At 73.8% G+C, this 56,966-nt stretch carries 49 protein-coding genes (2 of these 49 cut by a window edge); 22 read left to right on the top strand and 27 right to left on the bottom strand.

Features of this window, described 5'->3' with window-relative positions; all coding sequences use genetic code 11:
• Positions 1–1,010, top strand: the 3' portion of a protein-coding gene (locus ABD296_RS09270) for an ATP-binding protein (RefSeq protein ID WP_344263641.1). Its footprint begins 268 nt before the window's first position; 1,010 of the gene's 1,278 nt are visible here — the last part of the coding sequence; its start codon lies off the left edge, out of view; it ends in the stop codon at positions 1,008–1,010.
• Between the two features lie 35 nt (positions 1,011–1,045).
• Here ABD296_RS09270 and ABD296_RS09265 read toward each other — a convergent pair whose 3' ends face one another.
• On the bottom strand, positions 1,046–1,633 hold the full coding sequence (locus ABD296_RS09265) for a GtrA family protein (RefSeq protein ID WP_344263638.1): 588 nt from the start codon (positions 1,631–1,633) through the stop codon (positions 1,046–1,048).
• A gap of 299 nt (positions 1,634–1,932) precedes the next feature.
• Here ABD296_RS09265 and ABD296_RS09260 point away from each other — a divergent pair, with 299 nt between their 5' ends.
• Entirely contained in the window at positions 1,933–3,126 is a 1,194-nt protein-coding gene (locus ABD296_RS09260) for a 5-(carboxyamino)imidazole ribonucleotide synthase (protein ID WP_344263636.1), read from the top strand.
• Entirely contained in the window at positions 3,123–3,617 is a 495-nt protein-coding gene (gene purE, locus ABD296_RS09255) for a 5-(carboxyamino)imidazole ribonucleotide mutase (RefSeq protein ID WP_344263634.1), read from the top strand. The genes ABD296_RS09260 and purE overlap by 4 nt, the downstream gene beginning before the upstream one ends.
• Positions 3,618–3,638: 21 nt before the next feature.
• On the opposite strand, the gene ABD296_RS09250 is transcribed toward purE, so the two are convergent.
• Positions 3,639–4,058: a CoA-binding protein gene (locus ABD296_RS09250; protein WP_344263632.1), complete on the bottom strand. Its 420-nt coding sequence runs from the start codon at positions 4,056–4,058 to the stop codon at positions 3,639–3,641.
• Between the two features lie 43 nt (positions 4,059–4,101).
• Positions 4,102–5,436 carry a UDP-glucose dehydrogenase family protein gene (locus ABD296_RS09245; RefSeq protein WP_344263630.1) on the bottom strand — a complete coding sequence of 445 codons (1,335 nt, stop codon included), beginning with the start codon at positions 5,434–5,436 and terminating at the stop codon, positions 4,102–4,104.
• A 116-nt stretch (positions 5,437–5,552) separates the two neighbouring features.
• Here ABD296_RS09245 and ABD296_RS09240 point away from each other — a divergent pair, with 116 nt between their 5' ends.
• Both ABD296_RS09240 and ABD296_RS09235 read left to right on the top strand, forming a co-directional pair.
• On the top strand, positions 5,553–6,722 hold the full coding sequence (locus ABD296_RS09240) for an acyl-CoA dehydrogenase (protein ID WP_344263628.1): 1,170 nt from the start codon (positions 5,553–5,555) through the stop codon (positions 6,720–6,722).
• 472 nt (positions 6,723–7,194) lie between these two features.
• Positions 7,195–7,386 (top strand): hypothetical protein, encoded by a 192-nt coding sequence (locus tag ABD296_RS09235; protein ID WP_344263626.1) that lies wholly within the window; start codon positions 7,195–7,197, stop codon positions 7,384–7,386.
• A 12-nt stretch (positions 7,387–7,398) separates the two neighbouring features.
• Here the strand turns inward: ABD296_RS09235 and ABD296_RS09230 are convergent, their stop codons facing one another.
• Entirely contained in the window at positions 7,399–8,331 is a 933-nt protein-coding gene (locus ABD296_RS09230; RefSeq protein WP_344263691.1) for a sigma-70 family RNA polymerase sigma factor, read from the bottom strand.
• 100 nt (positions 8,332–8,431) lie between these two features.
• Here ABD296_RS09230 and ABD296_RS09225 point away from each other — a divergent pair, with 100 nt between their 5' ends.
• Positions 8,432–9,832: a DHA2 family efflux MFS transporter permease subunit gene (locus tag ABD296_RS09225; RefSeq protein WP_344263624.1), complete on the top strand. Its 1,401-nt coding sequence runs from the start codon at positions 8,432–8,434 to the stop codon at positions 9,830–9,832.
• Positions 9,833–9,910: 78 nt separating this feature from the next.
• Here the strand turns inward: ABD296_RS09225 and ABD296_RS09220 are convergent, their stop codons facing one another.
• From ABD296_RS09220 to ABD296_RS09210, 3 genes are all read right to left on the bottom strand, one after another.
• On the bottom strand, positions 9,911–10,405 hold the full coding sequence (locus ABD296_RS09220; RefSeq protein ID WP_344263622.1) for a hypothetical protein: 495 nt from the start codon (positions 10,403–10,405) through the stop codon (positions 9,911–9,913).
• Between the two features lie 102 nt (positions 10,406–10,507).
• Entirely contained in the window at positions 10,508–11,353 is an 846-nt protein-coding gene (locus ABD296_RS09215; protein WP_344263620.1) for a thioesterase family protein, read from the bottom strand.
• A 49-nt stretch (positions 11,354–11,402) separates the two neighbouring features.
• The gene (locus tag ABD296_RS09210) at positions 11,403–13,073 is read right to left on the bottom strand and encodes an LCP family protein (RefSeq protein WP_344263618.1); all 1,671 of its coding nucleotides are present in this window, start codon (positions 13,071–13,073) and stop codon (positions 11,403–11,405) included.
• 257 nt (positions 13,074–13,330) lie between these two features.
• Here ABD296_RS09210 and ABD296_RS09205 point away from each other — a divergent pair, with 257 nt between their 5' ends.
• Entirely contained in the window at positions 13,331–14,398 is a 1,068-nt protein-coding gene (locus ABD296_RS09205; protein ID WP_344263616.1) for a glycosyltransferase family 2 protein, read from the top strand.
• A 93-nt stretch (positions 14,399–14,491) separates the two neighbouring features.
• Positions 14,492–15,322 carry a hypothetical protein gene (locus ABD296_RS09200; RefSeq protein WP_344263614.1) on the top strand — a complete coding sequence of 277 codons (831 nt, stop codon included), beginning with the start codon at positions 14,492–14,494 and terminating at the stop codon, positions 15,320–15,322.
• Positions 15,323–15,371: 49 nt separating this feature from the next.
• Here ABD296_RS09200 and ABD296_RS09195 read toward each other — a convergent pair whose 3' ends face one another.
• On the bottom strand, positions 15,372–16,124 hold the full coding sequence (locus ABD296_RS09195) for a glycerophosphodiester phosphodiesterase (RefSeq protein ID WP_344263612.1): 753 nt from the start codon (positions 16,122–16,124) through the stop codon (positions 15,372–15,374).
• A complete protein-coding gene (ispD, locus tag ABD296_RS09190) occupies positions 16,121–16,822 on the bottom strand; it encodes a 2-C-methyl-D-erythritol 4-phosphate cytidylyltransferase (RefSeq protein ID WP_344263610.1) in 702 nt (233 codons plus the stop codon). The genes ABD296_RS09195 and ispD overlap by 4 nt, the downstream gene beginning before the upstream one ends.
• Positions 16,823–16,925: 103 nt before the next feature.
• Between ispD and ABD296_RS09185 the strand changes: the two genes are divergently transcribed.
• From ABD296_RS09185 to ABD296_RS09160, 6 genes are all read left to right on the top strand, one after another.
• Positions 16,926–17,696 carry a hypothetical protein gene (locus ABD296_RS09185; protein ID WP_344263608.1) on the top strand — a complete coding sequence of 257 codons (771 nt, stop codon included), beginning with the start codon at positions 16,926–16,928 and terminating at the stop codon, positions 17,694–17,696.
• Positions 17,693–18,304, top strand: a complete 612-nt coding sequence (locus tag ABD296_RS09180) for a DUF5941 domain-containing protein (RefSeq protein ID WP_344263606.1) — start codon at positions 17,693–17,695, stop codon at positions 18,302–18,304. Before ABD296_RS09185 ends, ABD296_RS09180 begins: the two co-directional genes overlap by 4 nt.
• Positions 18,301–19,032, top strand: coding sequence for a phosphocholine cytidylyltransferase family protein (locus ABD296_RS09175; RefSeq protein WP_344263604.1), 732 nt, complete (start codon positions 18,301–18,303; stop codon positions 19,030–19,032). The genes ABD296_RS09180 and ABD296_RS09175 overlap by 4 nt, the downstream gene beginning before the upstream one ends.
• A gap of 61 nt (positions 19,033–19,093) precedes the next feature.
• Positions 19,094–20,170, top strand: coding sequence for an iron-containing alcohol dehydrogenase family protein (locus ABD296_RS09170; RefSeq protein WP_344263689.1), 1,077 nt, complete (start codon positions 19,094–19,096; stop codon positions 20,168–20,170).
• A complete protein-coding gene (locus tag ABD296_RS09165; RefSeq protein WP_344263602.1) occupies positions 20,160–21,029 on the top strand; it encodes a CDP-alcohol phosphatidyltransferase family protein in 870 nt (289 codons plus the stop codon). The genes ABD296_RS09170 and ABD296_RS09165 overlap by 11 nt, the downstream gene beginning before the upstream one ends.
• A 23-nt stretch (positions 21,030–21,052) precedes the next feature.
• Positions 21,053–21,907 carry a glycosyltransferase family 2 protein gene (locus ABD296_RS09160; protein WP_407061458.1) on the top strand — a complete coding sequence of 285 codons (855 nt, stop codon included), beginning with the start codon at positions 21,053–21,055 and terminating at the stop codon, positions 21,905–21,907.
• Here the strand turns inward: ABD296_RS09160 and ABD296_RS09155 are convergent.
• A complete protein-coding gene (locus ABD296_RS09155; RefSeq protein WP_344263598.1) occupies positions 21,900–22,532 on the bottom strand; it encodes a TetR/AcrR family transcriptional regulator in 633 nt (210 codons plus the stop codon). The genes ABD296_RS09160 and ABD296_RS09155 overlap by 8 nt on opposite strands.
• 353 nt (positions 22,533–22,885) lie before the next feature.
• Between ABD296_RS09155 and ABD296_RS09150 the strand changes: the two genes are divergently transcribed.
• From ABD296_RS09150 to ABD296_RS09140, 3 genes are read left to right on the top strand one after another with little or no spacing between them, the layout of a single operon-like run.
• Entirely contained in the window at positions 22,886–23,470 is a 585-nt protein-coding gene (locus tag ABD296_RS09150) for a hypothetical protein (protein ID WP_344263596.1), read from the top strand.
• Positions 23,471–23,489: 19 nt separating this feature from the next.
• Positions 23,490–25,037, top strand: coding sequence for a hypothetical protein (locus ABD296_RS09145; protein WP_344263594.1), 1,548 nt, complete (start codon positions 23,490–23,492; stop codon positions 25,035–25,037).
• 48 nt (positions 25,038–25,085) lie between these two features.
• Positions 25,086–26,336 carry a S53 family peptidase gene (locus ABD296_RS09140; RefSeq protein ID WP_344263592.1) on the top strand — a complete coding sequence of 417 codons (1,251 nt, stop codon included), beginning with the start codon at positions 25,086–25,088 and terminating at the stop codon, positions 26,334–26,336.
• 52 nt (positions 26,337–26,388) lie between these two features.
• On the opposite strand, the gene ABD296_RS09135 is transcribed toward ABD296_RS09140, so the two are convergent.
• From ABD296_RS09135 to ABD296_RS09100, 8 genes are all read right to left on the bottom strand, one after another.
• Entirely contained in the window at positions 26,389–28,338 is a 1,950-nt protein-coding gene (locus ABD296_RS09135) for an FAD-dependent monooxygenase (protein WP_344263590.1), read from the bottom strand.
• A complete protein-coding gene (locus ABD296_RS09130) occupies positions 28,335–29,309 on the bottom strand; it encodes a polyprenyl synthetase family protein (RefSeq protein ID WP_407061457.1) in 975 nt (324 codons plus the stop codon). The genes ABD296_RS09135 and ABD296_RS09130 overlap by 4 nt, the downstream gene beginning before the upstream one ends.
• Before the next feature lie 135 nt (positions 29,310–29,444).
• The gene (locus ABD296_RS09125; RefSeq protein ID WP_344263588.1) at positions 29,445–30,188 is read right to left on the bottom strand and encodes an SAM-dependent methyltransferase; all 744 of its coding nucleotides are present in this window, start codon (positions 30,186–30,188) and stop codon (positions 29,445–29,447) included.
• A gap of 53 nt (positions 30,189–30,241) precedes the next feature.
• Entirely contained in the window at positions 30,242–32,710 is a 2,469-nt protein-coding gene (locus ABD296_RS09120) for a HelD family protein (protein ID WP_344263586.1), read from the bottom strand.
• 89 nt (positions 32,711–32,799) lie between these two features.
• Complete coding sequence (locus tag ABD296_RS09115; RefSeq protein ID WP_344263584.1) at positions 32,800–33,417, bottom strand: SDR family NAD(P)-dependent oxidoreductase; 618 nt, start codon at positions 33,415–33,417, stop codon at positions 32,800–32,802.
• Complete coding sequence (locus tag ABD296_RS09110; RefSeq protein WP_344263582.1) at positions 33,414–34,160, bottom strand: acetoacetate decarboxylase family protein; 747 nt, start codon at positions 34,158–34,160, stop codon at positions 33,414–33,416. Before ABD296_RS09110 ends, ABD296_RS09115 begins: the two co-directional genes overlap by 4 nt.
• A gap of 58 nt (positions 34,161–34,218) precedes the next feature.
• A complete protein-coding gene (locus tag ABD296_RS09105; protein ID WP_344263580.1) occupies positions 34,219–34,758 on the bottom strand; it encodes an SRPBCC family protein in 540 nt (179 codons plus the stop codon).
• A gap of 44 nt (positions 34,759–34,802) precedes the next feature.
• On the bottom strand, positions 34,803–35,405 hold the full coding sequence (locus ABD296_RS09100; RefSeq protein WP_344263578.1) for an HD domain-containing protein: 603 nt from the start codon (positions 35,403–35,405) through the stop codon (positions 34,803–34,805).
• Between the two features lie 73 nt (positions 35,406–35,478).
• Between ABD296_RS09100 and ABD296_RS09095 the strand changes: the two genes are divergently transcribed.
• A complete protein-coding gene (locus ABD296_RS09095) occupies positions 35,479–37,551 on the top strand; it encodes an outer membrane protein assembly factor BamB family protein (protein WP_344263576.1) in 2,073 nt (690 codons plus the stop codon).
• 38 nt (positions 37,552–37,589) lie between these two features.
• On the opposite strand, the gene ABD296_RS09090 is transcribed toward ABD296_RS09095, so the two are convergent.
• The 3 genes from ABD296_RS09090 to ABD296_RS09080 form a co-directional block, all read right to left on the bottom strand.
• Complete coding sequence (locus tag ABD296_RS09090) at positions 37,590–38,747, bottom strand: glycosyltransferase family 4 protein (RefSeq protein WP_344263574.1); 1,158 nt, start codon at positions 38,745–38,747, stop codon at positions 37,590–37,592.
• 147 nt (positions 38,748–38,894) lie between these two features.
• Positions 38,895–40,157: a nucleotide sugar dehydrogenase gene (locus ABD296_RS09085; protein ID WP_344263572.1), complete on the bottom strand. Its 1,263-nt coding sequence runs from the start codon at positions 40,155–40,157 to the stop codon at positions 38,895–38,897.
• Positions 40,158–40,212: 55 nt separating this feature from the next.
• Positions 40,213–41,688 carry a glycosyltransferase family 4 protein gene (locus ABD296_RS09080; protein WP_344263570.1) on the bottom strand — a complete coding sequence of 492 codons (1,476 nt, stop codon included), beginning with the start codon at positions 41,686–41,688 and terminating at the stop codon, positions 40,213–40,215.
• A gap of 24 nt (positions 41,689–41,712) precedes the next feature.
• Here ABD296_RS09080 and wecB point away from each other — a divergent pair, with 24 nt between their 5' ends.
• The 3 genes from wecB to ABD296_RS09065 all read left to right on the top strand — a co-directional run bounded on the left by wecB (position 41,713) and on the right by ABD296_RS09065 (position 45,754).
• On the top strand, positions 41,713–42,828 hold the full coding sequence (gene wecB / locus ABD296_RS09075; protein WP_407061455.1) for a non-hydrolyzing UDP-N-acetylglucosamine 2-epimerase: 1,116 nt from the start codon (positions 41,713–41,715) through the stop codon (positions 42,826–42,828).
• Positions 42,825–43,505: a hypothetical protein gene (locus tag ABD296_RS09070; protein WP_344263568.1), complete on the top strand. Its 681-nt coding sequence runs from the start codon at positions 42,825–42,827 to the stop codon at positions 43,503–43,505. The genes wecB and ABD296_RS09070 overlap by 4 nt, the downstream gene beginning before the upstream one ends.
• Positions 43,506–43,591: 86 nt before the next feature.
• A complete protein-coding gene (locus tag ABD296_RS09065) occupies positions 43,592–45,754 on the top strand; it encodes a glycosyltransferase (RefSeq protein WP_344263683.1) in 2,163 nt (720 codons plus the stop codon).
• Positions 45,755–45,810: 56 nt separating this feature from the next.
• Here ABD296_RS09065 and ABD296_RS09060 read toward each other — a convergent pair whose 3' ends face one another.
• Positions 45,811–46,842, bottom strand: a complete 1,032-nt coding sequence (locus ABD296_RS09060) for a CDP-alcohol phosphatidyltransferase family protein (protein ID WP_344263566.1) — start codon at positions 46,840–46,842, stop codon at positions 45,811–45,813.
• 169 nt (positions 46,843–47,011) lie between these two features.
• Here ABD296_RS09060 and ABD296_RS09055 point away from each other — a divergent pair, with 169 nt between their 5' ends.
• On the top strand, positions 47,012–48,538 hold the full coding sequence (locus tag ABD296_RS09055) for a hypothetical protein (RefSeq protein ID WP_344263563.1): 1,527 nt from the start codon (positions 47,012–47,014) through the stop codon (positions 48,536–48,538).
• Here ABD296_RS09055 and ABD296_RS09050 read toward each other — a convergent pair.
• From ABD296_RS09050 to ABD296_RS09030, 5 genes are all read right to left on the bottom strand, one after another.
• The gene (locus ABD296_RS09050) at positions 48,535–49,719 is read right to left on the bottom strand and encodes a glycosyltransferase family 4 protein (protein WP_344263561.1); all 1,185 of its coding nucleotides are present in this window, start codon (positions 49,717–49,719) and stop codon (positions 48,535–48,537) included. The two genes, ABD296_RS09055 and ABD296_RS09050, sit on opposite strands and share 4 nt — an antisense overlap.
• Positions 49,716–50,480 carry a hypothetical protein gene (locus ABD296_RS09045; protein WP_344263559.1) on the bottom strand — a complete coding sequence of 255 codons (765 nt, stop codon included), beginning with the start codon at positions 50,478–50,480 and terminating at the stop codon, positions 49,716–49,718. Before ABD296_RS09045 ends, ABD296_RS09050 begins: the two co-directional genes overlap by 4 nt.
• Positions 50,481–50,618: 138 nt before the next feature.
• The gene (locus tag ABD296_RS09040; protein WP_344263557.1) at positions 50,619–54,029 is read right to left on the bottom strand and encodes a bifunctional glycosyltransferase/CDP-glycerol:glycerophosphate glycerophosphotransferase; all 3,411 of its coding nucleotides are present in this window, start codon (positions 54,027–54,029) and stop codon (positions 50,619–50,621) included.
• 90 nt (positions 54,030–54,119) lie between these two features.
• Positions 54,120–56,333 (bottom strand): bifunctional glycosyltransferase/CDP-glycerol:glycerophosphate glycerophosphotransferase, encoded by a 2,214-nt coding sequence (locus ABD296_RS09035; protein WP_344263681.1) that lies wholly within the window; start codon positions 56,331–56,333, stop codon positions 54,120–54,122.
• A 95-nt stretch (positions 56,334–56,428) separates the two neighbouring features.
• A protein-coding gene (locus ABD296_RS09030; protein ID WP_344263554.1) for an acyltransferase family protein crosses the window boundary here: on the bottom strand, positions 56,429–56,966 show its final stretch. 695 nt of this gene lie beyond the right edge of the window; only the last 538 of its 1,233 coding nucleotides appear in the window; its start codon lies off the right edge, out of view; its stop codon occupies positions 56,429–56,431.

Raw genomic sequence — 56,966 nt, 5'->3', positions numbered from 1 at the left:
GCCCGGTGCCGGGCGCGCGGCAGCTCACCGCCGCGGCGTCCGGGCAGGGCGTGCGGGTGCGGATGTCGCGGCCCGCCTCCCAGCTGAAGGACCAGGAACTGCGGCTGCTGCTGTTCATCGGCAGCCTCGCGCTGCTCGGCGTCGCCGTCACGGTGGGCCTGGCGATGGTCCAGGCGCGCAAGCTCACGCTGCCGCTGCAGGACCTCGCCGAGACCGCCGACCGGCTCGGCACGGGCAACGCCCGGCCGCGGCGCCGCCGCTACGGCATCCCGGAGGTCGACCGGGTCGCCGAGGTGCTGGACCGCAGCGCGGTCCGCATCGCCGACCTGCTCGCCTCCAGCCGCGAGTTCGCCTCCGACGCCTCGCACCAGCTGCGCACGCCGCTGACGGCGCTGTCGATGCGGCTGGAGGAGATGATCGAGGCGGCCGACTACCCCGACGTCGTCCGGGAGGAGGGCGCCGCGGCCGTCGCGCAGACCGAGCGGCTCGTCGCCGTCGTCGAGCAGCTGCTCGCCCGCGCCCGGCACGACCGCACCGGCGGCGCCGTCGCGTCCCCGATCGACGACATCATCCGCCAGCAGGTGGAGGAGTGGCGGCCGATCTTCCGGCGGGACGGCCGGGACGTGCGGATCGTCGGCGAGCAGGGCCTGGTCGGCATGACCAACCCGGAGGGGCTGTCGCAGATCGTCGCGACGCTGCTGGACAACTCGCTGATGCACGGCGCCGGAACCGTCACCATCCACACCAAGCCGGGCGCCAGCTCGGTCGTGGTGGAGGTCGGCGACGAGGGGCAGGGCATCCCGCCGGAGCTGGAACCGCGGATCTTCGAACGCAGCGTCAGCGGCGGCCGCGGCACCGGCCTCGGCCTCTACCTGGCCCGCTCGCTGGCGGTCGTGGACGGCGGGCGGCTGGAGCTGCTGCAGTCCCGTCCGGCGGTGTTCGGGGTGTTCCTGCGCGAGGCCGCCGAGGCCCGGCTGGCCGGCGAGCGCGTCGTCCTCGGGCCTGCCTGAGGCGGGCAGGACGGCAGGTCAGGGAGACCCGCGGGTCAGGAGAACTGGGCGTAGTCGCCCGCGGTGTCCTGGTCGAGCGGGTGCCCGAGGCGCCCGCCCGGTCCGGCCGGGCCGGGCGGGAAGGGCCTGCTGCCCGCGGCGTGCGCCCCGGGGCCCTCGGGCAGCCCCGACGCCGGGTCGACCGGCGGCGCGCTCGCGGGCAGGAACACCCACTTCTTGTACGACCAGAAGCGGAACAGCGTGGCGACGGCGGTGCCGATCACCAGCGAGATGTTGTACGGGATCGCGCCGGTCAGGCCCAGCACGTAGTGGGTGAAGCCGATGAACATCTCCGTGATCACCAGGCCGACGCCGTTCAGCGCGAAGAACAGCGCGTACTCGCGGCCGAGCCCGGTGCGGTCGCGGTGCCGGAACGTCCAGTACCGGTTCGCGAGGTAGGCGAACGTCGTCGCGACGATGGTCGCCACACCGTTGGAGGTCAGCGGCCCCATGCCGAGGCCGCTGTTCATCCCGTTGCCGATGCCGACCGTGATCACGAAGGCGATCGCGCCCACGCTGCCGAACTGGGCGAGCTCGCGCAGCAGGTGCGCGAAACGCCGGTGGAGAGAGGCGACCAGGCTCACGAAGGGGAACCGTCCTTCCGGACCTCGGCTGGTGGTGCCGCTGCCGATGGCGCGGCGGCTGCTACGGGAGCACAACGAGGATAGACGCCCCCGGCCCCCGCGGCGTCGGAACATGAACGTTCAGGGCTCTCCTCCCGTTCCCTGCCCCGCGTCCGGTGGCCCACACACCTACGACGCCCGGAACGGGTGATTCGTTCGGTTCGAGGGCCCGATAGCCTTCTGACGTGAGCATTCCAGGTCGGCACCCATCGAACGGGGAGGACCCGCAGCGCCCCCCGGACCGGTCCCCCCGGCGTGACATGCCCGTCGTCGGAATGGCGGGAGGCGGCCAGCTGGCGCGGATGACCCAGCAGGCCGCGATCGCCCTCGGCGTGCCGCTGCGCGTCCTCGCGGGCGCGCCGGACGAGTCGGCGGCCAGGGCCGTCGCGGACGTCCGGATCGGCGACGACCGCGCCCTCGACGACCTGATGGCGTTCGCCGAGGGCTGCGACGTGGTGACCTTCGACCACGAGCACGTCCCCGGCCCGCACATCGCGAAGCTGGAGGAGTCCGGGACGCCGTGCCGGCCGGGCTCGGCCGCCCTCGCGCACGCCCAGGACAAGCTGGTCATGCGGGAGCGGCTCAGCGCGTCCGGCGTGCCCTGCCCCGCCTTCGCGCCGCTGCCGTCGTCCGCGCCGATGCCGGCGCTGGAGGCGTTCGGGCACGAGCACGGCTGGCCGCTGGTGCTGAAGGCGACCCGCGGCGGCTACGACGGCAAGGGCGTCTGGGTCGTGGACAGCCTCGGCGTCGAGACGGTCGAGCTGGTCGAGCGGCTGGCCGGCGGCGGCGTCGAGCTGATGGTCGAACAGCACGTTCCGTTCCGCCGGGAGCTGGCCGCGCTGGTCGCGCGCTCGCCCTACGGGCAGGGCGCCGCGTACCCGATCGTGGAGACCGTCCAGAAGGACGGCATCTGCGTCGAGGTGATCTCGCCGGCGCCGGGGCTGTCCGGCGAGCTGGCCGCCGAGGCGCAGAGCCTCGCCCTGCGGATCGCCGACGAGCTGGGCGTCGCCGGGCTGCTCGCGGTCGAGCTGTTCGAGACCGAGGCGCCGCGGACCGGCCGGCAGGGCAGCGGGCGCGGCCTGCTGGTCAACGAGCTGGCGATGCGCCCGCACAACTCCGGGCACTGGACGATCGAGGGCGCCCGCACGTCCCAGTTCGAGCAGCACCTGCGCGCCGTCCTGGACCTGCCGCTCGGCTCCACCGAACCGACCGCCCGCTACACGGTGATGGCGAACGTCCTCGGCGGCGACGACCCCGACGTCTACCCTCGCTACATCCACGTGATGGCGCACGACCCGGGCGTCAAGGTGCACATGTACGGCAAGGAGTCCCGCCCCGGACGCAAGATCGGGCACGTCACCGTGCTCGGCGACGACCTGGCCGACCTGCGCGAACGCGCCCGGCACGCGGCCGACTACCTGCGCTGGGGTCCGGCGATGAAGGAGCACACATGAGCAGCCCGCTCGTCGGCGTGGTGATGGGCAGCGACTCCGACTGGCCGGTCATGAAGGCCGCCGGGGAGGCCCTTGAGGAGTTCGGCGTCCCCTACGAGGCCGATGTCGTGTCCGCGCACCGGATGCCGCACGACATGATCGCCTACGGCGAGCAGGCCGCCGGGCGCGGGCTCCGCGCGATCATCGCCGGCGCAGGCGGAGCCGCCCACCTGCCCGGCATGCTCGCCTCCGTGACACCGCTGCCGGTGATCGGCGTCCCCGTCCCGCTGAAATACCTCGACGGCATGGACTCGCTGCTGTCGATCGTGCAGATGCCCGCCGGCGTCCCGGTCGCGACGGTCGCGGTCGGCGCGGCCCGCAACGCCGGGCTGCTGGCCGTCCGCATCCTCGCCGCGTCCGACGAGGCCCTCCAGGCGAAGATGAAGGACTTTCAGCAATCGCTGTACGACCAGGCCAAGGCGAAGGGCGAACGCCTCCGAGAGAGCCTCTGACGGCTCGGCCCGGCGCGTCCCTCAGTGCCGGCGGCTCCACTCCACGGCGGGGCAGCGGTCCATGACCACGTCGAGCCCGGCGTCCTTGGCGCGCCGGGCCGCCGCCTCGTCGACCACGTCCAGCGGCATCCACACGGCCTTCGCGCCCGCCGCGATCGCCTCGTCCACGACCGCCCCTGCGTGCTCGGCGCGCCGGTACACGCCGACGACGTCCACCTCGGACCCGTCCGGCACGTCCGCCAGCGAGGCGTAAGCCCGCTCGCCCAGCACGCTCTTCCCGGACGGATGCACCGGGATGATCCGCTTGCCGCGCCGCTGCAGCAGCCGCGCCTGGTTGTGGACCTCGCGCCCCGGATTGTCGCCGAGCCCCACGAACGCCCACGTCCTGGACTCGCCCAGCAGCCGGCTGATCACATCCGGATCGGCATAGACATCACCCATGCCCGAAACAACACCCCTGCCCCGCCGATCGTTCCCGCGCTCGTCAGGGGCGGCCTAGGGCGCGGTAGTTCCAGGACGCGGCGCGCCAGCGTTCGGGATCGAGGGCGTTGCGGCCATCCACGATGTTGCGCTCGGCCACGACCCGCGCGACCGCCGTCGGGTCCATGTCGCGGAACTCCTGCCATTCGGTCAGGAGCAGCACGACGTGCGCGCCGTGGACGGCGTCCAGCGCGGACGAGCCGAAATCCAGGGACGGCTGGGCGCGGCGGGCGTTGTCCATCGCGCGCGGGTCGTAGACGGTTACCTTCCCGCCCTGCGCGCGGATGGACGCCGCCACGTCCAGGGCGGGCGAGTCGCGCACGTCGTCGGAGTTCGGCTTGAACGCCGCGCCGAGCACCCCGACCGTCCGGTCGGCGAACGAGCCGCCGAGCAGCTGCCGGGCGAGGTCCACCATCCGGATGCGGCGCCGGATGTTGATCTCGTCGACCTCGCGCAGGAACGTCAGCGCCTGGTCGGCGCCCAGCTCGCCGGCGCGGGCCATGAACGCGCGGATGTCCTTGGGCAGGCAGCCGCCGCCGAACCCGAGGCCGGGGCCGAGGAACCGGCCGCCGATCCGGTCGTCGTACGACAGCGCCTCGGACAGCTTGGTCACGTCCGCGTGCGCTGCCTCGCAGACCTCCGCCATCGCGTTGATGAAGGAGATCTTGGTGGCCAGGAACGCGTTCGCCGACACCTTGACCAGCTCGGCGGTCGCGTAGTCGGCGGTGATGAACGGCGTGCCGTCGGCGATCATCGTCCGGTAGATCTCGCGGAGCACCTTCTCGGCGTGCTCGGCGGCGCCCTGCTCGGCGGGCAGCCCGGCGACGATCCGGTCCGGGCGCAGGGTGTCCTCGACGGCGAACCCCTCGCGCAGGAACTCGGGGTTCCACGCCAGCACGGCGTCGCCGCCCACCGGCGCGGCCTTCGCGACCGTCTCGGCCAGCCGCGCGGCCGTCCCGACCGGCACCGTCGACTTGCCGACGATCACGCAGGGCCGGTGCAGCAGCGGCGCCAGCTCGCCGATCGCGGCGTCCACGTAGGTGAGGTCGGCGGCGTACTCACCGGCCTTCTGCGGGGTCCCGACGCACAGGAAGTGGACGTCGCCGAACTCGGCGGCCTCCTCGTAGGACGTGGTGAACCGCAGCCGCCCGCTCTCCAGGCCCCGGCGCAGCACGGGCTCCAGCCCGGGTTCGTAGAACGGCAGGTCCCCGGCCGCGAGCCGGGCGATCCTGGCCGCGTCGGCGTCCAGGCCGAGCACCTCGAAGCCCAGGTCGGCCATGCAGGCCGCGTGCGTGGCGCCGAGGTAACCGGTTCCGATGACCGTCAGCCGCTGGGTCAAGGCGGGCTCCTTCCGGTTCGCTGCCGCCGTCCTCAGGCCCTAGTGAACCTTCCCCGAAGCGCGCCCGGGTACCGGCGGCGGCCGAGCGCAGTCTACTGGCCGGTAGCATCTGCGGTATGAGCCATGACTTTCCCGTGTACGCGCCGTCGGAGGAGCAGGAGCTGCTGCGGGCGACGGTGCGTGAGCTGGCGGATGCCAAGATCGCGCCGTTCGCGGCGGAGGTGGACGAGGAGTCGCGTTTCCCGCAGGAGGCCCTGGACGCGCTGGTCGCCAACGAGCTGCACGCGGTGCACGTGCCCGAGTCGTATGGGGGTGCGGGGGCGGATGCGCTGGCGACGGTGATCGTGATCGAGGAGGTCGCGCGGGCGTGTGCGTCGTCGTCGTTGATCCCGGCGGTGAACAAGCTGGGCACGGTTCCGGTGCTGCTGTCGGGGTCGGAGGAGCTCAAGCGCAAGTACCTGGGGCCGGTGGCGCGCGGTGAGGCGATGTTCTCCTATGCCCTGTCGGAGGCCGACGCCGGCTCGGACGCGGCGGGCATGAAGACCCGTGCGGTGCGTGATGGTGACGCGTGGGTGTTGAACGGCGCGAAGATGTGGATCACCAATGCAGGCGTGTCGGAGTACTACACGGTGATGGCGGTCACCGACCCGTCCGCCGGGGCGCGGGGAATCTCGGCTTTTGTGGTGGAGAAGTCCGATCCGGGGGTGTCGTTCGGGCCCAAGGAGCGCAAGCTGGGGATCAAGGGTTCCCCGACCCGGCAGGTGATCCTGGAGGACGTGCGGATCCCCGGTGATCGGATCATCGGCGCGGAGGGCACGGGGTTCAAGACGGCGCTGGCCACCTTGGACCACACCCGCATCACCATCGCCGCGCAGGCGCTGGGCATCGCCCAGGGCGCGCTGGACTTCGCGATCGGCTACGTCAAGGAACGCCGCCAGTTCGGCAAGCCGATCGGTGATTTCCAGGGTGTGCAGTTCATGCTGGCGGACATGGCGATGCGGTTGGAGGGCGCACGGCAGCTGACCTACCACGCAGCGGTCAAGTCCGAGCGGGCGATGCACGGTGAGAAGATCCCGGATCTGACGTTCGTGTCGTCGGCGTGTAAGGCGCTGGCCTCGGATGTGGCGATGGACGTCACCACCGACGCCGTGCAGCTGCTGGGCGGGTACGGGTACACGCGGGAGTTCCCGGTGGAGCGGATGATGCGCGACGCCAAGATCACCCAGATCTATGAGGGGACCAACCAGATCCAGCGGATGGTCATCGCCCGCCAGCTCCTCAAATAGCCGGCGGAGCACGACCGCGCCCCCGCGTCCGATACCCGGACCGGGGGCGCGTCCGTTATCACCGATTCGCGTGGGCGCCCGTAGCCTCCGGCTAGCTTCGCCCGGTGACCCCACCCGTCGAAGGCCAGCAGGCGGAACTCGCCGACCGGCTCGCCCGCCCCATGACCGGCGCGTTCGTCCTCGGCTCCGTCGACCTGCTGGTGGCCCTGATCTTCGCGTCCGTCGCGTTGATGCTCGACGCCACCGGTGCGCTCGCCCTGTCGCCGCTGGCGGCCGGCATGGGCACGGGGGCGCTGGTCTCCTGGGCCACCGGCGCCGGGACGGTGGCGCTGCGCAGGGCCCTCCGCCGAGGCGAGCAGCCGGACATGGCGCAGATCCGGCGCCACCTCCGCCTCCCTTACCTCCTGCGGAACATCGCGCCGATCCCGCCGGTGGTCCCTTCTGCGCGGCCCGGAACTGCTGCCCCTGCCTGGTGGCCTGGCAGCGCGGGCAGAAACCGCTCCGGCTGTGGCTGCGGGACCCGGACCGGCGGCGGGCGCTGCTGCCCGCCGCCGAACTCCTGGCCCTCGCGCAGGCGGTCTCCCACGGCCGCGAGGACGATCCGCGCATCGTCCCGATCGCCGAAGGGCTGCGCGGCCTCGCAGCGGACCCGTCCGCCGTCTGATCCGGCGGCGGTTCACAGCCGGGCGGGGAGGCCGAAGCGCTCGACCAGCGCGCTGTCGTGGAAGGCGGTCACGGCGGCGATGGCCTGGCCGCGCAAGGTGACGACCTGGATCGCGAAGGCCTCGCCGTCCTTGTACATCGCGAAACCGGGCTGCCCGTTGGCCCGGACGGGGACGAGGCGTGTCCGGGCGCCGCGCAGCCGGGCCTCCAGCAGCCGGAGGACGCTGTCGCGACCGGCGAACCACGACGGGTTGGGCGGCATCTCCCAGACCGCGTCCTCGGTCAGCAGCCGGGCCAGCGCGTCGATGTCGGCCCGCTCGAAGGCGTCGGCGTACCGGTCGAGCAGGTCGCGGCGCTCCGGCTCGGCCGGCTCGGCGATCTCGTCGGCGGCCGGTTCCAGCCGGTCCAGGCGGGCCCGGGCGCGCTGCAGCGTGCTGTTCACCGCGGTCGCGGTGAGGCCGAGCGCGTCGGCGGTCTCCTCCGCCGACCAGGCCAGCACGTCCCGCAGGATGAGCACCGTCCGCTGCTGCGCGGGCAGGTGCTGCAGCGCCGCGATGAGCGCCAGTCGCAGCCCGGCCCGTCCGGCCACGATGGCCGCCGGGTCGGCCTGCTCGTCGGCGATCGGCTCCAGCCACGGGATCTCCGGATCGCGCGGGTCCAGCGCGTTCGGGTCGGTGGACGGGCCGCCGAGCCCGGCCGGCAGCACCCGGCGGCTCCCGTGCCGCAGCGCGTTGAGGCAGGCGTTGGTGGCGATGCGGTAGAGCCAGGTGCGCATCGAGGCGCGGCCCTCGAAGTCCTGGTACGACCGCCAGGCGCGCAGGTAGGTCTCCTGCACGAGGTCCTCGGCGTCCTGCACCGACCCCAGCATCCGGTAGCAGTGGGTGAGCAGTTCCCGCCGGAACGGCCCGGTCAGTCGGACGAACTCGTCATGCGGCTGTTCGATCACGGTCAACCGATACACCTCCTTTCTTGTACAGACCCGCGAGGCCGCCGGATTCATCGGGTCGCGCCCGGTCGATTCCGCGGGGCCGCCGGTCGGTACAGGTATGAACAGGAAATGGGTTCTGGGGCTCACCTCGGCGGCCTCGGTGATGGTGGCGCTGGACGCCACCGTGGTGACGACGGCGTTGAGCCGGATCCGGCTGGATCTCGGCACCTCGATGGAACAGCTCGAATGGACGGTGAACGCCTACAGCCTGAGCTTTGCCGTCCTGTTGATGACCGGCGCCGTGCTGGGCGACCGGTTCGGGCGGCGGACGGTCTTCACGGCCGGGCTGGCGCTGTTCACGGCCGCCTCGGTGGCCTGCGCGCTCGCCCCGGACGTGGGCTGGCTGATCGCGGCGCGGGCGGTGCAGGGCACCGGCGCGGCGCTGGTGATGCCGCTGGCGATGGCGCTGCTCAGCGCCGCCTACCCACCGCCGGACCGGCCTAAGGCGCTGGGCCTGTTCGCCGGGCTCACCGGGCTCGCGGTGGTCGGCGGGCCCGTGGTCGGCGGCGCCGTCACCCAGGGGCTCGCCTGGGAGTGGATCTTCTGGCTCAACCTGCCGATCGGGCTGGCCGTCATCCCGCTGGTGCTGCGCCGCGTCCCGGAGAGCCGCGGCGGCGGGGAGGGCGTGGACGCCGGCGGGCTGCTGCTGGCGACCGGCGCCGCGCTCGGGCTGGTGTGGGGGCTGATCCGCTCGGACGCCGCCGGATGGGGCAGCGCCGAGGTCGTGGGCACGCTGGTCGCGGGCGCGGTCTGCGGTGTCGCCTTCGTGGCCTGGCAGCGGGCCGCCCGGCGGCCGATGGTGCCGCTGGAGCTGTTCCGGCTGCGCGGTTTCGCGGCGGGCAACGCCACAGGGGTGTTCATGTACGCGTCGCTCTATGGGTCTCTGTTCTTCGCGGCGCAGTACTTCCAGACCGCGCGGGGCGACACGCCGCTGGAGGCCGGCCTGCACCTGCTCGCCTGGACGGCGTCCGTGACGGTCGTCGCGCCGGTGGCGGGGCGCCTGGTGAACCGGACCGGGGCCCGGCCGCCGGCCGCGCTCGGACTGGCCTTGCAGGCGGCCGGCATGGGCTGGCTCGCGCTCGCCGCCACGCCGTCCGTGCCGTACTGGCAGCTGGTCGCGCCGATGCTCATCGCCGGCGCCGGAGTGAGCATGGCGATGCCCGCGGCCCAGGCGGCCGTGCTCAACGCGGTCGCGCCGCAGCAGATCGGCAAGGCGTCCGGCGTGTTCAACACCGGGCGGCAGCTGGGCGGGGTGTTCGGCGTCGCGGTGCTGGCCCTGGCGTTCGGCGGGGCGGGCAGTTACGCGGGACCCGCGCCCTTCTCCGACGGATTCGCCGCGGCGATCGCGGTCAGCGCCGCCCTCTCGCTCGCGGGCGCCTTCGCCGCCCTGGCCGTCCCGGGCCGGAAGGCCGCCGCCGCCCCCGCACCCGCCGAGCCCGTGCTCACGTCGAACCGCTGAACCCCCGGAAGGCGCCGGGGGATCGCAGCCGAGGCGGCGGTCGCCGAGGTCGGTGACCGCCGCCGCCGCCGTGGCCGGTCAGCTGTGGGTGATCTTGACGATGACCTTGCCGTCCTTCGTCATGCGCGGGCGGAAGGTGAGGCCGTTGACGGTCGAGGACGAGCTGGAACCGGTCCAGGAGGCGTCCATCGAGGTGACCATCTTGCTGTCGCGGCCCTGCGCGGTGAAGATCACCCGCGGGCCCTCGGTGCGGACGTCGATGCCGTCCAGGCCGTACTTCGGGTCGAGCGGGATCGTCTGCCCGTTGGCGACCTCGACCTCGCAGTCGGCGTCGTGGCAGGCCTGCAGGTCCGTGCCGTCCTTCGCGGCGCTCTTCCTGCCCTTCGGCGCCTTGCCGGACGGGCTCGCCGACGGCGAGGGCGAGGCGGCGTCCGGCGAGGCGGCCGAGGCGCTCGGGGACGGTACGGGCTCCTCCGCTGCGGTGAGCCGGGCGTGCGTCTGCGCGGCGCAGCCGCCGACGGCGAGCGCGGCGACGGCGGTCGTGGTGATCAGGCCGAGAAACCTTGTCGACATCCTGTGGACTCCTGACGGTGACTTCTCTGTGCATGCCTATCGCTACCCAGAGTAGTCGATCAAGAATCCGCCGCCGCGCCGCGGGCCTGCTGTAGTGCCAGGTCAGGAGGCGGGCAGCTCGTCCACGATCATGGTCTGCAGCACGCGGCCGAACTCTCCGTCACCGTCGGCGAGCGTCGCCTCGCACAGCGCCCCGCCCTCCGGGGACACGCTCAGCGACGCGGCCATGCACAGCCACTCGCCGACCGGGTCGCGGTGCAGGGCGACGGTGAGGTCGGTGTTGACGATCAGCCACTTGGACACGTCGAGCTGGCTGCCGACCCCGGACGCGCTGTCGGCCACCACCAGGGCGCGCACCAGCGGCGTGTCCGGCTCGCCCGCGACCAGCGGGACGCGGGAGCGGGCCCAGGTCGTCCCCGGGCCCGGCTGGAAGAACGAGCCCTCGACGGGCCGCCACTCCATCGCGGACAGGTAGCCGTGCGTGTGCAGACCGGTCGTCGTGAACGCCTTGCGCGCGTCGGGGAGCGGCGGCGGGGCGGGCGCGTGCACCGTGCCGGGGACCTCCGCGGGCGCCCTGCGGATCCGCCAGGCGGTGGCCCGCACGACCGTCCGCCCTTCGTGGGCCATCTCGCCTTCGAGCAGCGCGATCCGGCGGCCCGGGCGGACGACCCGCGTGGTGATCTCCAGTTCGGCGACCGGGACGGGGGACAGGATCTCCATCGTGACCCGGGCGATCCGGGTGCCCGGCATCGGCTCGGTGCGCTCGAAGGCCCGCCCCATCAGTCCGGCGACAGGGCCGGCGTGCTGCAGCGACGGCGACCACGGGCCGGCCGTCGCGCGGGTGCTCGCGAACCGCTCGCCGCCCGCCCGCTCGCCGCCTGCCCCCTCGCCGGCCGCCCGGCCGGGGCCGAGCGGCTCGTAGAACGCCTCCGGGATGTCACCGTCCACCGCCGTGCTCCTCTCCGCGGACTCCGTCCTAGAACGGCATTCTAGAGCGTCAGCGGCAGAGCTTCTCGGTCGCGGTCCCGGTGTCCAGCGCCGCTTCCGACGCCGGCGACGCGCTCGGCGACGGCGAGGCGACCCTCACCTTCTCCACCCCGTCCCAGTCGCCGCCCACCATCACCTGCACCCGCGACCCCAGCGAGGCGACCTCCTTCAGCTTGGCGTTCGGGATCGCCGCCGCCAGGGTCTTCGCCGAGTCCTCGCGGCCCGGGCCGTACTGGATCTGCGTCCGCTGGAGCCCGCGCCGCGCGACGCCCGGCACGACCGTGACGTGGAAACCGTCCTTGGTCAGCTGCGAGCCCGCGCGCGTCGCCAGCCCCCGCGTGCCGATCGCGTTGAGGACGCGGACATGGATGTCGTCCGGCGGCACCGTCGGCCCGTCCGAGGCCGTCTTCGACGGCGACGCGCTCGGCTTCGGCGTCTTCTTCGGCTCGCTCAGCGGCTTGTCCTGCCGGATCCGGCCGAACAGGTCGTTCGCCTCCGCCTGGTCCCACTGGACGGTCGACTGCGGCGAAGGCGAGTTCCACAGCAGCGCGTTGTAGCCCGGATTGGCCAGCGGCACGTTCGCGAACGTCAGGCTGTCGGTGGACAGGTCCTTCATCTGGTCGGCCAGCTTCGGCAGGCCCTTGGCGAGGTCCGGGTCGACGCGCAGCGACTTCAGCGCCGCGTTCAGGAACTTCGTCGACTTCACCGGGTCGCTCAGCGTCTTCGACGACAGCGCCTGCTTCATCATCGACGCCATGAACCGCTGCTGCCGGTCGATCCGGCCGAGGTCGGTGCCGCCCGTCAGGGTGTAGCGGGCGCGGGCGAACCCGAGCGCCTTCAGGCCGTCCACGTGCGAGGTGCCGCGCGGCAGCTTCAGCCCGCTCTTCGGGTCGTCGATCGGCTGCTCGGTGCAGACGTCCACGCCGCCGAGCGCGTTCACCATGTTGACGAACCCGTAGAAGTTCACCTCGATGTAGTGGTCGATCGACACGCCGGTGGCGCGCTTGATCGTCGCCACCGTGAGGTCGGGCCCGCCGAACTGGTACGCCCACGTCAGCTTGCCCGGACGGGCCGGGACCTGCTGCCCCTTCGCCCCCTCCGACCCGTTCGACCTGTGCGCCGGGATCGTCACGTAGGAGTCGCGCGGCAGGCTCACGATCGACACCCGGTCGTGGTCGCGGGAGACGTGCACCAGTTCCATCGTGTCGGAGCGCTCGCCCGCGTCGTGGCCGAGCTTCGCCGCCTTCTGCTGCGCCCTCGTCAGCCCCTCGCGCCGGTCGACCCCGGCGACCAGGATCGTCATCGCGCCCTTCGGGCCGTCCTTGCCCTTGCCGAGCCCGCCGACGCGGACCTTGTCGATCGCGCCCGTCACGTAGTTCTGGAACGCCCACGCGCCGCCCGAGGTCAGCAGCACGAACGCCGACATCGTCCCGGTCAGGGTGAGGAACCGCTTCTGCCGGCGGGCGCTCATCGCCGCGCGCGGGCTGATCCGGCGGCCCGGGCGGCGCGGCCCGGGCGGGCCGTCCACCTTCACCCGCGGCGCGGGCATCCCCTCGATGGTGACGCCCTCGATGTCGCCGTCGTCGGCGGGGCCGTCCGCCGCCCCGCCCGCCGGGCGGGGCCGGAAGTAGCGCTCCAGCGGATCGGCGTCGCCGCGACCCGAGTCGTGCCCGTCTGCCATGCCGACGCCCGCCTCCCGAAAAGACCTCGTTCTCGCGTGGGTCCCCACCACTCTAAAGTGGGGAACACCCGTCCGTTCGCTACCTGGACGTCGTGTCCTTGCAGTAACGTGGCGCCGTCTTGACCACACCCCGGCGGCCCGCACGCAAACCTGGGTGGCGTGGGCTGCGTCAGACAAGCAAGCGAGAGAGAGGAAGGGGGGCCTCCCTCCGGTCGCGGCACCCCGTCGCCACGGCCGAGGTGCGCCCGCGAGCCCACATGAATCCGTCTCCCCACGCCCAGCACACGACCCGGCACGGAACGCGCAAGCGCACCGGCGGCGAGCGCACCTGGCCCGCGGTGTCGGTGGTCATGCCGGTCCTCAACGAGCAGCGCCACCTGACCGACTCCGTCCGGCGCATCATGTCCCAGGACTACCCCGGCGAGATGGAGCTCGTCCTCGCCGTCGGGCCGTCCCGCGACCGCACCGAGGAGATCGCCCGCGGGCTCGCCCGCGAGGACCCGCGCATCGTCGTGGTCGCCAACCCGACCGGACGCACCCCGCAGGGCCTCAACATCGCGATCAAGGCGTCCCAGTACTCGATCATCGTCCGGGTGGACGGGCACTCGCTGCTGCCGCCCGACTACGTCCGCGCCGCGGTCGAGACGATGGAGGAGACCGGCGCCGACAACGTCGGCGGGATCATGGCCGCCGAGGGCGTGACGCCGTTCGAGAAGGCCGTCGCCCGCGCCATGACGTCCCGGATCGGCGTCGGCAACGCCCGCTTCCACACCGGCGGCGAGGCCGGCGAGGTCGAGACGGTCTACCTCGGCACGTTCCGGCGCAGCGCGCTGGAGCGGGTCGGCGGCTACGACGAGACCTTCACCCGCGCCCAGGACTGGGAGATGAACCACCGCATCCGGCAGACCGGCGGGCGGATCTTCTTCACCCCGCGGATGCGCGTCACCTACCGCCCGCGGCCCAACCTGCGGGCCCTCGCCAAGCAGTACTTCCACACCGGGCGCTGGCGCCGCGTCGTCGGCCGCGAGCACCAGGGCACGCTCAACCTGCGCTACCTCGCGCCGCCGATCGCCGTGGTCGCGATGACCGCGGGCGTGGTCGCCGGGGCGTTCGGGTTCTGGCCCGGCTGGATCCTGCCCGCCGGGTACGCGGCCGCGATGGTCGGCGGCGCCGCCGTGGAGGGCCGCGGGCTGCCGCCGTCCGCCTGGATCCGGCTCCCGCTGGTCTTCGCGACCATGCACGTGACCTGGGGGATCGGGTTCCTGACCAGCCCGCCGCGGCTCGGCCAGCCGAACCCCGCCAAACCTGGCGATCCCATCGTGTAACGGCGGATTTCGGCCAACCTCCTGCGAACCCTGGTGCGTTTGCGCACGTCTGAGGGTTAGGTTCGACCTGATCGCACCCGCGAGGAGGTGGCCATGTCCAACGGCGCACGCCACGGCATAGGCGTGGTGGTGGGGATCATCGCGACCGCGGTGGTCTCGCTGTGCCTGACGGCCGGCACGTACAAGATGTCCCAGGCCTCCCGGTACGGCGCCTACAACTTCCGCAACTACCACGGAAGCCAGCTGTGGATCGGGGCCGCGCTCCTTCTCGCGGCCGCGGTCGTGCTCGGGCTCGTGGTGGGGTCCCGGCTCTCGCCGGTCGCCTCCCTGATCCCCGGCGTCGTCTTCACGGCGGTCGGCGTGCTCTGGATCGTCGACCCCACCTGGGCGGTGCGGAACACGGTGAAGGAGTCGTTGCCCCGCACGCCCACCTTGGGCTACATGAACGTCGCCACGCTCGGCGTGTTCTTCCTCCTCGGCGTGGCGCTGATCGCGGCGTCGGTGCCGCCGTCCCGGTGGCGGGCCCGTACCTCCGGCGCCCGAGCACCGCGCTACGGCGGGCCGCCGCCCGCTCCGGCGCCCCCGCCCGCTGCTGGCGCCCCGATGCCGATGGGCGCGCCTCAGGCGCCCGCACAGGACACCCCGTGGGGACGCCCGCCGCAGTACGGGCAGCAGCCGCCCGCGCAGCCGCAGTACGGGCCCGGGGCCCAGCCGAGCGGCGGCCGGTACGGGCAGGGCGCCGCACGGCCGCCCGCCCCGTCCGAGCCGCCCCCCGGCCAGCCGCGCTCGCCGTCGCGCCCCGCGTTCGGCGCCGTCCCGTTCGACGAAGAAGGCAAACCACCGGCGCAGGGCGGCGGCTCCGGCGAGGGCGTCGGCGAGTGGACGCAGATGTACGGCGGCGACGACCTCCGCGGCGACCGCTGACCCGTCAAGGCAGGTCGGGGTGGTGGTCCCTTGTCCGAGGAGTGCCCGGTCAGGCCAGGGCGGTGAGGACGCCGGGGACGTCGTTGACGACCATGGCGTCGACGCCCGCGGCCGCGTAGTCGGAGGCGCGGTCGGCGGCCGGGCACCAGGCGATCACGTCCAGGCCCGCCTGGTGCGCGACGTCCACGCAGTGGTCGAGCGGGCGCAGCCGGCCGTCGGGGTGCTCGAACCCGCACGAGCCGGTGTGCACGGCGATGGCCTGCAGGTTCAGGCCCGCCGCCGCCGGGACGGCATGCCACATCGGGAACCGCAGCCAGGTCAGCAGGCCCAGCGGGACGTCCGGCAGCTCGTCGCGCAGGAACACCAGCAGCGCCGGGTCGAACGAGGTGACCAGCAGCCGGCGCCGCCGCGCCTCGCGCTTCAGCACCGGCAGCAGCAGCGCGCCCGTCCGGCGGGACGGGGCGGCCACCGCGTCCTCCAGCACGGTCTTGACGTCGACGTCGACCGCGACGTCGGCGGGCAGCGCGTCGAAGATCTCGGTGAGCAGCGGCAGGCCGCTGGCGTCGGCCGGCATGTCCACGATGTGGTCGCCGCCCTCGACGGTCGGGTCGTGCCGCAGGACGAGGTGGTCGTCGGCGGTGCGGGTCACGTCGATCTCGACCCAGCCGAGGCCCGCGTCGACGGCCGCGAGCAGGGACGGCAGGGTGTTCTCCGCGACCGGCGGCGCGCCGCCGGGCGGCGTGCGGTCGCCCGAGCCGAGACCGCGGTGGCCGATGACGGCGGGGGACTTCTCGAAGATCAAGGCGGGTCCTCGGTGGCGAGATGCTCGGCGACGACGGCGTCGAGCGGCTGGGTGACCTTCAGGTTGCGCTCGCTGCCCTCGACCACGCGGATCGGAACGTCGGGCAGGTAGCGGTGGACGATCCCGCAGTCGTCGGTGGCGCGCAGCGCCGGATCGGCGAGCGCCAGCTCGTACGCCTTGCGGAGGGTGCCGAGCCGGAAGCCCTGCGGGGTCTGGAAGCGGCTCATGGTCTCGCGCGGCGGCATGGAGGCGACGACGCCGTCCTCGACCACCACGATCGTGTCCGGTGACGGCACGCCGACCGCGACGGCGTCGTGGCCGTCCAGCGCCGCCAGGACCCGGTCGATCACCGGGGCCTCCACGAACGGGCGCGCGGCGTCGTGGAACAGCACGCGGGCGTCGCCGGGGTGCTGCTCCAGGACGCGCAGCGCGGCGACCGTCGAGGCGGTGCGGGTGGCGCCGCCCTCGACCACGCCCGTCACGCTGCGGAACGGGGCGGCGATCACGCCGGCCTCGCGCAGGTGCCCGGCGGCCATCACCACCAGCACCTCGTCGATGCCGGGATGGGCGTCGAACGCGGCGACCGCGTGCGCCAGGATCGGGCGGCCGCCGACCTCGATGAGCTGCTTGGGGCGCCCCGCGCCCATGCGCTCGCCGAGCCCGCCGGCGAGCACCACCGCAACCGTCCGCGCCGCCATCTCTCCCTTTCACCGATCGGTCCCGGCCGTTCCTGCGACAGGCGGTCACCGAATCGCTACGCTGGGCAGTCATCCGTACGCTTCGATCCCGCCGGAGGCGCCGATGACCGGGGTCCGCCCGCGTCACCGGCCCGTCGGCCACAACGTACCGGAGGCGGCCGACGCCGTGGAGGAGAACCAGGCCACCCCGCAGGAGAGCGCGCAGCCCGAACGCGGGGACGGACTCGTCGCGGCGTACGCGGTCGGCGGGTACGCGCCCTACCTGGTGCGCTGGGCGGCCTCCCGCGGGATCGCGCCCGCGACGGTGTCGGCGATCTCGTGCAGTCTCGGCGCGCTCGCGGCCCTCTGGTTCTCCGCCGGCTCCCACGCCGGGATGGTCGCGGGCGCGGGGCTGCTGTACGCCTCGTTCGTCCTCGACTGCGTGGCCGGTACGGCCGGCGCGCCGTGGCCCGCCGCCGTCCTCTGCCTGGCCAAGGAAGCGGCCGTCTACGCGGGCCTGGCGGTCGGCGCCGGCGCGGAGGCGCCGGGAGGGCCCGGATTCCAGGGCAACGCGTGGGCGGCGGCCGTGGCCGCGCTGGCGCTGCTGTCGGTCCGGCACGCGGTGGACGCGGCGTACGCGTCGTCCCGGCACGGCCGCCGAACGCATCCCGGCGGCCCGCGCCAGGAGTTCGGGCGCCGCGCGCTGCGGGCGCTCGCGCTCCCGGACGGCGAGCGCTTCGCGCTGATCGCGGTGACCGCCGGGATCGCGGGCGCGCGGGTCACCTTCGAGGTCCTGCTGCTGTGGGGCTCGGCCGCGGCCGTGTTCGTCCTGGCCGGTCACGCGTGCGCGGCGCTCGCCCGGACGGTGCGCGCACCCGGGTCGGAGGCCCCGTGAACGGCGCCCCGCCGGACGCGGTCGGCGACCACCGCGACGACGGTCCCGTGTGCCTCGTTCTGGGCCGGACGGCGCGCGGCCGGCTCCCGCCGCTGCCCGCCGCGGTCGCGGCCGCCGGCGTCACCGCGCTGCTGCTCGCGGCCGGTATGCACGGCCCGCCGACGCCCGCGCTGCTGGCCCCGTTCGTGGTGGTCCTGCTCGCCGGTCCGTCCGCGGGCCACCCGCACGCCGGACGGCTGGACTGGCTCGTACCGCCCATAATCCGCGCGATCGAGTATGGTTACCTCGCCGTACTGGGGTTCGCGCAAGGAGTGACGGCACCGCTCGGCTACGTGCTGACGGCCGTCCTCGCGCTCCACCACTGCGACGCCGCGTACCGCTCCCGCCAGGGAGTCCGGCCGCGGGGGCTCGTCCTCCGCGCCGGCCTCGGCTGGGACGGCCGGATGCTCTGTGTGGCCTTCGCGGGCCTCTGCGGGCTCCTTCCGATCGCGTACGCTGCGCTGGCCGCCTACCTTGGTGTGCTGTTCGGCAGCGAGAGCGTCGTCACGTGGGCGCGGTCCGGTCGCGGCAGCGGCGTGATGGTCGACTGGGAGGAAGAACGAGCATGATCGGCATGGTGCTGGCGGCGGGCGCGGGCCGGAGGCTGCGGCCGTACACCGATACCCTCCCCAAGGCGCTCGTCCCGGTGGACGGTGAGACCACCATCCTGGACATCGCGCTCGGCAACCTCGCCGAGGTGGGGCTGACCGACGTGGTCATCGTCGTCGGCTACCGCGCGGGCGCCGTCGAGGAGCGCAAGGCCGCCCTCGAGGAGAGGTACGGCGTGTCCATCACGCTCGTCCACAACGACAAGGCCGAGGAGTGGAACAACGCCTACTCCATGTGGCTGGCTCGGGAGCACTTCTCCAAGGGCGTCCTCATGGTCAACGGCGACACGGTCCATCCGGTGGGCGTCGAGAAGACGCTACTGGCGAACCGGGGGCCGGACATCCTCCTGGCCGTGGACAACGTGAAAACACTCGCCGAAGAGGAGATGAAGGTCGTCCTCGACGAGGGCGAGCACCTCAAGACGATCACCAAGCTGATGGACCCGTCCACCGCCTACGGCGAGTACATCGGCGCGACCCTGATCGAGCCCGCCGCCGCGGAGCCGCTCGCCGACGCGCTGAAGGCGACCTGGGAGAGCGACCCCGACCAGTACTACGAGGACGGCTACCAGGAGCTGGTGAACCGGGGCGGCCGCATCGCGGTCGCGCCGATCGGCGAGGTGGACTGGGTCGAGGTCGACAACCACGACGACCTGGAGAAGGCCCGCCGGATCGCCAAGACCTACTGAGGCCGCCGGCGCCACACGCGGGACGACCCGAGCGAGGAGGCCCATGCCCCTGCTGACGCGGATGCTGAACGCGCCGCTCTCCATCGACGTGCGGCGCGGCGCCGTCGCCGCCCTCGGCGAGCTGCTGGCCGACCGGCGGATCGCCACCGAGGGACGGGTGGCCATCGCCGTCGGCCAAGGCCAGGGCGACCACATCGCCGAGCACGTCCGGCCGTCCCTGGCGGCCTGCGAGGTGTTCCGGGTCGAGGGCGGCACCGTCGACGCGGCCGTCGACCTGGCCGGCCGGCTGCGCGGCGGGCAGTACGAGGCCGTCGTCGGCATCGGCGGCGGCCGGACGATCGACGCGACCAAGTACGCGGCGACGCTGTCGGGCCTGCCGATGGTGTCGGTCGCCACGAACCTGTCGCACGACGGGATCTGCTCCCCGGTCGCCTCCCTGGAGCACGAGAAGGGCAAGGGCTCGTTCGGCGTGGTGATGCCGCTGGCGATGGTCGTCGACCTCGACTACGTGCACGCCGCGCCCGACCGGCTCGTCCGGGCCGGGATCGGCGACGTGGTGAGCAACTTCTCCGCGGTGGACGACTGGCTGCTGGCCGCCGACGAGTGCGGCGAGCGCGTCGACCGGATGGCGCTGACCGTCGCCCGCACCGCCGCCGAGGCGCTGCTGCACCAGCCGGGCTCGATCGAGTCCGACCGGTTCCTCACCGTCCTCGCCGAGGGGCTGGTGCTGTCGGGGATGGCGATGTCGTTCGCGGGCGACTCGCGTCCGGCGAGCGGCGGCGACCACGAGATCCTGCACGCCATCGACCGGCTCTACCCGGGGACGGCCAACCACGGCGAGCTGGCGGGCATCGGCGCGGCGTTCTGCTACCACCTGCGCGCGACCCGGCTCGACGGCCACGCGGGCGCCGGCGACACGGCCGCGGAGCGGCTCGCGGAGATCCTCACCTGCCTCGGCCGGCACGGGCTGCCGCGCTTCCCGGCCGACGTCGGCCTGACCGAGGACCAGTTCGCGGAGGCCGTGCTGTACGCCCCGCGCACCCGTCCCGGCCGCTATACGATCTTGGAACACCTCGGCCTCGACAAGGGCGAGACCCTCAAGGCGGTGCAAGAGTATGTCCAGGCCCATGGAGGCTGAGCTCCCCGGACCCCCCGCGGCCGGACCCGGTTCGCCGGACGCGGGCGACGCCCGTCCGCCGCGCAAGGCCGCGAAGGTCGCCGACATCCGCCGGTACGGGCAGCCGCCCGGCCTGAAGGACCGGCGCAACGAGGAGCACTGGGCGGGCCGCCTCTACATGCGCGACCTGTCCCCGTACTTCGGGTGGATCGCGCTGCGCCTCGGGTTCAGCCCGAACCAGCTGACCTACCTGATGATGCTGAGCGGCATCGCCGCCGGCGTCGTGGTGTCGCTGCCCGCGTCCGGCACGGGCGCGCTGTGGACGGCCCTCGGCGGCGCCGTCCTCATCCAGGTCTACCTGCTGCTCGACTGCGTGGACGGCGAGGTCGCCCGCTACCTGCGGCAGACGTCGATCACCGGGGTCTTCCTGGACCGCATCGGCCACTACCTGTCGGAGATCTCGCTGCTCATCGGGCTCGGCTTCGCCGCGCAGGGCGGCTGGAGGAACGGCGGGTGGGCCGAGCTCGGCCTCGGCGCCGCGCTCGGCGCCGCGCTGATCAAGGCGGAGACCGACAACGTCGTGGTGGCCCGCGCCAAGTCCGGGCTGCCCGCCGACCCCACCGGCGGCGACCGGGCGCTGCGGCCCCGCTCCACCGGCATCGCGCTGGCCCGGCAGGCCGCGTCCATGCTGCGCTTCCACCGCATCATCGGCGCCGTCGAGCTGTCGCTGCTGATCCTCGCCGCCGCCCTGATCGACACCCTGGCCGGCGCCGACACCCCCGTCGCGATCCGCGTGCTGATGGTCGCCGTCGCGCTCGTCGCGGTCGTCCAGACCCTGCTGCACCTGGTCAGCATCCTGGCCTCCCGGAGACTGAAGTGAAGCTGAGCGTCGTCGTCCTCACCATGGGCAACCGTCCGGACGAGCTGGCCCGCGCCGTCCGCAGCGCGCTGGAGCAGGAGCACGTGGACGTCGAGGTCGTGCTCGTCGGCAACGGCGTCGATCCCGTCGGCGGGCTCGCCGCCCCCGCCCCGTTCGACGACGAGCGCGTCAAGACGATCAGCCTGCCGAGCAACGTCGGCATCCCCGCGGGCCGCAACCGCGGCGTCGAGGCGTCCTGTGGCGACGTGATCCTGTTCCTCGACGACGACGGCTGGTACCGCTCCACCCGCCTCGGCACCTACCTGCGCGACCGGTTCGCCGCCGACCCCGAGCTCGGCGTCGTGTCGTTCCGGGTCCGCGATCCCGAGGGCGGGCGCGGCGAGCGCCGGCACGTCCCCCGGCTGCGCGCCGGCGACCCGGAGCGCTCGTCGGAGGCCACCACGTTCCTCGGCGGCGCCTGCGCGATCCGCCGCGCCGCGTTCGACGCGGGCGGCGGCCTCCCGGAGGACTTCTTCTACGCCCACGAGGAGACCGACCTCGCCTGGCAGATCCTCAACGCCGGCTACCACATCGTGTACGACGCGTCCGCGGTGATGTTCCACCCGGCCGTCCTGCCGACCCGGCACGACATGTTCTACCGGTACAACGCCCGCAACCGCGTCTGGCTGGCCCGCCGCAACCTCCCGTGGCCCCTCGCGCTCACCTACCTCGCGGTGTGGGTCGGCATGACGCTGCTGCGCGAGCGCAAGCCGAGCGCCCTCAAGCCGTGGTTCAAGGGCTTCCTGGAGGGCTGGCGCAAGCCCGCCGGGCCCCGCCGCCCCATCTCCTACCGCACCGCCTGGCGCATGACGCGGACGGGCCGTCCGCCGATCATCTGAGCGCCGACAGGATCAGGTGGGTCAGCTCCCTGGTGATGTCGTCCAGCGGGATGCCCTGGTCGCGGGCGGACCAGTGGTGGACGAGGTTGTTGACGGCGCCGATGATCGCGATGACGGTGAGGCGGTAGTCGCGGTCGGCGGCCTCGCCGCGCGCGACCGCCTCGCGGACCATCGCGAGCATCGTGTCCTCCCAGTCGGCGCGCCACCGCAGCCGGTGCCGTTCGAGGTCGGCGCTGACGCCGATGACCTCGACGAACGCGATGCGGGCCCAGCGCGGGTCGCTGGCGGTGACGTCGACGAACGCCCGCACCGCGCGCTCGGCGCGGACGGGCAGGGGGTCCGCGGCGGCCTCGGCGCAGGCGGCGTCGAGGGCCGCGCGGGCGCGCTCGTTGATGCCGCGGTGCAGCGCCGTGAGCAGTTCCTCGCGTCCGGAGAACTCCTCGTAGAAGTTCCGGGTGGACACGCTGGCGGTGGCGCAGAGCCGTTCGATGGAGGTCGCCGCGTAGCCGCGGGTCCCGAACAGTTCGAGGCCGGCGCCGAGCAGCCGCTCCCGCCGGTCGGCGCGGCGCTCCTCGGCGGAGCGGCCGCCGTAACTGCGTCGGGGGGCGGGGTTCCGGCCGCTCATCGATCTCCGTTCTGGCGGTGTCGGAAGGAGGCGACGCCAGCCTAACCGGGGGCGCGGCGCCGCGCCTCCCGCTCGTCGGGGCGGTGGCCGCGCGGAGGGCCGCCGGGGGCGCTCCCTGGTGAGGCGTCCGGTGGAACCGGAGAGATCCGGCCTGACGCGGACGGCGGCGCCGGCACCGGGCGGGAGTCCAGGTCCGGCCGCACCGTTGACAGGGATGATCGACTGATTTTGAATCGGCATTCGATCGCTCCCCATCCGAACGCCGCCGGCCGATGACCGACCGGCCGGCCCCCGATCCGAAGCCCCCCGCCCTTCCGCTGCCGCACGGCCCCGTGCCGTTTCCGGAGGCTGCCATGGAATCTGACCGAACGTCGGAACCTGACCGAACGTCCCCGGCGACGACCCGCCGCGTCTTCCTCGTCGCGGGCGGGACCGCCGTCTCCGCCATGCTCGTCGGGACCGCGCCGGCCGGCGCCGCCGAGGGCCCGGACCGCGCCGCCGAGGGCCCGGACGGCGCCGGCGCCCTGACCGCCGACCAGACGGCGGCCGTGCTGGCCGTCGCGCGGATAGGCGCGGTCTATCCCGTCCCGTTCCCGGACTACGGCGAGCCCGCCCCGGCCACCGCCCGGGCCACCGAGCACCGCCTGCGCGCCGCCGCCGCGAAGCCGGACGCCGCCCGGCTCGCGCTCGTGCGGACCGCCGCGGACGACCTCGTCGCCCGCGGCGCCCACCGCAAGAGCGGGGCGGCGCTGCTCGCCGACCTCGGCGCGGGCGCCGCCGACGCCACCCGCAGGAAACCGCTGACCGCGCTGACCGCGCTCGCGGTCGCCACGGTGTCCCGCCATTTCGATCCGGGCTCCGACGAGGCCGCTGACGGCTGGCTCGGCATGCTCGCCCGCCTGCACCGCAACGGAATCCGGCCGACGGTCCGCGGCTGAGCCGGACGAAGGGAGACCCATGACGTTCGACGCGCATTCGCCGGCGACGCTGGAACAGGCCAGGCGCGACCTCTTCGACCGACATTTCGACGACCCGAATTTCACCGGCTGCGCGATCGGCCGGCGGCGCAGGGCGGGGGCGGTGGTCGACGAGCCCGTCGTCGTCGCCATGGTCGCCAAGAAGCTGAGCGAGGGCTTCGTGTCCCGGCGCCGGCTGCTGCCGAAGACGATCGACGTGGACGGCGCGGCCGTCGGCGTGGACGTCGTCGAGGTGGGGCGCCTCGCCCGCCACGGCCGGGCCAGCGGCCCCATCCCCGACCGCCTGCGCCCGCCGCTGCAGGGCGGCGGGATCTCCAACACGCACGGCTCCGTGGCGGGGTCGATCGGCTGCTTCGTCCGCGACAACACCGACGGCACGATCAACATCCTGTCCTCCAACCACGTCGTCGGGCGGATGAGCGCCGGGTCGGCGGGGGAGACCGTCGCCCAGCCCGCCGCGGCCGACTCGGGTGGGACGGCGGAGACGGTCGCCAAGCTCAAGCGGTCCGTCGCGGTCAGCACGACCGCCACCGACAACCTCGTGGACGCGGCCATCGCGCAGCTCGACGACCAGAGCGCCTACGCCCAGGACGTGGCGCGGGGGCTGATGGCGCCGATCTCGGCGGGCCACCCGGTGGTCGGCATGGTGGTGGCGGGCGACGCGGGCACCAACTGCTTCCTCACGCCGATCGGGCACGTCCTGGAGAAACTGGACGTCAGCCTGCTGCCCGCGGGGCCGTCCTCGCCCTGCACGATCGCGCCGCAGATCGGGATGCACATCGAGAAGGTCGGGCGGGCCAGCGGCTACTCGTCCAGCACCGTGGACGCCCTCGCCGCCCAGGTGAAGATCGACTTTTCCGAGAAGGGCGACCGCAGCGACGTCCGGGTGCTGTCCGACCTCGTCTGGACCCAGGCGTTCAACCTGCCCGGCGACTCGGGGGCGATCGCCTGCCAGGGCGGCGACGGGATGACGTTCGTGGTGAAGCCCCGTGTCGACTGCCCGTTCCTCGGCGCGGTCGGCGGCTACTACGACCTCCCCCTCGTCGACGACAACCCGCTGACGACCAAGGCGCGGGACGAGTTCTTCTCGCAGAGCCTCACCGGGAACCTGCTGATCTCGGTGCTTTACCAGAACTCGCAGGTCGTCATCGACCGGCTGCAGGGCAAGACGGCGGATCCGGACACGCAGGCGTACGCGCGGGGCTACTACGACCAGTACCACGACCTCCTCGCCGGCGTGCTGGCCGACCCGGACTCGACGGTGACGGTCACCGACCAGAACCTCAACGACGTCCTGAACATCATCCTCGGGATGAGCGGGGCGTTCGGGGTGGGCGAGCCGGTCCTGACCGGGGACGAGACCAACGCGGCCCTGAACCTCTACGACGCGGTCCTGTCCCCGACGCTCGGCATGGACCGCGCGCAGATCCTGGACTACATGCAGCGGCAGGACGTCTACCAGCAGGTCATCGACCAGGCGTCGACCGTGCCGACGATCGAGGTGACCGGCCCCGTCTCGGCGGGCTGACGGTCCCCGCGCGGCACCTCGTTCCCGACTCTCTGAGGAATCCACCAGATGACAGTGCTCCCCCCTGCACGGGTCCTCCGGACGATCCTGCCCGTCGTCGCCTCGCTCTGCCTCGCGGCGCTCCTTCCCGTCCAGTCCGCGGCGGCGGACGGACCGCTGCCGAGCGACGTCCAGCGGACGTGCGCGTGGCCGCCGCCGCACGGCCGGTCCGCCTGCCTTGCGCTCAGGCGCACCGATGTCGGAGCGAAGGCCCGGGCGAACGGCATCGTGGGCGACGGATACGGGCCGGGTGAACTCCAGGACGCCTACAACCTGCCCTCGGGCGCGAACGGCAAGGGGCAGACGGTCGCGATCGTCGACGCCTACGACGATCCGAAGGCCGAGGCCGACCTCGCCGCCTACCGGTCCTTCTACGGGCTGCCGCCGTGCACCACCGCCAACGGCTGCTTCCGCAAGTACAACCAGCGCGGCGACACGAAGGACTACCCCGACCCCGACCGCGAGTGGTCCTCGGAGATCGCCCTCGACCTCGACATGGTGTCCGCGATCTGCCCGAACTGCCACATCGCGCTCGTCGAGGCGGACTCCAACGACAACGACGATCTCGCCGGCGCGGTGAGCACCGCCGCCACGACCTGGCTGACCGGAGCGAAGTACATCTCCAACAGCTACGGTTCGCCGGAGTCGTCGTCTTCGCCCGACCACAACGCCGACTACGTGGCCGAGGGCATCGCGGTGACGGCGTCAGCGGGCGACGGCGGCCTGGAGGTCGAGTTCCCCGCCGCCGACCCGTACGTGGTCGCGGTGGGCGGGACGTCCCTCCTCCCGGCCGCCAACGACCGGGGCTGGGACGAGATCACCTGGTCCGGGACGGGCTCGGGCTGCTCGGAGTACGAGGAGCCGAGACCGCTGTGGCAGCAGGACCCCGGCTGCTCGCACCGGATGGTCACCGACGTGTCGGCGGTCGCGGACCCCGAGACGGGCGTCGCCGTCTACGACACCTACGGCGCCACCGGGGGCTGGGGGGTCTACGGCGGTACCAGCGCGTCGTCTCCGATCATCGCGTCGGTGTACGCGCTGGCCGGCCCGCCCGCCTCGGACGGCACCGACCCGGCCTACTCCGTCTACAAGCACGCGGACCAGCTCAACGACATCGTGGCGGGCCGCAACTCATGGGACCCGTGCACCCCGTCCTACGCCTGCCAGGCCGGGCCGGGCTACGACGGGCCGACCGGGAACGGGACGCCCAACGGCATCGGCGCGTTCGTCGCCACGCCGGGCTACCCGTGGTGGCCCTGATCCCGCTTCGGCGGGCCGCTCGCTGCGCACCGGCCGACCACGGACGGACGGGTCAGGACTCGGCGGGGCGGACGACCGCGTCGAGGAACCGGCGCAGCAGGCGGTCCGCCGGTGACCCCGACACGGCGGCCAGGGCCGCCCGTGCGGCGTCCGCGGCGTCGCGGGCCGCCGCCACCGCGGACGCGATCGCGCCGGCGCCGCCCTCGCGGACGGCGGTGAGCCGCGCCGCGACCAGCGCCGCGCCGGAGATGTCGAGCCGGGTCCGCTCCCCGCGCAGCGCCAGGACGTCCTCGACGTGCAGGAACGCCCGCCCGCACTGGTGCCCGTACTCGCGCAGCGCGGCGACGGCGGGCGGGGCCGCGCCGCCGAACTGCGCGCCGATCCGCGCCGGGTACTCCAGCAGCGCGCCGAACACGCGCCCGCTGAGCGCCGCGGCGTCCGCGGCCGTCGCGGCGGCGAGCTGCTCGGCCCGCAGTTCGGCCAGCTCCGCGAGCCAGTCCGCGAACGACCGGGACGCCTCGGGCGCCGAGTCCGCGACGAGCCGGGACGCCTGCGCCATCAGGAAGTCGCCCGCGAGCACCGTCGAGGTGAGCGCCCAGTCGATGCCGCGTTCGGGCGGACGCTCGGGCGGCGTGCTGAGGAAGGCCAGCGCGCCGAGCGTCGCCAGCTCCACGGCGGCGGCGGTCGTGGCGCGGGCGGCGGCGGGCGGTGCGCCTCCCGACAGCAGCGCCGCGTAGAACGGGACGGCGGGACGCAGCCGGTCGTGCGACCGGACGTCACCGGCCAGCGCGATCCGGGCGAGGAACGGCCACTCCGCGCGGACCGTGGCGATGGAGACCTCGTCGCAGGCGACCAGGAACGGGGCCATCAGGGCGGCGTCGCGGCCGGCGGGGCCGAGGCGGTCCGCGCCCGCCAGGTCGGACAGTCCCTCCGGCAGCAGGACCGCGCGGCGCGCCTTGGCGAAGAACGGGTGGTCGTCCTCGGCGGCGGCGTCGAGGACCCGCCGGGTGAGGGAGTGGCGGCGCGACGCGTGCCGCGCCGTCTCGAAGTAGCCGACGAACGATCGCCGCAGCCGCCGCTCGTAGGCGCGGCCGGCCGCCTCCGGGTCGGCCCGGTGCGCCGCGACCGCCTCCGCGGCGAGCAGGCCGCTCTGGACGGCGTTGCTCAGGCCCTCCCCGGTGAACGGGTTGACCAGCCCGGCCGCGTCGCCGACGGGGAGCCCGGCCGCCGCCGCCACGCGGTCGGGGGAGAAGCCGACGCTGACCCGCCCGCGCGCCCGGGGGCCGGCCGGGGAGGCGCCGGCGAACCGGGGATCGGCGGCGAGATGGGCGTCGAGGTCCGCGTCGTCCAGCTCGTCCGCGCCGACGCGCAGCAGCAGGACCGTGGCGGTGTCCCCGGCTCCGGCCAGCGCCCACATCGCGGCGGGCGGCTCGTTCGGGTCGCCGGTCCGGGGCGGCGGGAGCGTCAGCGACGCCGGGGCGTCCAGCGCGGCCCCGGTGACGCGGCGGGCGTGGACGGCGCCGCCGGACGGCCCGTGCGCCGCGTCCGCCGCGCCCACGGCGATGATCGCGTGCCGGGCGAGGATCTCGGTGTCCCCGACGGTGGTGCGGTACCCGCCGGCGGCTACCGCCGTCACCGGCGCGGCCGTCCCGGTCAGGACCGTCGCGCCGCAGCCGGCGGCGGTGCCGCGGAGGAACGCGGTGAACGCGGCGCGGTCGTCGGTGGCGCCGCCGACGCCGTCGATCGTCCGGACGTGGTCGCCGGCGGCGCGCAGCTCCAGGGTCTCCACCGGACGGGTCGCGGTGAACGTCCCGCCGAGCTGCGCGACCGCGCGCAGCGTCGGGCCGCTGAGCAGCACGTCGTGGGCCGGGACCGGGGCGCCCGCGTCGACCAGGACGGTCGCGACGCCGCGCCGGGCGAGCAGCGCCGCGGCCGCCGCGCCGGCGGGGCCGGCTCCGACGACGACGGCCTCGACGTCGGGCGGCGCCGGCCGGCGGGTCATGGCCGGTCCTCCGCGGCGAGCGAGGTCATCCGGAGCAGTTCCTCCCGTACGGCGGGGTCGGGGACGTCCTCCAGGGCCGCGACCGCCCGGACCCGGTGGATCCCGGCGAGCGCGGCCGCCTCAGCGAGGCCCCCGTGCGCGCGCACGAGATCGCCGACGGCGGGCATGTCGGCGATGGAGAAGGCTGGCGAGAGCAGCAGCGCCGCCAGCTCGCCGGTCGTGTCGCGGGCGAGGGCGAACAGCGTCGGGGCGCCGAACAGCCCCAGCAGATGGTCGGTCCCGGCCGGCTTGTCCGAGCCGCCGGCGAAGTCCAGGCAGTCGTCCGCGATCTGGAAGGCGACTCCGAACTCCCTGCCGAAGCGCTCCACCCCCCGGACGACGGACGCGTCCGCGCCCGCCTCCAGGGCGCCGAGCGCGCAGCACAGGCCGAACAGGTCGCCGGTCTTGCGCTCGACCAGCTCGCGGTAGTCGGCGATCGGGAACGCGGTGTCGAAGGCGCGCTCCACGTCGAGGATCTCCCCGTACGACAGGTGCGCGGCGGCGCGGCTCGCCAGGGTCGCGGCGCCCCGGCCGAGGTCGGCGGCCTCCTGCCCGGCCAGCGCGAAGCACGCCAGGCCGGCCAGCGACGCCTGCGCGCTGCCGACCACCGTGTGGGCCGCCGGCCCGCCGCGCCGCGTCTCCGCCCGGTCCACGATGTCGTCGTGCAGCAGGGACGCGATGTGGAGCAGCTCCACGACCGCGCCGAGCCGCGCCACGCGCTCGGGATCGGCCGGACCGAGGAGCGCGCAGGCGGACACCAGCGCCGACCGCAGCCGTTTGCCGGGCCGCTCGACGAGTGCACGCGCGGACGCGGCCAGCGGCGCGGACAGGTCGGCGCACAGCGCGAGCAGCCGCCGCTCGACGGCGCGGGACCGCTCCTCGGGCGTCCTGTCCGCCGGCCTCCCGGCCGGTGGGGGGTGATTGTCGGACAGCGCCGCCTCCTCTCCGCGGCACCGACGGTACGCACGCCGGCGCCTCGCCGATATTAAAGCGGCGACGAAACTCTCGGACTACGCCCATGTGCGTCGCCCGAACGGTCCGGCTTCGCCTCACGGCGTCCGGACGGATCAGCGGGAGGCCGGGGTCGGGCGGAGGATCAGGGTGAGGAAGCCGAAGCTGTCGCGGTAGGTGTGCAGCCATTCGTCGCGGTGGGTGGCGGCCGCGTCGAGCGCCTGGGAGCGGGCCGGGTCGTCCGGGTTGTCCAGCGCCCATGACGCCAGGGCGCCCGTCCAGGACCATTCGTAGTCATCGAGTTCCCGGCGCGTGCTGATGTGCCCGTGGACGGGCGTCCAGCCGGCGGCGATGACGCGGTCCATGGTGGTCGGCAGGTCGTGGAATTCTCCGAGCATTTCCACGGCCTCCGGGGAGGGCTCGTGCTCCCAGAATCCGTCGCCGATCAGGACGCGGCCGCCGGGGGCCAGATGCCTTCGCGCCGTCGCCAGGGTTTCGAGCAGGCCGCCGAAGGCGTGGGCGGCGCCGACGCTGAGCACCAGGTCGAATGTGGGCGAGGCGGGGAATTCCGCGGCGTCTTGCTGGTGGAGGACGAGCCGATCGTGGACGCCGAGAGCTTGGGCGCTCTGGCGGGCGTGGGCCAGCGCGTTCTCGGCGATGTCGACGCCCTCGGCCCGCGCCCGGGGGTGCGCGGTCAAAGCGCGCAGGAGCCATTCCCCTCCACCGCAGCCGAGATCGAGTAGGCGCGCGTCGCCATGAGGGACGCCGTGTTCCAGCAGTTGCCGCACGGAGTCGTCGTCGAGCGGGGCCGCGATCGGATGGTGCGCGTGGGCGAGCCGGGAGATCTGTTCGCGATTCACCGCCGGAGCCTGACACGGGAGAACGCGGACCGCATCTGCTTTTCTCCGGGGTGCTAGCCGCCGAGGAGGGTGGTCTTCCAATCGGGGTCGGAGGTGAGGACGACCAGATGCTGGGTGGCTCGGGAGACGGCCACGTAGAGGACGCGGAGGCCGTTGGGGGACTGGGCGGCGACCGTTTCGGGGGCGGCGATGACGGCGGCGTCGAACTCCAGGCCCTTGGCCTCCAGGACGTCGAGGACCTGGACGCGCTCGGGCAGGCCGGCGGCGAGGCGGTCGCGGGCGGCCGGGTTCCACTGAGCGGACGCGATCTCGTGCGGGAGGGGGATGGTGCCCTCGTCGCGGCTCTCGGCCGGATGGAACGGGACGATGACGCCGATGGTGCCCTCGACCTGGGTGAGCAGGTCCTCGGCGGCCTCGCGGACGGCGGTGGCGAGGTCGGGTTCGGGCAGGACCCGGACGATGGGGGCGATGCCGGACGAGCGGACGGCGCGGGCCGGGCGGGCCTCCGGCAGGGCGCGGGCCAGCACCCGGGCGGACACGGCGGCGATCTCGGTGGAGTTGCGGTAGTTCGTCGTCAGCTCGTACTCGTACCGGGTGCGGCGCGGCGCGGGCTTGCGGCGGCGGCCCCGGGGCGACGACGGGCGCTCGCCGCCGAGCGCGGCCTCCATCGCCCGGCGCGCGGCGGCGAGGTCCTCCCAGGCGCTCTGCGCCGGGTCCTCGACGACGGTCCAGCTGGCCTGGCGGCCGCGGCGGCCGAGCATGCGCCACTGCATGGGGGACAGGTCCTGCGCCTCGTCCACGACGATGTGCGCGTACTCGGGGCGCTCGTCGGCCACGCCGTCGTCGACGCGGCGGGACCGTTCGAGCCGCTCCATCGACGTGGTCAGTTCCTGCATCTCCGGCTCCCAGTCGTCGTCCGCGACCTCCTCGCCGGTGAGGATGTTGACGCCGTCGACGACGAACGGGTCGTCGGGGCGGGCGCGGCGGCGCGCCGACGGGCGGGGCGGGGCGCCGAGGAGCGCGTCGGCCTCGTCCAGGAGGGCGACGTCCTGGTAGCTGAGCGGCGCCTCGCCGGACCAGGACGCGGCGAGCCGGGCGATGTCGTCGCCGTGCAGGTCGCGGCCGGCGGCGCGGCGCAGCCGGGCCGGGTCGGCGAGCGAGCGCAGCACGTCGAGGGGGCGGCGGATCGGCCAGAACGCGACGAGGAAGTCGGAGAACGAGCGCTGCTCGCGGACCCGGGCGTCGAACTGCTCGCGCGGGGTGCCGTTGCCGGCGGGACGGCCGGACTCGTCGTCGAGCGAGGCGAGGCCGTCGGCGGCGAGGATCGCGTTCCACAGGCCGGCCTCGGCGCCCTCCGCCTCGCGGGCGGCCTCGGGGCCGCCGACGTCGGTGAACCGTTCCCACAGGGCGTCCAGGAGCATCTCGGCGACCTGGCGGCGGGCGGCGTTGACGTTGCCGCGGCTGCGCCGGTGCACGTCGGTGCGGATGCGGTCGAGGCGGGCCCGGTCGAGGGACACCACGACGCCCTTGAACACCACGCGCAGCTCGTCGGGCGCGCCGGGCGCGTGGTCGGCGACGGCGCGCCGCAGCACGGACGCCATCGTCTCCGAGCCCTTCAGCGCGGCGAGCGCCGGCGTGTCGTGGACGGTCGCGGTGGCGCCGTCGACCAGGTCGCCGAGGGAGCGCAGCGTCGCCGAGCCCTCGCCGAGGGACGGCAGGACGCGCTCGATGTAGGCGGTGAACCGGCGGTTCGGGCCGATCACCAGCACGCCCCGGGAGCCGAACCGGCGCCGGTGCCGGAACAGCAGGTAGGCGACGCGGTGCAGCGCGACGGCGGTCTTGCCGGTGCCGGGGGCGCCGCGGACCAGGACGGTCCCGTCGGCGGGCGCGCGGATCACCTCGTCCTGCTCGCGCTGGATCGTGGCGACGATGTCGCGCATCGCGCCCTCGCGGGTGCGGGCGAGGGAGGCCAGGAACGCGCCGTCGCCGACGATCGTCATCCCGCCGGCGGCGTCCGGGTCGAGCAGGTCGTCCTCGAGGTCGACGACGGTGTGCCCGCGCGAGTGCAGGACGCGGCGGCGCACGACGCCGCGCGGGTCCTCCGGGGTGGCGCGGTAGAAGTCCTCGGCGGCGGGGGCGCGCCAGTCGATGACCAGGGAGTCGTGCTCGCTGGTGCGCACGCCGATCCGGCCGATGTACCGCACCTCGCCGGAGCCCTGCTCGCCGGAGCCCTGCTCGTCGGAAGCGAGGTCGAGCCGGCCGAACACCAGCCCGTCGTCGGCGATGTCGAGCGCCTGGGCGCGCAGGGCGGCCTGGTGGACCATCGCGTCCCGGTCCACCAGGGAGCCCTTGGTGCCGGCGAGCGACTGCCGGTAGCCCTCGCGGATCAGCGCCTGGGCGTCCGCGCGCATCTCCTCCAGCCGCGCGTAGGCGACGTCGACGTACCGCTGCTCGGCGGCGATCTCACGGTCCTTGACCGTGCCGCCGGATCCGGTCGGCCGCCCGGTGACCTGGGACGACATGCAGGCTGCTCCTCGCGCTCCGCTCGCCGGGGACGGCCCCCGGCACCCTAAGGGGCGAAAGAGACAAGCCTATGCGCTCCCTCCGACGTTCAGCGCGGCCCGGCCGCCCGCGCGAGGGCGCGGCGCAGCGGCCCCGGAGCGCCGCCGGGCGCGACGCGGACGTGCCCGGGGCGTGCCAGGGAGCGGTCGATCTCGTCCAGGACGAGCCGGCCGGGGACGCCGGCGGCCGGGCTCGCGCACCGGAACGCGACGCCGCGTCCGCGCTGCTCGTCCGCGAGGGCGTCGATGTAGGCGCAGGCCGCCGCGGCGGTGGCGGACGAGGCCGGCGACGAGGCGGGCGGGGCGATGACGATCACCTCGCCGGCGCCGCGCTCCAGCATCCCGGGCAGCACCGCGCGCACGACGTTGACGGCGCCGAGGAACCCGCCGCGTATCGCCTCGTCGGCGGACGCGCCGGGCGTGTCGGGCCCGGGAGCGACGACGAGCCGGTGCACGGCGCCCGTCATGCCCAGGATGTCGGCGATGGCCTGGGGATCGGTGACGTCGCACGTCCGGACGTGGGTGTTCGGCGAGCGGAAGGCCGTGGCCGCGAGCCCGTCCTCGTCCCTGTCCACGGCGACGACGTCCCATGCCGCCGCGGCGAGCCGTTGCGCCGCGAGCGCGCCGACGCCGTGCGCCGCGCCGGTGACCAGTGCCGTGCGCCTCACGCGAACACCTCCTCGGCCGGGTCGAAGCTCATCGCCAAGTGCCCGACCGTGGAGCTGCTCAGCGCGCGCGCCCGGTCCAGCCCCAGGCTCCGCAGTTCCTCGGCCACCGGGTGGTCGCCCAGGGTGACCTTGGCGCCGCCCGGGCGCATCCGGACATCGGACGGCGTGAGCGTCCACGGCGTCCGGCGGGTGACGCCGTCCAGGCACGAGTACGCGTCCACCTTGGGCGCTCCGGCGCCGCCCGGCATCGGCGCGCCCGGCCTGACGGCGATCTCGATCGCGGTGCGGCCGCCGAACCGGACCGCGCAGCGCTTCACGCGCCCGGCGAGGTCCATCGGGATGTCGGCGATCTCCTTGGGGAAGCCCCAGATGCTCCGCCCGCACTCCAGGGTGAACTCCTGGTTGACGGGCAGCCAGTGGATGAACGCCCCCACGTCCCGCATGCCGCGCAGGCGCCCGAGCGCGCCGGCGGGGGACGGCGTCCCGGGCGGGCGGACCAGGAAGGCGACGGCGAACTCGTGGTACGGCCCGAGGTCCCCGTCGGCGTACCGGATGAACGCCAGCGAGCAGATCGCCTTCCCCGCCAGCGGCTCGGCGATCTCCAGGCCGGTGTAGGCGATGACGGCCTGCGCGGCGGCGGCCGGTACGGCGAACATGGCCGAGGCGACGGCGGCGTCCCGGATCTGCACCGGAAGCGCGACCTCGTGCCCCTGGATCGGGTGGACTTGCGCGGCAGTTGTCACACCGATAAGTAGAACAGGTTCTCGTTTTGCTGCCAAGGCTCGGCCCGGCACCGATCGGTCACACCGCCGCGCCGCCGGCACCGCCCGTGTTGGGACCCGTCCCGGGGCCCGCCTCCAGGCCCCCCTTGATCCGGCCGAGCGTGGCGCGCATGCCCGCCCGGTTGATCCGCGCGCGCTCCTCGGCCGGGACGCCCGTGAACACCTTCCCGAGCAGCGAGACGAACCCGGCGCCGCGGGTGTCGCGGCGCAGGTCCTCCCAGTACTCGGTGAGCCGCGTCCGCGGCCCGCCCTCGCCGCCGACGTCCTCGATCCGGTAGCCCCACAGCGCCACCGGGACGCCGAAGCTGGACACCCGGAACGCGAACGCCTCGCCCGGGACCGCGACCGTCACCCGGCAGTTGGTGAACCAGACCCGCCACCCGAGCCGGTTGAACCCGACGAACCTCGTCCCCGGCCTGATCGCGCGCCCCCGGACCCACGCCGCGAAGACCTCCGGGCTCCACTCGCCCATCCGCCGCGGGTCGGCGACGGCGCCGTACACCGCCCGCGTCCCGGCCTCGATCGCGACGCTCTCCTCCACCACCCATTCGCGTTCCATGGGCCCGATCATCCCACCTGATGACCGCCCGGTCACTAGGCGGGCTAGCGCAGGTGCGCGAAGGCCTCGCGCCACCGCGCGTACCAGGCGGCGAACCACGGGTGCGGCTCGGCCAGCGGGATGATGTACGTGCACGTCTCGGCGTAGTAGCGGCGCTGGAAGTCCAGCGGCATCTGGTCGAGCCGCTGGACGTTGCTGACGCGGTCGGCGAGCTTCACCACGATCGCCTCCGGCGGGGCGTCGCGCAGCCGGCGCAGGTAGGCCGACTTCGCGGCGCGCTTGGCCTGCCGCCCGCCGCCGGCCACCGGCGGCTTGGTGACCCAGTCGACCAGCTCGGTCACCTCGGGGCCGAACCCGGCCTCCACATCGGCGAGCGTGGCCGGGGTGTCCTCGACCACGTCGTGCAGCAGCGCGGCGGACAGCACCGCCGGCTCGGTGACACCGGCGCCGCGGACCAGGACTTCGAGGGCCTCCATCAGATGCTCGACGTAAGGGACGCCGGTCGGGCGCTGCTGGTCGCCGTGCCACCGCCGGGCCGCGTCCGCCGCCCTCCCCACCCCGGCGAGGTCGGCGCGGGCGCCGTCGCCGGACGACTCCAGGTCCGCGCGGGCCGCGTCCCAGGTGCGCCAGTGGGTGAAGACCTCCACCGTTCCTCCGCTCTGATCTGGCCCGGCCGTGTCGCGCGGGCGGGCGGGACACGGCAAGGTGGGGGTTCACACTATGCGGTGGCCAGGACGGCAGGAAGGCGGCGCGGGGGTGGGCGGGACCCGGCAGCGGCCCGGTGACCGGCCGGGGCCGGCGGGCGGCGTCCGCGTGGCGCTCGGCCTCGTCGCGGGCGCCCTCGCCGTCGCGCTGTGCGCGGTCCTCGTCGAGCGGTTCGTGCTGCACGCCGAGTGGTGGCAGGTGCGCCACACCGTCACCGCCAAGCCGGTCGCGCCGCAGAGCGACGTCGGGCCGCCGCCCGGCCCGCTCGCGGTGAGCTGGGAGGAGACCACGCGGATCCACGGGGGGTCGGCCGGCGGGTACGACGGCGTGGCCTACGGCGTGGCGCGCGGGCAGCTGGTGACGGCGTCCGGCGGCGGCCTGGTGGTGCGGGACGCGCGGAACGGCGCCGAGCGCTGGAGCTACCGCCGCACCGGCTGGACCCTGCTCGGCTGGACGTCCACGCGGTCCCGCCTGGTCGCCTACTTCGAGCGGGACGGGCGGCGCGACGACCGGCTGCTCGTCGGGTTCGACGAGCTGTCGGGCGCGCAGCTGTGGCGGCGGGACGGCGAGCGCCCGGCGGCGGTGTCGCGCGCGACGCTGCGCTGGCCCGCCGGGGCCGGCGTGGTGCTGACCACCGACGACGGCCGCAGCGCCCTGTACGGCGTGTCCGCGCTGACCGGGAAGCGGCTGTGGCGGACGCCGCTGCCGAAGGCGTGCCGGCTGTTCGAGGGGGCGGCGCAGCCGTCGGACGCCCTCGACGCGGCGGACGGCACGGACACCCGCGCGGACACCCGCGCGGGCGCCCTGGCGGCGGTGGCGGTGGGCTGCCCGGAGCAACTCGGCCGGGTGCTGGCCGTCGATCCGGGGACGGGACGGGTGCTGTGGAGCCGGACGCTGGCGCTGAAGGAGTCGCCCGATGTACGGGTGCTGGACGGCGTGGTCCTGGTCTCCCGCGGGTCGGCGCTGCGCGCGTTCGCCGCGGACGGCGACCAGATCGCCGGCTGGGACGGCGACGAGGTGTGCGAAGACCGGATGTGCCCGGCGGCCCTCGCGGACGGGCGGCTGCTGGTCGTCCGCCATCAGGCCGGGAAGGGCGCGGGCACGGACCGGATGGAGGCGGTGGACGTCCGGTCCGGCCGGGTCGAATGGTCGCGGGACGTCCCCGGATACGCGGCGCTGACGCAGGCGGGCGATACCGTCTACGCGCTGCGTCCGCGCCTGTCGGAGCAGCTTCTCCCGGCGGGCCTCGACATCGTCGACCCCGGCGACGGCGGCACGACCACGGCGCCGGTGCCGTTCGCGATGGACCCCGACCTGGCCGGCGCGCATCCGTGGCTGGCGGCGGCGGGCGGGCTGCTGTACGCGGCGGTCGCGGAGGCGGCGCCGCGTCCGGCGGGCGCCGTCCGGCTGGTGGCGCTGCGCGGCGGCCCGGAGGGGACCGGCCCCGCCGAGCTGGGCGGCGTGCCGGTGGACGACTGGCCGGACGCCTGCGCCCTGCTCAAGAAGCCCGACCTGGCCGCCGTGCACGCCGGCGGCCACGACACCGGCCACGACAGCGGCGCCGGCCGGACGAGCGTCGGGACGGTGACGCTGCCGCACCCGGTGTCCTGCACGTACGAGACGAAGTGGGAGGAACCGGAGAGCGAGGGGACGCCCGCCGGTCCGAAGCCGTCGAAGACGCCGTCCGCCAAGGCGAGCGCCACGGCCAAGGAGGGGGAAAAGGCCAGGGAAGACCCGGACGGAGACCGGAAGGGCGAAACCGAGGGCTCGCCCTCTCCGGACGCCGGGCAGAGCACCGGGCCGGACGGCGCCGTCCCCGGCTCCGCCGTCCGCGGCCTGACCGTGAGCGTCCGCTGGGTCGGGGAGACGCCCGGCGCCGCCGCCAAGATGCTCGACGCCCTGGAGGCGATCCAGTCGCAGGCGCGCGAGCGGCCCGACATCCACGCCGACCAGGCGTACGAGTTCGGCCCGACCGCCGGGATGATCGCGCTGCGCGTCGACCGCGTCGTCCTGGTCGTGGACGTCGACCGACCGCCCGGTGCCGCGGCCCGGCTCGCCCGCGCCGTCGCCGACCGCCTGCGCGCCTGACCGGCGCCGGAGGCGCGCGCCGCCAGAGGTTCGCGCCGCTAGAAGTTGTAGTCGGGGACGGCCTCGGGGAACACCTCGGCCGCCGGGGCCGGGTCGGGGACGATGGCGGGGCTGCGGCCCGCCCAGGTCTCCAGTTGCGCGACGAAGCGCTCGGCGTGCACGGGCCAGTGGAAGCGGGCGCGGGCGGTCTCGTAGCCGCGCTTGCCCATGCCGGTGCGCAGTTCCGCGTCGTCGCGCAGCCGGCGGACGGCGTCGGCGGCGGGCGCCGGGTCGCCGAACGGGACGACCAGCCCGCACCCGGCCGGCTCGACGATGTCCACCGCGGGCGGGTTCGGCGTGGTGATCACCGGGACGCCGCGGGCCATGTACTCCACGACCTTGGTGGGCATCGAGTGCCGGTAGTTGGGCTCGTCGTGCAGCAGCGCGAGCCCGGCCATCGCGCCCTCGGCGATCCGCAGCGCCCGGTCGTTCGGGACGAACCCGTACCAGCGCAGGATCCCGGTGCGCTGGGCGTCGCGCAGCGCGGGCCGCACGTCGGGGTCGGCGCCGCCGATCAGCTCGACGGTGACGCCCTCGGGGGCCAGCAGCCGCGCCATCTCGATCATGTCGTGGGCGCCGCGGGCCGCCGACAGGTTGCCGACGTAGACGGCGCGGCGGTCGTCCGGCGGTCCGGGCGGCAGGTCGGAGACGTAGGTGGTGTTCGGCACGACCGGGTGGTCGCCGCTGAACCGGTCCCGGTAGCCCTCCTCGGCGAGCAGCAGCTTCAGCCGCCGCTCGCCGCGCTTCTCCAGCCGCCGGACGGCCGGCCGCAGGACGGGCCGGACCGGGCCGGGCACCCAGCCCTTGGCGGTGAGCGCGGCGGCGGTGTCCTCGTGGACGTCCCACACCACGGTCCGGCCGAGCGCCTCCCGGGGCAGCGAGACGACCAGTTCGGGGTCGTGCAGCAGGATCACGTCGGCGTAGCCGGCGTGCTCGGCGAGCGCCCGGTGGGCGGCGCGCAGGGCCCGCAGGCGGCGCCGCCCGGTGGCGCGCGGGACGTCCACCGGGCTGATCTCGCGCCACGGGGTCGCGTTGCAGGCCCGGAACGGCGCGATGTAGGTGACCTCGTGGCCGGCGTCGAGCAGCGCGCGTATCTGCCGGTGCAGAATGCGCGCATCCTCCGGATGGTGCACGACTGTGCAAACGCAGATCCGCATTCTACTCACTCCGCAATATGCCGGTAAACTCGCCTACTGTTCGAGTCTCGGTCGCCCATGGAAATCTCGTGTGAATTCCCCTCGTCCGTCATGTGGACGCTGCCGGGCGACTCTTCCCGCCGTGCTCCGGCGCCCCGCGGGGCGCCGTCAGAGCAGTTCGACGGTCTCGAGCTGGACGTCCCGGGTCCGGCCGCGCGTGTCGAACAGCAGCCGGGCGTGCCGGGTCAGGATCTCGGCCTCGTAGGCCGCGTGGTCGGCCAGCACGATCACCAGGTCGGCGGCCTCCAGCGCGGCGGGCAGGTCGTCGCCGGCGGACGGCACCCCGGCCCCGTCCACCTGCCAGTCCGCCACGAACGGGTCGTGGAAGGACAGGTCGGCGCCGAGCCGCGCCAGCCGCCGCGCGACCGGGCGGGCCGGCGATTCGCGCTGGTCGGCGATGTCGGCCTTGTAGGTGACGCCGAGCAGCAGGACCTTGGCGCCCTTGAGTGCGCGGCCCTCCCGGTTGAGCAGCTGCTGGGCGCGCTCGGCCACGTACCGGGGCATCCGGTCGTTGATCTCCTGGGCCAGCTCCACGAACCGGAACGGGTAGCCCAGCGAGCGGACCTTGTAGGACAGGTAGTTCGGGTCGATCGGGATGCAGTGCCCGCCGACGCCGGGGCCGGGGCGGAACGCCTGGAACCCGAACGGCTTGGTGGCGGCGCAGTCGATCGCGTCCCACAGGTCGATGCCGAGCTCGTTGCAGAACACCGCCATCTCGTTGACCAGCGCGATGTTGACGTGCCGGTAGGTGTTCTCCAGCAGCTTGGCCATCTCGGCCTCGCGGGTGCCCTTGGCCTCCACGACCCGCTCCACGAACTTGCCGTAGAAGGCCGAGGCGGCGGACGCGCACGCCGGCGTCAGCCCGCCGACGATCTTCGGGGTGTTGCGCACCCCGTAGACGGCGTTGCCCGGGTCGATCCGCTCGGGCGAGAACGCCAGGTGGAAGTCCTGCCCGCCGACCAGCCCGGACTCCTCCAGGAGCGGCCGGACGACCTCGTCGGTCGTGCCCGGGTAGGTGGTCGACTCCAGCACCACCAGCGCGCCCGGCTCCAGGTGCCGCGCGACCGTCTCGACGGCCCCGCGGACCGCGGTGAGGTCCGGGCCGCCGTCCTGCGACAGCGGCGTGGGCACGCAGATGACGACGGTGCGGGCACCGTCCAGCACGTTCTCGTCCAGGCTCGGGGTGAACCCGGCCGCGAGCATCTCCTCGACCTCGGCGGGCGAGACGTCGTCGATGTGCGACCGCCCGGCCTCGAGCCCGGCGACGACGCGCGCGTCGCGGTCGAGGCCGCCGACGCGCAGCCCGGCCCGGCAGGCCTCCCGCACCAGCGGAAGTCCCACGTAGCCGAGTCCGATGACCACCAGATCCATGCCCGGCTCCCTTCGCAGTCGAGCGCGCGGTCGGCGCGCTTCGGTATCGCGGGCCTCAGCGGAGGCCGTAGGCGGCCCGGTAGCCGGTCGCGACGGCCCGCCAGGTGCGTTCCGCCCGAACCCATTCCCGGGCTCGCTGTCCTGTTTTTCGCCTTCTTTCGGGACTGTAAGCCAGGTCTTCCAGACAATTCGCCCATGCTTCCGCGTTTTCCGGAGCTGTTAACGCGCCGGTCACGCCGGGTTCCACGATTTCGCGAAGTGCCCTGACATCACTTGCTATGACGGGGATTCCCCCGGCCATCGCCTCCAGCGGCTTGAGAGGCGTCACCAATTGGCACACCCGGTCCGCCCGGCGCGGAACCGCGAACACATCGAGGAGCGCGTGGTAGCGGCGAACGGAACCCATCGGCACCCGCCCGGTGAACACGGCGTGAACGCCGTGCCCGGCGGCGCGCCGCTCCAGGGCGCCGCGCTCCGGCCCGTCCCCGACCAGCAGCAGCGTGACGGGCGCGCCGCGGTCGCGCAGCAGCGCCGCCGCGTCGATCAGCGTGTCGATGCCCTCGTAGCCGTAGAACGACGACGTCAGGCCCACGACGGTGGCGTCCGCCGCGATCCCGAGGTCCGCGCGCAGGCCGGAGGCGTCCGGCAGCGGTTCGAGGAACGCCTCGTCCACGCCGTTCGGCACGATGAAGATCTTCTCCTCGGGGACGCCGCGCGAGGCGATCTCCGCGCGCATCGCCTCGCCGAGCGTGACGACCGCGTCCGCCTCGGCCATCCGGCGGGTCTCCAGCTCCCGCGTCAGCCGGTAGAACTCGTCGGACTCGCTGTGCGACGGGTCGCGCGACAGCCACGAGTCCTCCAGGAAGCCGCGCACCTCGTACACGACGGGCAGCCCGTGCCGGCGGCCGAGCTCCAGCGCGACGGCCGCGTTCAGATGGTTGCTGACCGCGTGCAGGACGTCCGGACGCAGCTCCTCGACCAGCCGCCCGGCCAGGTCGGCGCCCCGCTCCACGGCCCGGACCGGCCCGGCGGGCGGCAGCCACGGCACCAGCCGGTGGTACGGGACGCCGTCGACGTCCACCCGCGCCCGCGCGTCACCGGCGCCCTGGCTGAGCGGGTACCCGAGCCGTGTCGCGACGCGGGTGTCGAAGCCCATCTCGCGTTGCGCGAGCGCGATCCGGTGCGTCCGGACGGTGTAGCCCGCGTTGGTGCGCGGCAGCGCGTTCGTCACGAACTGCAGGACGGCCGTCCCGGAACCGCTCCGGGGACGGACGGCCGGGCGGGCCGGACGGGAGGGCCGCGGCGGCTCGTCCGCCAGCAGCGCGCGCACCTCCGCCTTCTCCCGCCGGACGCCGCGCGGGCGCGGGACCGCGAGCCGGGACCGCGCCAGCCGGCGCCCGCCGAGCGGGCCGGGCAGGCCCCGGGCCAGCAGCCGCACCGCCAGCCGGGGCGCCCGGCCGGGATCGTCGCGCACCTGCCGCCAGGTGAGTCCGAGCAGGTAAACCGGCCTTTTCAGGGCATAGATCCGCACGGCGAGCGAGCGTAGGCAAGCCCGATGAACAGAAGGGAAATTGTGGTGTCACCCATCGTGCACGTCCTCGGGGCGAGGCCGAACTTCGTCAAGGCCGCACCGGTCATCGGTGCCCTGCGCGCCGCCGGAGCCGACCAGGCGGTGATCCACACCGGGCAGCACTACGACGCCCGGATGTCGGAGATCTTCTTCGACGAGCTGGGGCTGCCCGAGCCCGACGTGAACCTCGGCGTCGGCTCCGGCGGGCACGCCGAGCAGACCGCGGCCCTCATGATCGGCCTTGAACGGGAGTTCACGAGCCGTTCACCGGCGCTCGTCATCGTGTACGGCGACGTGAACTCGACGATCGCCGCCGCGCTGGTCGCGGCCAAGCTGCACATCCCGGTCGCCCATGTGGAGGCCGGGCTGCGCTCCTTCGACATGACGATGCCGGAGGAGGTGAACCGGCGGCTCACCGACCAGCTCTCCGACATCTGCCTGGTGACGAGCCCGGAGGGGATCGGCCACCTGGCGAACGAGGGCGTCCCGGTGGAGCGGGCGCACCTGGTCGGCAACCCGATGATCGACACGCTGCTGGCCAACCTCGACTCGTTCGACACCGGACGGGTCCGGGAGGCGCACGGGCTGCCGGACCGCTACGTCCTGGCGACCATGCACCGGCCCGCCAACGTGGACGCGCCGGACACGGCCGCCGCCCTCGTCCGCCACCTGCACGGCGTCGCCGACCTGGCCGACCTGGTCATCCCAGTGCACCCGCGCGGCCGCGCGAACCTGCTGGCCGCCGGGCTCGACGACCACGAGCGCGTGCACGTCCTCGAACCGCTCGGGTACATCGACTTCATCGCGGCCGTCCGCGGCGCGGCGGCGGTCGTCACCGACTCCGGCGGCCTGCAGGAGGAGACGACGATCCTCGGGGTGCCGTGCCTGACCGTCCGGCCGAACACCGAACGGCCCATCACCATCACCCACGGGACCAACCGGCTCGTCACCTTCGACGAGCTGGTGCCGGGGGTGCGCAAGGTCCTGGAGTCCGGCGCGCAGGCCGGCGAGCGGAAGCCGCCGCTGTGGGACGGGCACGCCGGCCCCCGCATCGCGGAAGTGATCACGACCTACCTCGGCGAGAACGGAGCCCTTGGATGAGCGGAGCCGAAGGCGCGAAGGCGAACCGGCAGGCCGCGCGGCTGCGGGCCGCCCTGCGGGAGCGCGAGTCGCGCGTCCAGGAGCTGGAGCGGCGGCTGGAGGCGCTGGAGACCTCCATGGCCCTGCAGTTCGGCCGGCTCGTCGCCAGCGCCGCCCGCAACCCGCGGCGGCGCGGCGTCCGGCTGCCGAAGGAGCTGTACCGGCTCTGGCGCAAGCGGAACGCGCCGGAGCAGGGCCCGTCGTCGTCCGGGAGCGAGCGCATCCTGCTCGACCGGATCGACCGGCCCGAGGACCGGCTGCTCGCCGCCGGGCCCTGCGACCGGATCGTCATCGCGGGGATCTTCGGCGCGCAGGCGGCGGCGGCGCTGCGCGAGCACGCCAAGGTCATCCCGCTCTACCCGCACGACGCGACCGTCGTCCTGGACACCGCCGACGTGGACCTGGTCGTGGTGGACGCGGCGGCGGGCGAGCCCGGCGGGCCGTGGGCCTACCTCGGCGTCCCCGGCATGTACGACCGGGACCGCGCGCTGCACGACGTCCGCCAGATCGCGGCGGGCCGCTCGCTCCCGCTCGTCCTGTGGGGCGAGGCGCCGCCCGCGACGCTCGCGCTCCTGGACTGGGACGCCACCGTGACCACGCCAAGCCGGCTCGCCGAGATGGTGGAACCGGTTCGTTGAAAGGAACTCCTGTGCGACCACATGCCCTCGTCTACGGCGACGTCGACCTGAACCTGATCGACGGCTCGGCGATCTGGGCCCAGGGCATGGTCCAGGCGCTGGCCCGCGCCGGCTGCGCGGTGACCCTGGTGCTCAAGGCCCCGGTCCGGACGGGCCGGCTGGTCGACCCGCTGCGCGCCCTGCCCGGCGTCACCGTCCGCAGCCCGCACGCCGAGGGCCTGGTCGAGGGCGAGGCGGGCATGCCCGCCAAGCAGGCCGCCGCGGTCCTCGCCCGCATCGACGCGGACGCCTCGTTCGACCTCGCCGTCGTCCGCGGCCGCCGGCTGGCGGGCAAGCTCTCGCACGGCCCGCTCGCCGGACGCCTCTGGACGTACCTCACCGACGTCCCGCAGTCCGCCGCCGAGTTCGCCGGCTCGGTCAAGGGCGAGCTGCGCCGCATCGCGGACGCGTCCCGCGTGCTGCTCTGCCAGACCGAGGAGCTGCGCGGCTTCCTGGAGACCGCCGTCCCGGCGACGGCCGGCAAGAGCGTGCTGTTCCCGCCCGTCGTCGTGCTGCCCGACGGCCTGGAGCCGCGCCCTGACGGCACCCCGGACGGCCGCGCGCTCCGGCTCGTCTACACCGGCAAGTTCGCGCCGCGCTGGAACACCTACGAGATGACCTCGCTGCCGCGCCTGCTCGCGATGCGCGGAGTGGACGCCGAGCTGCACATGGTCGGCGACAAGATCCACGACGATCCGGACGACCCGGCGTTCGCGACCCGGATGCGCACCGCGCTGGAGTCCGGGCAGGGCGTCGTCTGGCACGGCGGGCACCCGCGCGCCGAGGCGATGCGGCTGACCGCTGCGTCCGACGTGGGCCTGTCGTGGCGGCACCCGGAGATGGACGCGAGCCTGGAGCTGTCCACGAAGGTGCTGGAGTGCGGGACGCTCGGCGTCCCCGTCGTGCTGAACCGGACGCCGATGCACGAGCGCCTGTTCGGCGTCGACTACCCGCTGTTCTCCGCCACCGAGGACGACGTCCTCGACGCGCTGACGATCATCGGCAAGAACCCCGAGGTGTACACGCTCGCCGTCGAGCGCTGCCGGACGGCCGCCGGCGGGTTCACCCTGGACGCCGCCGCCGGCCGGCTGCGGGACTGCCTGACGCAGACGTTCCCGGAACCGTCCGCCGCCGTCCTCGCCGCGGCGGCCGAGCACGAGCGCACGTCCGCCGCGCCGGCGGCCCCGGCGCCGCAGCCCGGCTCCGCCGGGAAGCGGCGCCTGCGCGTCGGCGTCGCCGGCCACGACCTGAAGTTCTTCACCCGCCTGCTCGACTACCTCCGGTCGCGGCCCGACATGGAGGTCCGCGTCGACCCGTGGGCGGCGCTGCGCGTCCACGACGAGGAGCGCAGCCAGGAACTCGCCGACTGGGCCGACGTGATCATCTGCGAGTGGTGCGGGCCGAACGCGATCTGGTTCGCCCAGCGCAAGCGGCCGGGACAGCGCCTGGTCGTCCGGCTGCACCGCTTCGAGCTGTACGCGCGCTGGCCCCGCCACCTCGACATCGACGCCGTCGACCAGGTCATCTGCGTCAGCCCGCACTACGCCCGGCTGACCCACGAGATCCTCGGCTGGCCCATGTCGAAGATCACCACGGTGCCGAACTGGGTGGACGACCGCCAGTTCGACCGGCCGAAGCTCGCCGGCGCCGAGCACCACCTCGGCATGATCGGCATCGCGCCGTCCCGCAAGCGCCTCGACCTGGCCCTGGACGCGCTGGAGGAGCTGCGCCGCGACGACCCGCGCTTCACCCTCTTCGTCAAGTCCAAGCTCCCCTGGGAGTACTGGTGGATCTGGCAGAAGGACGAGGAGCGCGCCTACTTCGAGAAGGTGTTCCGGCGCATCCGCCGCTCCCCGCTGCTGTCGGGCGGCGTCGTGTTCGATTCCTACGGCCGCGACGTGGCGTCCTGGCTGCGCCGGATCGGGTTCGTGCTGTCCACCAGCGACGACGAGAGCTTCCACCTCGCGCCCGCGGAGGGCATGGCGTCCGGCGCCGTCCCGGCGCTGCTCGGCTGGCCCGGCGCCGACACGATCTACGACGCCCGCTGGATCCACCCCGGCCCGTCCGAGCTGGCCGCCTCGATCTCCGGCACGGTCGCCCTTGACCGCTGGGAGGCCGACCGCCTCCTGGCCCGCGACCAGGTCCGCGCCGCCTACGGCCTCGACGAGGTCTGCCGCCAATGGACCGACCTCCTCGCCACGACCCCATGACGGCGGAGTCCCCGGGGAGGGGGCTCCTCGGGGACTCCGGGCGGTGGCGGGACGGGTCAGCCGGAGCTGCCGACGACGGCGGTGCCGGTGGCGCGCTCCAGGTCCTCGGCGGGGAGCTGGGCGCGGTAGCCGTCGATCTTGTCGTTCAGCTTGGCGAGGCTGCGGCTGTAGTCGCGGCTGGAGAGCCAGAACTTGTAGATGATGAACAGCTCGAAGGCCAGCATGCCGGCGGCGCTGACGCACACGACCGGGATGATCGCGCCCGGCACGATCGCGGCGATCACCGGGGCGACGATGAACACGCCCATCTGGAACTCGATGCCGCTGATCAGGTGCGGCCGGATCCGGCCGCGCAGCAGCACGTTGCGGATCCGGATGTACCAGGGGAACCGCTTGTAGAAGCCGGACTGGAGGGCGGCGTTGGCGTGGTCGTCGTCGCCGACGACCCGCTCCTCGTCCGCCTCGGGGTCGGCGCCGAGCGCGCCCTCCGCCGAGCGCAGGTCCGCGCCGACGTCGCGCGCGTCGGGCATGGTGCCGTCGGCGCGGAGCACCGCCTCCTCCAGCGTCTCGGCCTCCTGGCGCGTCTGGATCAGCGTGGTGCGCATCTGCTGGCGCACCTTGTAGATCTCCAGTGCGTCCATGTAGCGGAGCATGTCGAGGAAGACGACGCCGAGGGCCGTCCACACGTAGGCGACGTTGCCGGTCGCCGCGTACTGGCCGGCCATCAGCGCGATGGCGCAGGCCAGGACCCGGACGCGGTCGAAGATGTAGTCCAGCCAGGCGCCGAACACCGAGCCGGTGCCCTTGAGCCGCGCGATCTTGCCGTCCATGCAGTCGAGCGTGAACGACAGGTGGTACAGCACCGCGCCGGCCAGCAGCCACGGCCAGGAGGCCGCCGCGAAGCAGGCGCCGGCGCCGAGGCCGAGGATGAGCGCGCCCACGGTGAGCTGGTTCGGCGTGATCCGGGTCCGGTTCGCGGTGAACTTCACCAGGCGGGCCGCGAGCGGGTCGACCAGCAGGACCGTCCACCACGCGTCACGCGCCTTGTACGTCCGTTGCCGAACGTCGTCGAGCGTGAAATTCGCCATGGAGGGTTTTCCTTTCGTCCCGGGACCGCTCGATGGTATCGCTGTCCGGATGCGGTCTCCGGCATTGTCGCCGAGTCGTGACTCGGTTAGGGGGACGCGCGGGGCGTTGGGGGATCGTGCGGCGTTCGTCCAGATCGTTTTGGTGGGCGGCCCTGGGTAGGCTTTGGCGGTGCGCGTCAGACCTACGGCAGTTCTCGCCCAATTGCCCTTTGCCTGCGTGCTGGCGGCGGCCGTCTGGATCCGGGTCGTCGCGGTCCGCGGGTACCCGGCGCCGCACTGGACCGGCGACTCGCCCAGCTACCTCGAGGCCGCCCTCGACCTGAAGCCCGGCGAGACGCGCCCGAGCGGCTACCCGATCCTGCTGTGGCTGCTGAAGCCGTTCCACAGCTTCACCGTGATGGTGTCGGTGCAGCACGCCATCGGCGTGCTCGGCGGCGTGCTGGTGTACCTGCTGGTCTGGCGGGCCGCGCGGGCGGCGTGGCCGATCGGCCCGGGCGGGGACGCGGGACGGTGGGGGTGGCGCGACTTCGTCCCGGGGTTGCTGGCGGCGCCGCTGACGTTGCCGGTGCTGCTGGACAGCTACCAGATCGCCCTTGAGCACATGCTCATGTCGGACTCGCTGTTCACGTTCCTGCTGCTGGCGGCCGTGACGGTGGCGCTGTGGCGGCGGAGGACGACGTGGTGGCTCGGCGCGCTGGCCGGGATGTTCGCCGCGTTCGCGGCGGTGACGCGGTCGGCCGGGCTGCCGCTGGTCGCGGTGATCCTGGTCGGCATGCTGCTGCGCCGCGCGGGGTGGCGTCCCCTCGTCGCGGTGGCGATCGCGTTCGTGCTGCCGATCGGCGGCTACATGTACTGGTTCAAGCAGACCTACGGCCAGTTCACGATGAGCAAGGCGAGCTCGGTGTGGCTGTACGGCCGGACGGCCGCGTTCGCCGACTGCAACAAGATCAAGCCGAGCCCCGAGCTGCGGATCATGTGCCCGCGGCAGAGCAACCCGGCGATCGCCCCGGCGTTCGCGGTGCTGTGGACCGACGACTCCCCGTACCACCAGATCCCCGGGTGGATCACCGGCGACGAGGCGAACCGGCTGTCGAGCGAGTTCACCAAGGAGGCGATCGAGAAGCAGCCGGGCGACTACGCGCGCGTGGTCGTCCGCGACACCTGGCGGTCGTTCGACTGGAAGCGCGAGCCGTACCCGACCCCGTGGACGTGGCTGGAGTACGTGTTCCCCCAGGGCGAGTCGTGGGACGACGAGCAGGCGCTGGTGGCGGTGAAGTACGACCCGTCCGGCGGCGAGACGAAGGTCGTCCAGCCCTGGTCGGGGCGGATGCTGTCGTACCAGCACCACATGTCCATGCCGGGCACGTTCCTCGGGCTCATCCTGCTCGGCGGGCTGGTGTTCGCCCTGCCGCACATCGGGCGGCGCGGCACCCGCCGGCGGCTGCTCGGGCCCGTCCGGCACTGGGGGACCGGTGCGCTGATGCCGTGGGGGACGAGCCTCGCGCTGCTGGTCATCCCGGCGGCGACCGCCGACTTCGACTACCGCTACGTGCTGCCCGCCGTGCCGTTCGCCTGCGTGGCGCTCGGCCTCGCCCTGATCCCGGCGCCCCGCCGCGTCCGTGACGACCCGGTGGACGAGACCGGCCCGGAGCAGGACGACGACGAGCCCGTGGCCGGGGAGCGGCTCAGCGCCTAGCGCGGCCGCTCCGTGCGGCGGCGCGGGCGGGCGCGCAGCTCGGCCAGCAGCCGCTCCCAGCGCGCGGCCACCGCCGCGATCCCGAACCGCTCCGCCGAGGCGACGGCGTTCGCCGCCATCGTGCGGCGCAGCTCCTCGTCGTCGATCAGCCGGATCAGCGCCTCGGCGAGCGCCGCCGAGTCCTCGGCGGGGACGAGCAGCCCGTCGTGGCCGTCGGTGACGATCTCGCGGGGCCCGCACGGGCAGTCGAAGCCGGCCACCGGCAGCCCGCACGCGAACCCCTCGATGATCGTCATGCCGAACGACTCGGCGCGCGAGGACATCGCGAGGACGGACGCCTTGGCGAACTCGCCCTCCATGTCGTCGGTCGGCTCCATCATCAGGACGTTGTTGTAGAGCCCGAGCCGGGTCGCCTTGCGGCGCAGCTCCTCGCGCCGGGGGCCGTCCCCGTGGATCCGCAGGCTCCACTCCGGGTGCTTCTCCACGACCTTCGCGAACGCGTCGATCAGCAGGTCGTAGCCCTTGATCCACACGACCCGGCCGGCCGCGACGACGATCTTGTTCTCCTGCCGGGACCGCGGGTGCACCCGCTGCGGCAGGCCGTTCGGGATCGTGCGCACGGGGCACGACCCCGCCGGCAGCATGGCCTCGTACGCCGCGCGGTCGGCGTCGGTGAGGCAGGTGAGCGCGTCCAGGCGCGGGTACCACCGCTCGATCTCCGCGCGGATCCCCGGCTCGTTCATGCTCAGCTGCAGGTGCTCCTGCCCGACGACGACGACCCGGCGGGGCGCCAGCCGCGCCGCCGCCAGGTTAAGCCCGGCGCGGGTCGTCACCAGCACGTCCGTGTGCGGGCGGCGCAGGTAGCGGGTGAGTCTGTCGTCGGTCCAGGCGCTGTACTTGTTGAAGCTGCGCTCCTCGGGATGGACCATGGCGGACGGCTCCGGCATCAGCCGCTCGGCGCGCGCCGTGTGCGGCCAGGGCACCTCGGCACCCGGCCGCAGGTCGACCAGGGAATTCAGCCGGACCCGGTCCGACAGCGGCAGGACGGGGCGGTCCCGGTCCTGTAGCACGCTGACGATCTCCACGTCGTGCCGCCGGGACAGCTCGTCGGCGAGCGTGAAGGTGGAGCGGACGGTGCCGTCGATGGAGAAGGCCTCCAGCAGCAGGAACGTGATCTTCACGTGCCGTCGTCCCCCACCGGGCGGCAGGAGATCGCCAGCTGGTCCCGCTCGGTGTAGTACGGCCGCACGGCCATCTCCCGGCCGCCCGGCGCGGCGACCTGCCGGGGGTAGGAGAGCTTGCCGCGCTTGCCGGGCGCGTCGTCCAGCCAGGTGCCGAGGCGGGCGTGGACGTCGCCGACGTCGAGCCAGAGGTCCCACAGCGCGGGCTCGGCGGCGGCGAACGCCTCGACGTCCAGCCGGCCGCGGAACCCGGTGCCGTCGAGCCGGGCCTCCCCGGCCACCGCGGCCTTGCCCTGCCGCGCCGCCGCGACCAGGTGGGCACTCTCCTCGGGCCGGGGGCCCGTGTAGGCGAGCCGCCCCACGATCTCGATCTCGCCGTCGTGCGGGTGCACCGCCTCGACCTCGGCGTGCGGGGCGACCTGCCGGACGCGGAGCCGGACATGCCCCGCGCGCGTCCGCGCCACGCGGACGGCCCGGTCGCGGGGCACGTCGGCGTAGGCGCGCAGCTCCTCCAGCGAGAAGCCGGGGTCGTCGGTCAGCAGCGGGCAGCCCGTGCCTCCCGTATCGCCAGCGCCGCCCGTCTCGATCACCGGTTCCCAGATGCCGGGCGCGAGGTCGCCGACGCCCACCTCGGCCGAGCACCGGTCGTCCGCGAGCCGCGCCGGCCGCACCGCGCCGGACGACCGGTGCCGCAGGACCACCCGCCGCCCGCCGGGCAGCGGGACGGGCCACCGGATGCGCAGGCGGTCGTCGGAGCCCACGCGGCAATGGTTCGCCACCGCGTCCAATGTCCGCAAACCTTCCCCGATGTCTGCAGTGTCAGGCGGGTAGCCTATCAACGCATCGGTTCCGGCCGGTCACGGATGGCGACAATGGTCCGGCTTCCGAGTCCTTCCGGGTCAGCCGTCCAGGCGGAACACCCGGTCCACGGTGCGCGCGGCGGCGCGCCCGTCGTCCAGCGGGCAGAACCGGGCCACGAACTCCTTGTACCGGTCCTGGTGGCCCGCCGTGGCGGCGTCGACGTCGCGGATCGCCTCGATCAGGTCGTCGGAGGTCTCCACGAGCGGCCCCGGCGCCTCCGCCTCGAAGTCGAAGTAGAAGCCGCGCAGCCGGTCCCGGTAGTCGGCGAGGTCGTAGGTGAAGAACAGCATCGGCCGGCCGGTGTTGGCGTAGTCGAACATCACCGACGAGTAGTCGCTGATCATCATGTCGGAGATCAGGTACAGCTCGGTGATGTCGGGGTAGAGCGACACGTCCCGGACGAAGCCGTGCTCGTCCTCGGTGACGCCGTCCACCACGTTGGTGTGCAGCCGTACCAGCAGGACGTGGTCGTCGCCGAGCGCGGCGCGCGCGCGGTCGAGGTCGAGGCGCATGTCGTGCTTGTAGCGGCCCCGGCTGTAGTACTGGTCGTCCCGCCACGTCGGCGCGTACAGCACGACCCGCTTGCCCTCGGGGATGCCGAGCCGCGACCGGACCGACTTGGCGACGGCGTCCGCGTCGGCGCTGTGCAGCAGGTCGTTGCGCGGGTACCCGACCTCCAGCATCTCGCCCTTGAACGCGAACGCGCGGCGGAAGATCTCGGTGCTGAACGGGTTCGGCGACAGCAGGTGGCTCCACTCGGGGACGGCCGGGCCCTCCGGCTTCTTCTCCTTGCTCTGCAGGGCCGACTTCATCCCCGGCGCGTACGCGAAGTGGACCTCCTTGACGTCCCGGCCGATCTTCTTCAGCGGGGTGCCGTGCCAGGTCTGCAGGACGATCTGGTCCGGATGCCGCTGGAACCAGTCGCCGAGCCGGTGGTTGGTGACGATGTAGCGGGACGTCGTCACCGCCTCCTGCCACTCCTTGCCGTTCAGCCGGACGCCCTTCAGCGTGTCCGGAAGCTCGACCTGCGCGTCGTTGACGACCCACAGCTGCTCCAGGTCGGCGCCGCGCCGCAGCAGCTCCTCGTGGATCGACTTGGGGCTGTCGGAGTACTGCCGCCCGTTGAAGCAGGAGAACAGCACGGCGTCGCGGAGCCCGTCGCGGGCGACGCGCCGGCGCGCCTCCTCGCGGTACTTCGCGCCCGCGCTCTTCTCCTCGCCGGACACGTCCCCGGTGACGGCGACGACGAGCCGGCCGTCCTTGGTCTCCAGGTCGTAGCCGCGCCGCGCCACCTCCAGCAGGCCGGGCAGGCCGCGCTGCGCCGCCTCCGTCAGCCGGACGGTCAGCGCCCGCTCGCCGGGCGGCCGGAACAGCACGTCCCAGCGGCCGGGTCGCAGCGGCAGGACGCCCGCGACGCCCGGCACGGCCGCCACCGGCACCTCCGCGCGCAGCGTGCCCGAGCCGTCGGGGACGAGGTCGAACGCGTGCTCCTTGCGGCGCCCGCGGCTGCGCACCACGATCTGCCCGGAGGCGTGCGCCGGGTGCGTCGCCGCCAGCGACAGGGTCCCGTCGGGGCGCCACACGCAGTCGCTGACCGACAGCCGCGTCGTCGCGCGCCGCACCCGCACGTACCCGCCGGGACCGTGGCCCGCGCTCACCTCCAGCGCGCCGGACGTGCGCCGCGCCTCCTCCACGCCCTCGGCGAGGACGAGCGGGCGGCCGTCCGCCGACAGCGTCCAGTCGCGGGTGTCGTCGATCGCGTCGGCGTCGATGTCGACGTCGAGCGTGTCGGGGTCGACGCGCGCCGTCCAGCCGCCGGACCGGGCCGTCACCGGGACGGGGACGCGCGCGTCGCCGAGCGTCAGCACCAGCTCCGCGGGCGCGCCGCCGGCCGACTCGACCTCGATGAGCAGCGCCGAGTCGTCCCAGTGCAGCTTCGTCGCCCGCTCCCGGACGCGCTCCACCTGCACGATCAGGTTCCCGTCCACGACCTTCGGGACGACGCGCACGTCGTCGGCGACGTACCGGTAGGGCGGGTGCGCGCCCGTCCCCGAGCCGCCGCCGCGCACCGGGCCCTGCCGGAACACGCCCGCGTTCAGCACCGAGGCGTGCACCTCCCAGGTGCCCTCGGCCCACTCGCCGCGCTCCTTCAGCTTCCCGGCGTCGAGCGAGAACTCGAAACCGGTCCAGCCGCCGGACGACTTGCCCGGCTTCGGCGTCTGCCGCGCCTTCAAGAGGATCTTGCGGCGGCCGTTGCGCAGCGTCACCGCCTTGATCGACGTCCAGCGACGGCGGGAGCTGACGGAGTTGATGTAGGCCTCGCCGGTGACGACCAGCCGGTCGCCCTCCCAGCGCACCGCGTGCGTCCGGCCGCGCATCTTGACCTCGTCGCGCGCCCGGTACACCTCGCGGGGGACGTCCAGCTTGGCGTCCTTCCAATACGGGTAGACGACGTAGCGGCGCAGCGGGTCCCGGACGATCGACGGCGAGGACTTCCCGCGCTCGTACCGGACGACCTTCACCAGCTCCATCGTGTGGCCCTGCGCGGCGAGGTGCCACTTCAGCCGGGTCAGCGCGCGCGCCTCGGCGAACACCTTCGGCGACACGCCCTTGGCGTACGCCGCCGCCTGCGCGACGACCTGCTCCCGCTCGTCCCCGGACAGGTCGGGCAGGACGTCCAGGAACATCCTCAGCTCGCGGTCCACGAGGGCGAGCTGGAGCCGCCGCAGCGCCTTGACGTCGCCGCGCTCGGCGACCCACGCCGTGGCGAGGTTCGCCGCGCCGAAGCCGTCGGCGATCTCCTGCGGCTCGGTGGTCGGCTCGTGGAGCTGCCACGTCCGGCGGTGCAGCACGATGTCCGGCACCACGTCGACGGCCTTCGCCAGGTGCAGCGCCCGCACCGCGACCGGGAGGTCGTCGTAGCGGCCGAGGTCGGGGAACTCCAGCCCGGCCGCGTCGAAGAACGAGCGGCGCAGCAGCGTCCCGGTGATCCTGCGGCGGTTCAGCAGGTCGGGGTCGCGCTCCAGGTCGGTGGCCTTCGCCGGGGCCGGCGCGTCGGCGCTCGGCTTCCACTGCGAGACCTGGCCCGTCCAGCGGCGCACCGCGTCGGGGCCGATCGCCAGCTCCGACCCGGACGCCTCCAGCGCGGTCAGCAGCGCGGCGATCGCGCCGGGGGGCATCGGGTCGCCGCCGTCGGCGAACAGCAGGAACTCGCCGCCGCTCCCGGCGACCCCCAGGTTGCGGGCCGCGCCCCGGCTCGGCGCGCCGTCCCGGACGATCCGGAACCGGTCGTCGGGCAGCGCGGCCCGCGCGGCCGTGCCGGTGCCGTCGTCCACGACCAGGACCTCGATGTCCCGGAACGTCTGGGCCGCGAGCGAGTCCAGGGCGTCGCCGAGGTCCTCCCCCGCTCCGTGCGAGAGCACGATGACACTGATCCTGGGGGCGGTCATGCCCACTCCTTAGCACTGGCGAGCCGGGGACGGGGGGTCCGGTCGCGAACGGTCAGGGGGATTGCGGTCGGGAGCGCCGGCGCGCCGCCGTCAGGCCGGGTCGGACGCGGTGCCCGGCGCGGAGATCGCGGGCGGGGCCGGCGGGAGCTCCTCGCCGAGGAACACCCGGCGCACCGCCCGCTCCGCCGCGTTCCCGTCGTCCCACGGGCAGAAGCGCGCCCGGAAGGCCTCCAGGTTCTTCGCCGCCGCGTCGCCCCACGCCGCCCGCGACGCGAACGCGTCGACGAGCTCGGGCTCGGCGTAGGCGACGACGCCCGGCGGGAACTCGGTGAGGTCGAAGTTCACGCCGCGGGTGAGCTTGTAGGTCTCCCAGTCGTTGGCGTAGATCACGATCGGCCTGCCGAGGTTGGCGTAGTCGAACATCACCGACGAGTAGTCGGTGAGCAGCGCGTCCGAGGCGATCATCAGGTCCTCGACGGACGGGTGCTTGGAGACGTCGATGACCCGGTCCTCCGGCCAGCCCAGGTCCGTCGCCATGTTCTTGAGCTTGTAGTAGTAGTGCGCCCGCAGCAGCAGCACGTGGTCGTCGCCGAGCTGCTCCATCACCCGGCCGATGTCGAACATCGGGGCGTAGCGGCGCTGGTAGTCGCGGTGCGTCGGCGCGTACAGGATCGCGGTCTTGCCCTCGGGGACGCCGAGCTCGTCGCGCAGCCGCGCCTGCTCCCGCGGCGTCGCGCGCACCAGCCGGTCGTTGCGCGGGTAGCCGATCTCCAGCAGCTCGTACTTGCACGGGAAGCCCCGCTCCCACGCCTCGCTCATCAGCGGGTTGGCGGAGACGAGGAAGTCCCAGCGGTCGGACCGCTCGATCAGCGCCTTGAAGTCCATGTCGCCGGCGCCGACCGGGTACTCCATCTGGTCGAGGCCCATCTTCTTCAGCGGCGTGCCGTGCTGGGTCTCCAGATGCACCTGCCCCGGCCTCTTGACGAGGTTGTCGGGGAAGTTGACGTTGTTGACGAAGTACTTCGCGGCGGCGATCGTGCGGTAGTACTCCGCCGAGCCGGCCACCACGTACTCCACGCCGTCGGGCATGTTCTTGCGCCCGCCCGGCTTCACGATCCACACGCAGCGGATGTGCGGCGCCAGCTCGCGGACCTTCTCGTAGATCGCGGCCGGGTTGCAGGAGTACCCGCGGTACCAGTAGGCGGCGAAGACGGCGAGGTTCTCCTCGATCGGCAGGTGCCGCCGCATCGCGTAGTACCGCTCCTTGGCGAGCTCCTTGGAGCGGACGACGCCGCGCTTCTGCAGCCGCCGGACCTTGCGCCCGCTCTTCTTCGCCTTGGTGGTGAGCTTCGGCGAGTTGAGGCGCTCCCAGGCGCGGAAGTCGCCCCGCTCGATCGCCCGGTGCTTGTCGGCCAGCCCCGGCTCGTCGTCCGGCGGGACGTGCCCCGGCGGCTTGTAGCGGTTGTAGGTCTTGGTCATCTCGGCGAAGAACCGCTGCTTCTCCGAGGGGTAGACGCGGTCGGCGCGCTCGATGATGACCAGCAGGTGCCAGATCGTCCGGTTGAACATCAGCGGACGGAACCGGTCCATCTTCGGGCCCAGGTGGTCCATGAACGCGAAGATGCGGTCGTACTGGTCGAAGGCGTCGAAGTGCTTGGCGCTGGCCGTCTTGGTGATCGCGCCGCTGCGGCGCTGCCGGTAGATGTAGCAGACCCGGTCGAGGAAGCTGACCCGCTCGGCCGCCATCAGGACCGGGTAGGTGATGCTGACGTCCTCGTAGTAGCCGCTGTTGAAGCGCAGCCCGTGCTCGATCATGAACTCGCGGCGGATCGCCCGGTTCCAGATCGAGGTGAACATCTCCAGCAGGCTCGGCCGGTCGGCGAGCGTGAACACCTCGGGCGCGGGCGGCTCCCGGAACAGGTGGTTGATGATGCTCCGCTTGACCCGGCCGTTCCAGTAGGAGCGGGCGTAGTCGAACATCAGCACGTCCGGCCGGGTCTCGACGAGCCGGTCGCAGATCGCCCTGACGGCGCCGTCGGTGGCGTAGTCGTCGCTGTCGAAGAACCACACGTAGTCGCCGGTCGCCATGTCCAGCCCGACGTTGCGGGCCTCGCCGAGCCCGACGTTCTCGGTGAGGTGGCGCACCTTCATGCGGGAGTCGCGCTCGGCGTACTCGTCGAGGATCTCGCCGCAGGCGTCCGGCGAGGCGTCGTCGATCGCGATGATCTCCAGGTTCGGCACGTCCGGAACCAGCAGCGAATCAAGGCACTGCCGCAGGTACCCCTGCACTTTGTGCACGGGCACGATGATGCTCAGGGAGATGTCGTATTCACTGCTCACACGAACGCCAATCAACTACTCGATGAATCTGGATCATACCCGCATCCGGCAGGTAAATCTTATGTCCTGCCATGAGAGGGCTTGAGTAGCCATCGGCCCTTGGGCTCGACCGCCCAATGGGTGAGCCGCTGCACCGGGACGGTGCCGAGCAGCACGCCCAGCGCGAGCGCCCCCAGAGTCGCCGCCACCACGCCGGCCGGGGTGTCGAAGAAGTGCGCGTCGAAGACGCCGCCGTAATCCAGCGTCTTCACGACGAGGCCGTGCAGCAGGTAGACGTACATCGTCCGCGTCCCGAGGGCGGTGTACCAGGCCCGTCCGCGCGGGACGGCGGCGAGGAACGCGGCGCCGAGGGCGACGGCGAGCGCCATCGCCAGCAGCCGGTACGTCATGCCCTCGAACGCGGAGAAGTGCATGTGCTCGTAGCCGCGGTTCCACAGCAGGACACCGTGCGCGATCCGCGGGACCACGGTCCCGCGCTCCCAGACGTAGGCGACCGGCAGGGCGGCGAGCAGCGCGGCGATCCCGGCCCAGCGCGTCCAGCCGCGGCTGCGCGGGGCGAGCGCGAGCTCGGGCCGGATGGTCAGGCCGAGGACGAAG

This window comes from Actinomadura napierensis (assembly GCF_039529375.1).
Taxonomy (GTDB): domain Bacteria; phylum Actinomycetota; class Actinomycetes; order Streptosporangiales; family Streptosporangiaceae; genus Spirillospora; species Spirillospora napierensis.
The sequence above is the reverse complement of the archived record's forward strand: the minus strand, read 5'-3'. Positions and strand labels throughout refer to the sequence as shown.

Excerpts from the sequence above, each read along its gene's own strand:
- ABD296_RS09260 (WP_344263636.1), top strand. The coding sequence starts at position 1,933 with ATGCCCGTCGTCGGAATGGCGGGAGGCGGCCAGCTGGCGCGGATGACC.
- purE (WP_344263634.1), top strand. The coding sequence starts at position 3,123 with ATGAGCAGCCCGCTCGTCGGCGTGGTGATGGGCAGCGACTCCGACTGG.
- ABD296_RS09250 (WP_344263632.1), bottom strand. The coding sequence starts at position 4,058 with ATGGGTGATGTCTATGCCGATCCGGATGTGATCAGCCGGCTGCTGGGC.
- ABD296_RS09240 (WP_344263628.1), top strand. The coding sequence starts at position 5,553 with ATGAGCCATGACTTTCCCGTGTACGCGCCGTCGGAGGAGCAGGAGCTG.
- ABD296_RS09225 (WP_344263624.1), top strand. The coding sequence starts at position 8,432 with ATGAACAGGAAATGGGTTCTGGGGCTCACCTCGGCGGCCTCGGTGATG.
- ABD296_RS09220 (WP_344263622.1), bottom strand. The coding sequence starts at position 10,405 with ATGTCGACAAGGTTTCTCGGCCTGATCACCACGACCGCCGTCGCCGCG.
- ABD296_RS09210 (WP_344263618.1), bottom strand. The coding sequence starts at position 13,073 with ATGGCAGACGGGCACGACTCGGGTCGCGGCGACGCCGATCCGCTGGAG.
- ABD296_RS09205 (WP_344263616.1), top strand. The coding sequence starts at position 13,331 with ATGAATCCGTCTCCCCACGCCCAGCACACGACCCGGCACGGAACGCGC.
- ABD296_RS09200 (WP_344263614.1), top strand. The coding sequence starts at position 14,492 with ATGTCCAACGGCGCACGCCACGGCATAGGCGTGGTGGTGGGGATCATC.
- ispD (WP_344263610.1), bottom strand. The coding sequence starts at position 16,822 with ATGGCGGCGCGGACGGTTGCGGTGGTGCTCGCCGGCGGGCTCGGCGAG.
- ABD296_RS09185 (WP_344263608.1), top strand. The coding sequence starts at position 16,926 with ATGACCGGGGTCCGCCCGCGTCACCGGCCCGTCGGCCACAACGTACCG.
- ABD296_RS09175 (WP_344263604.1), top strand. The coding sequence starts at position 18,301 with ATGATCGGCATGGTGCTGGCGGCGGGCGCGGGCCGGAGGCTGCGGCCG.
- ABD296_RS09170 (WP_344263689.1), top strand. The coding sequence starts at position 19,094 with ATGCTGAACGCGCCGCTCTCCATCGACGTGCGGCGCGGCGCCGTCGCC.
- ABD296_RS09165 (WP_344263602.1), top strand. The coding sequence starts at position 20,160 with ATGGAGGCTGAGCTCCCCGGACCCCCCGCGGCCGGACCCGGTTCGCCG.
- ABD296_RS09160 (WP_407061458.1), top strand. The coding sequence starts at position 21,053 with ATGGGCAACCGTCCGGACGAGCTGGCCCGCGCCGTCCGCAGCGCGCTG.
- ABD296_RS09155 (WP_344263598.1), bottom strand. The coding sequence starts at position 22,532 with ATGAGCGGCCGGAACCCCGCCCCCCGACGCAGTTACGGCGGCCGCTCC.
- ABD296_RS09150 (WP_344263596.1), top strand. The coding sequence starts at position 22,886 with ATGGAATCTGACCGAACGTCGGAACCTGACCGAACGTCCCCGGCGACG.
- ABD296_RS09145 (WP_344263594.1), top strand. The coding sequence starts at position 23,490 with ATGACGTTCGACGCGCATTCGCCGGCGACGCTGGAACAGGCCAGGCGC.
- ABD296_RS09140 (WP_344263592.1), top strand. The coding sequence starts at position 25,086 with ATGACAGTGCTCCCCCCTGCACGGGTCCTCCGGACGATCCTGCCCGTC.
- ABD296_RS09135 (WP_344263590.1), bottom strand. The coding sequence starts at position 28,338 with ATGACCCGCCGGCCGGCGCCGCCCGACGTCGAGGCCGTCGTCGTCGGA.
- ABD296_RS09120 (WP_344263586.1), bottom strand. The coding sequence starts at position 32,710 with ATGTCGTCCCAGGTCACCGGGCGGCCGACCGGATCCGGCGGCACGGTC.
- ABD296_RS09105 (WP_344263580.1), bottom strand. The coding sequence starts at position 34,758 with ATGGAACGCGAATGGGTGGTGGAGGAGAGCGTCGCGATCGAGGCCGGG.
- ABD296_RS09095 (WP_344263576.1), top strand. The coding sequence starts at position 35,479 with ATGCGGTGGCCAGGACGGCAGGAAGGCGGCGCGGGGGTGGGCGGGACC.
- ABD296_RS09090 (WP_344263574.1), bottom strand. The coding sequence starts at position 38,747 with ATGCGGATCTGCGTTTGCACAGTCGTGCACCATCCGGAGGATGCGCGC.
- ABD296_RS09085 (WP_344263572.1), bottom strand. The coding sequence starts at position 40,157 with ATGGATCTGGTGGTCATCGGACTCGGCTACGTGGGACTTCCGCTGGTG.
- wecB (WP_407061455.1), top strand. The coding sequence starts at position 41,713 with ATGAACAGAAGGGAAATTGTGGTGTCACCCATCGTGCACGTCCTCGGG.
- ABD296_RS09070 (WP_344263568.1), top strand. The coding sequence starts at position 42,825 with ATGAGCGGAGCCGAAGGCGCGAAGGCGAACCGGCAGGCCGCGCGGCTG.
- ABD296_RS09065 (WP_344263683.1), top strand. The coding sequence starts at position 43,592 with ATGGTCCAGGCGCTGGCCCGCGCCGGCTGCGCGGTGACCCTGGTGCTC.
- ABD296_RS09060 (WP_344263566.1), bottom strand. The coding sequence starts at position 46,842 with ATGGCGAATTTCACGCTCGACGACGTTCGGCAACGGACGTACAAGGCG.
- ABD296_RS09040 (WP_344263557.1), bottom strand. The coding sequence starts at position 54,029 with ATGACCGCCCCCAGGATCAGTGTCATCGTGCTCTCGCACGGAGCGGGG.